51 protein-coding genes and 2 tRNA genes (1 of these 53 running past the window's edge) are annotated in these 57,671 nt (G+C 64.1%); 21 read left to right on the top strand and 32 right to left on the bottom strand.

Annotated features, from left to right (window positions below; all coding sequences use genetic code 11):
- Nucleotides 1–397, bottom strand: partial view of a LacI family DNA-binding transcriptional regulator gene (locus tag CA237_RS09440; protein WP_066693135.1) — the start only. Its footprint begins 632 nt before the window's first position; only the first 397 of its 1,029 coding nucleotides appear in the window; it begins with the start codon at nt 395–397; its stop codon lies beyond the left edge, outside the window.
- Nucleotides 398–581: 184 nt separating this feature from the next.
- Here CA237_RS09440 and CA237_RS09435 point away from each other — a divergent pair, with 184 nt between their 5' ends.
- Complete coding sequence (locus CA237_RS09435) at nt 582–2,867, top strand: glycoside hydrolase family 3 N-terminal domain-containing protein (RefSeq protein WP_126013895.1); 2,286 nt, start codon at nt 582–584, stop codon at nt 2,865–2,867.
- A 57-nt stretch (nt 2,868–2,924) separates the two neighbouring features.
- Nucleotides 2,925–3,164: a hypothetical protein gene (locus CA237_RS09430; RefSeq protein ID WP_066693127.1), complete on the top strand. Its 240-nt coding sequence runs from the start codon at nt 2,925–2,927 to the stop codon at nt 3,162–3,164.
- Here the strand turns inward: CA237_RS09430 and CA237_RS09425 are convergent.
- A complete protein-coding gene (locus tag CA237_RS09425) occupies nt 3,161–4,042 on the bottom strand; it encodes an ROK family protein (protein WP_232308036.1) in 882 nt (293 codons plus the stop codon). The two genes, CA237_RS09430 and CA237_RS09425, sit on opposite strands and share 4 nt — an antisense overlap.
- Before the next feature lie 166 nt (nt 4,043–4,208).
- On the opposite strand from CA237_RS09425, the gene CA237_RS09420 reads away from it, so the two are divergent.
- From CA237_RS09420 to CA237_RS09405, 4 genes are all read left to right on the top strand, one after another.
- Nucleotides 4,209–5,237 (top strand): LacI family DNA-binding transcriptional regulator, encoded by a 1,029-nt coding sequence (locus CA237_RS09420; RefSeq protein ID WP_066693121.1) that lies wholly within the window; start codon nt 4,209–4,211, stop codon nt 5,235–5,237.
- A 78-nt stretch (nt 5,238–5,315) separates the two neighbouring features.
- Nucleotides 5,316–5,391, top strand: a tRNA-Ile gene (locus CA237_RS09415).
- 45 nt (nt 5,392–5,436) lie between these two features.
- Nucleotides 5,437–5,513, top strand: a tRNA-Pro gene (locus CA237_RS09410).
- Nucleotides 5,514–5,834: 321 nt separating this feature from the next.
- A complete protein-coding gene (locus tag CA237_RS09405) occupies nt 5,835–7,673 on the top strand; it encodes a hypothetical protein (protein ID WP_126013893.1) in 1,839 nt (612 codons plus the stop codon).
- Between the two features lie 3 nt (nt 7,674–7,676).
- Here the strand turns inward: CA237_RS09405 and CA237_RS09400 are convergent, their stop codons facing one another.
- From CA237_RS09400 to CA237_RS09385, 4 genes are all read right to left on the bottom strand, one after another.
- Nucleotides 7,677–9,920 (bottom strand): relaxase/mobilization nuclease domain-containing protein, encoded by a 2,244-nt coding sequence (locus CA237_RS09400; protein ID WP_126013891.1) that lies wholly within the window; start codon nt 9,918–9,920, stop codon nt 7,677–7,679.
- A complete protein-coding gene (locus tag CA237_RS09395) occupies nt 9,917–10,246 on the bottom strand; it encodes a hypothetical protein (protein WP_126013889.1) in 330 nt (109 codons plus the stop codon). The genes CA237_RS09400 and CA237_RS09395 overlap by 4 nt, the downstream gene beginning before the upstream one ends.
- 233 nt (nt 10,247–10,479) lie before the next feature.
- A complete protein-coding gene (locus tag CA237_RS09390) occupies nt 10,480–11,403 on the bottom strand; it encodes a hypothetical protein (RefSeq protein ID WP_126013887.1) in 924 nt (307 codons plus the stop codon).
- Nucleotides 11,404–11,485: 82 nt separating this feature from the next.
- The gene (locus CA237_RS09385) at nt 11,486–12,043 is read right to left on the bottom strand and encodes a hypothetical protein (protein WP_126013885.1); all 558 of its coding nucleotides are present in this window, start codon (nt 12,041–12,043) and stop codon (nt 11,486–11,488) included.
- 160 nt (nt 12,044–12,203) lie between these two features.
- Here CA237_RS09385 and CA237_RS09380 point away from each other — a divergent pair, with 160 nt between their 5' ends.
- From CA237_RS09380 to CA237_RS09370, 3 genes are all read left to right on the top strand, one after another.
- A complete protein-coding gene (locus CA237_RS09380; protein WP_126013883.1) occupies nt 12,204–12,419 on the top strand; it encodes a hypothetical protein in 216 nt (71 codons plus the stop codon).
- A gap of 58 nt (nt 12,420–12,477) precedes the next feature.
- Nucleotides 12,478–13,718, top strand: a protein-coding gene (locus CA237_RS09375; RefSeq protein ID WP_126013881.1) for an IS3 family transposase whose coding sequence is annotated in 2 segments (ribosomal slippage) — nt 12,478–12,832 and nt 12,832–13,718 — 1,242 coding nt in all. Because the reading frame shifts where the segments join, the coding sequence is not laid out codon by codon here.
- Nucleotides 13,719–13,779: 61 nt separating this feature from the next.
- A complete protein-coding gene (locus CA237_RS09370; protein WP_126013879.1) occupies nt 13,780–14,763 on the top strand; it encodes a toll/interleukin-1 receptor domain-containing protein in 984 nt (327 codons plus the stop codon).
- A 62-nt stretch (nt 14,764–14,825) separates the two neighbouring features.
- Here CA237_RS09370 and CA237_RS09365 read toward each other — a convergent pair whose 3' ends face one another.
- From CA237_RS09365 to CA237_RS09345, 5 genes are all read right to left on the bottom strand, one after another.
- A complete protein-coding gene (locus CA237_RS09365; protein WP_126013877.1) occupies nt 14,826–17,516 on the bottom strand; it encodes a DEAD/DEAH box helicase family protein in 2,691 nt (896 codons plus the stop codon).
- Nucleotides 17,509–19,164, bottom strand: coding sequence for a site-specific DNA-methyltransferase (locus CA237_RS09360; protein WP_126013875.1), 1,656 nt, complete (start codon nt 19,162–19,164; stop codon nt 17,509–17,511). Before CA237_RS09360 ends, CA237_RS09365 begins: the two co-directional genes overlap by 8 nt.
- Nucleotides 19,161–20,051: a DNA damage-inducible protein D gene (dinD, locus tag CA237_RS09355; RefSeq protein WP_126013873.1), complete on the bottom strand. Its 891-nt coding sequence runs from the start codon at nt 20,049–20,051 to the stop codon at nt 19,161–19,163. The genes CA237_RS09360 and dinD overlap by 4 nt, the downstream gene beginning before the upstream one ends.
- Before the next feature lie 109 nt (nt 20,052–20,160).
- Entirely contained in the window at nt 20,161–21,885 is a 1,725-nt protein-coding gene (locus CA237_RS09350; protein WP_126013871.1) for a hypothetical protein, read from the bottom strand.
- 3 nt (nt 21,886–21,888) lie between these two features.
- Entirely contained in the window at nt 21,889–24,726 is a 2,838-nt protein-coding gene (locus CA237_RS09345; protein WP_241215462.1) for an SNF2-related protein, read from the bottom strand.
- Between the two features lie 125 nt (nt 24,727–24,851).
- Between CA237_RS09345 and CA237_RS09340 the strand changes: the two genes are divergently transcribed.
- Both CA237_RS09340 and CA237_RS09335 read left to right on the top strand, forming a co-directional pair.
- The gene (locus tag CA237_RS09340; protein WP_164523855.1) at nt 24,852–25,163 is read left to right on the top strand and encodes a hypothetical protein; all 312 of its coding nucleotides are present in this window, start codon (nt 24,852–24,854) and stop codon (nt 25,161–25,163) included.
- Between the two features lie 146 nt (nt 25,164–25,309).
- The gene (locus CA237_RS09335; RefSeq protein ID WP_126013867.1) at nt 25,310–26,062 is read left to right on the top strand and encodes a hypothetical protein; all 753 of its coding nucleotides are present in this window, start codon (nt 25,310–25,312) and stop codon (nt 26,060–26,062) included.
- A 33-nt stretch (nt 26,063–26,095) separates the two neighbouring features.
- Here the strand turns inward: CA237_RS09335 and CA237_RS09330 are convergent, their stop codons facing one another.
- The 11 genes from CA237_RS09330 to CA237_RS09280 all read right to left on the bottom strand — a co-directional run bounded on the left by CA237_RS09330 (nt 26,096) and on the right by CA237_RS09280 (nt 38,513).
- Nucleotides 26,096–27,394, bottom strand: coding sequence for a restriction endonuclease (locus CA237_RS09330; RefSeq protein ID WP_126013865.1), 1,299 nt, complete (start codon nt 27,392–27,394; stop codon nt 26,096–26,098).
- Nucleotides 27,391–30,426, bottom strand: coding sequence for an AAA family ATPase (locus CA237_RS19885; RefSeq protein WP_206432968.1), 3,036 nt, complete (start codon nt 30,424–30,426; stop codon nt 27,391–27,393). The genes CA237_RS09330 and CA237_RS19885 overlap by 4 nt, the downstream gene beginning before the upstream one ends.
- Nucleotides 30,427–30,435: 9 nt before the next feature.
- A complete protein-coding gene (locus CA237_RS09320; protein WP_126013863.1) occupies nt 30,436–31,125 on the bottom strand; it encodes an HNH endonuclease signature motif containing protein in 690 nt (229 codons plus the stop codon).
- Nucleotides 31,122–32,603, bottom strand: a complete 1,482-nt coding sequence (locus tag CA237_RS09315) for a DUF2779 domain-containing protein (protein WP_241215461.1) — start codon at nt 32,601–32,603, stop codon at nt 31,122–31,124. Before CA237_RS09315 ends, CA237_RS09320 begins: the two co-directional genes overlap by 4 nt.
- On the bottom strand, nt 32,600–33,337 hold the full coding sequence (locus tag CA237_RS09310) for a hypothetical protein (protein ID WP_126013861.1): 738 nt from the start codon (nt 33,335–33,337) through the stop codon (nt 32,600–32,602). Before CA237_RS09310 ends, CA237_RS09315 begins: the two co-directional genes overlap by 4 nt.
- A gap of 11 nt (nt 33,338–33,348) precedes the next feature.
- Nucleotides 33,349–34,041, bottom strand: coding sequence for a hypothetical protein (locus tag CA237_RS09305; protein WP_126013859.1), 693 nt, complete (start codon nt 34,039–34,041; stop codon nt 33,349–33,351).
- A gap of 11 nt (nt 34,042–34,052) precedes the next feature.
- Nucleotides 34,053–34,802, bottom strand: a complete 750-nt coding sequence (locus tag CA237_RS09300; protein WP_126013857.1) for a hypothetical protein — start codon at nt 34,800–34,802, stop codon at nt 34,053–34,055.
- Nucleotides 34,799–35,824, bottom strand: coding sequence for a WYL domain-containing transcriptional regulator (locus CA237_RS09295; protein WP_241215460.1), 1,026 nt, complete (start codon nt 35,822–35,824; stop codon nt 34,799–34,801). The genes CA237_RS09300 and CA237_RS09295 overlap by 4 nt, the downstream gene beginning before the upstream one ends.
- Before the next feature lie 174 nt (nt 35,825–35,998).
- Nucleotides 35,999–36,883, bottom strand: coding sequence for a hypothetical protein (locus CA237_RS09290; protein ID WP_126013855.1), 885 nt, complete (start codon nt 36,881–36,883; stop codon nt 35,999–36,001).
- 84 nt (nt 36,884–36,967) lie between these two features.
- Nucleotides 36,968–37,513: a hypothetical protein gene (locus CA237_RS09285; RefSeq protein WP_126013853.1), complete on the bottom strand. Its 546-nt coding sequence runs from the start codon at nt 37,511–37,513 to the stop codon at nt 36,968–36,970.
- Between the two features lie 115 nt (nt 37,514–37,628).
- Nucleotides 37,629–38,513: a 3'-5' exonuclease gene (locus CA237_RS09280; protein WP_126013851.1), complete on the bottom strand. Its 885-nt coding sequence runs from the start codon at nt 38,511–38,513 to the stop codon at nt 37,629–37,631.
- Between the two features lie 425 nt (nt 38,514–38,938).
- Between CA237_RS09280 and CA237_RS09275 the strand changes: the two genes are divergently transcribed.
- Nucleotides 38,939–40,975 carry a hypothetical protein gene (locus CA237_RS09275; protein WP_066693119.1) on the top strand — a complete coding sequence of 679 codons (2,037 nt, stop codon included), beginning with the start codon at nt 38,939–38,941 and terminating at the stop codon, nt 40,973–40,975.
- Nucleotides 40,976–40,980: 5 nt separating this feature from the next.
- On the opposite strand, the gene CA237_RS09270 is transcribed toward CA237_RS09275, so the two are convergent.
- The 7 genes from CA237_RS09270 to CA237_RS09240 form a co-directional block, all read right to left on the bottom strand.
- The gene (locus tag CA237_RS09270; protein WP_066693112.1) at nt 40,981–41,310 is read right to left on the bottom strand and encodes a type II toxin-antitoxin system YafQ family toxin; all 330 of its coding nucleotides are present in this window, start codon (nt 41,308–41,310) and stop codon (nt 40,981–40,983) included.
- Nucleotides 41,303–41,566, bottom strand: coding sequence for a type II toxin-antitoxin system RelB/DinJ family antitoxin (locus CA237_RS09265; protein WP_232308035.1), 264 nt, complete (start codon nt 41,564–41,566; stop codon nt 41,303–41,305). The genes CA237_RS09270 and CA237_RS09265 overlap by 8 nt, the downstream gene beginning before the upstream one ends.
- Before the next feature lie 178 nt (nt 41,567–41,744).
- On the bottom strand, nt 41,745–42,461 hold the full coding sequence (locus CA237_RS09260) for a MobA/MobL family protein (protein WP_066693108.1): 717 nt from the start codon (nt 42,459–42,461) through the stop codon (nt 41,745–41,747).
- 88 nt (nt 42,462–42,549) lie between these two features.
- Nucleotides 42,550–43,083, bottom strand: a complete 534-nt coding sequence (locus tag CA237_RS09255) for a hypothetical protein (RefSeq protein WP_126013849.1) — start codon at nt 43,081–43,083, stop codon at nt 42,550–42,552.
- A gap of 85 nt (nt 43,084–43,168) precedes the next feature.
- Nucleotides 43,169–43,816, bottom strand: coding sequence for a hypothetical protein (locus CA237_RS09250; RefSeq protein ID WP_066693103.1), 648 nt, complete (start codon nt 43,814–43,816; stop codon nt 43,169–43,171).
- Between the two features lie 93 nt (nt 43,817–43,909).
- Nucleotides 43,910–44,740 carry a hypothetical protein gene (locus tag CA237_RS09245; protein ID WP_066693101.1) on the bottom strand — a complete coding sequence of 277 codons (831 nt, stop codon included), beginning with the start codon at nt 44,738–44,740 and terminating at the stop codon, nt 43,910–43,912.
- 267 nt (nt 44,741–45,007) lie between these two features.
- The gene (locus tag CA237_RS09240; protein WP_126013847.1) at nt 45,008–45,607 is read right to left on the bottom strand and encodes a hypothetical protein; all 600 of its coding nucleotides are present in this window, start codon (nt 45,605–45,607) and stop codon (nt 45,008–45,010) included.
- Between the two features lie 446 nt (nt 45,608–46,053).
- Between CA237_RS09240 and CA237_RS09235 the strand changes: the two genes are divergently transcribed.
- From CA237_RS09235 to CA237_RS09195, 9 genes are all read left to right on the top strand, one after another.
- Nucleotides 46,054–46,935, top strand: coding sequence for a hypothetical protein (locus CA237_RS09235; RefSeq protein WP_066693093.1), 882 nt, complete (start codon nt 46,054–46,056; stop codon nt 46,933–46,935).
- Nucleotides 46,936–47,020: 85 nt separating this feature from the next.
- Nucleotides 47,021–47,719, top strand: a complete 699-nt coding sequence (locus CA237_RS09230) for a hypothetical protein (protein ID WP_164523854.1) — start codon at nt 47,021–47,023, stop codon at nt 47,717–47,719.
- Nucleotides 47,719–48,240: a hypothetical protein gene (locus CA237_RS09225; protein ID WP_066693087.1), complete on the top strand. Its 522-nt coding sequence runs from the start codon at nt 47,719–47,721 to the stop codon at nt 48,238–48,240. The genes CA237_RS09230 and CA237_RS09225 overlap by 1 nt, the downstream gene beginning before the upstream one ends.
- Nucleotides 48,241–48,686: 446 nt before the next feature.
- Nucleotides 48,687–49,280 (top strand): hypothetical protein, encoded by a 594-nt coding sequence (locus CA237_RS09220; RefSeq protein ID WP_126013845.1) that lies wholly within the window; start codon nt 48,687–48,689, stop codon nt 49,278–49,280.
- Nucleotides 49,281–49,657: 377 nt separating this feature from the next.
- Complete coding sequence (locus tag CA237_RS09215) at nt 49,658–49,990, top strand: metalloregulator ArsR/SmtB family transcription factor (protein ID WP_066693079.1); 333 nt, start codon at nt 49,658–49,660, stop codon at nt 49,988–49,990.
- A gap of 11 nt (nt 49,991–50,001) precedes the next feature.
- Nucleotides 50,002–50,430 carry an arsenate reductase (glutaredoxin) gene (gene arsC, locus CA237_RS09210; RefSeq protein ID WP_066693076.1) on the top strand — a complete coding sequence of 143 codons (429 nt, stop codon included), beginning with the start codon at nt 50,002–50,004 and terminating at the stop codon, nt 50,428–50,430.
- Entirely contained in the window at nt 50,430–51,716 is a 1,287-nt protein-coding gene (locus tag CA237_RS09205) for an arsenic transporter (RefSeq protein WP_066693074.1), read from the top strand. The genes arsC and CA237_RS09205 overlap by 1 nt, the downstream gene beginning before the upstream one ends.
- Before the next feature lie 40 nt (nt 51,717–51,756).
- Entirely contained in the window at nt 51,757–52,530 is a 774-nt protein-coding gene (gene arsH / locus CA237_RS09200; protein WP_241215459.1) for an arsenical resistance protein ArsH, read from the top strand.
- Nucleotides 52,424–53,965: a TonB-dependent receptor gene (locus CA237_RS09195; protein ID WP_126013843.1), complete on the top strand. Its 1,542-nt coding sequence runs from the start codon at nt 52,424–52,426 to the stop codon at nt 53,963–53,965. The genes arsH and CA237_RS09195 overlap by 107 nt, the downstream gene beginning before the upstream one ends.
- A 227-nt stretch (nt 53,966–54,192) precedes the next feature.
- Here the strand turns inward: CA237_RS09195 and CA237_RS09185 are convergent, their stop codons facing one another.
- The 3 genes from CA237_RS09185 to CA237_RS09175 all read right to left on the bottom strand — a co-directional run bounded on the left by CA237_RS09185 (nt 54,193) and on the right by CA237_RS09175 (nt 57,667).
- Complete coding sequence (locus CA237_RS09185) at nt 54,193–55,575, bottom strand: aldehyde dehydrogenase family protein (RefSeq protein WP_126013839.1); 1,383 nt, start codon at nt 55,573–55,575, stop codon at nt 54,193–54,195.
- Nucleotides 55,576–55,597: 22 nt separating this feature from the next.
- Nucleotides 55,598–57,253, bottom strand: a complete 1,656-nt coding sequence (locus CA237_RS09180; RefSeq protein WP_126013837.1) for an acetolactate synthase large subunit — start codon at nt 57,251–57,253, stop codon at nt 55,598–55,600.
- 117 nt (nt 57,254–57,370) lie between these two features.
- Nucleotides 57,371–57,667, bottom strand: coding sequence for a GNAT family N-acetyltransferase (locus CA237_RS09175; protein WP_126013905.1), 297 nt, complete (start codon nt 57,665–57,667; stop codon nt 57,371–57,373).
- Nucleotides 57,668–57,671: the final 4 nt, after the last annotated feature.

The following is a 57,671-nucleotide window of genomic DNA, read 5'->3' as shown; positions in this document are numbered from 1 at the left end:
ACAGCTGGTCCGGGTCGATATGCGGTGCCATCACCACCAGCCCGTCGACCCGCCCGCGCATCGTGTGCAGCGCCTCGACGCCGCGCGCCGGATCGGCATGCATGTTGGACAGCAGGAGTTGCAGCCCGCGCTCCGACGCCTCGCGGTCCATGCCGCGCAGCAGTTCGGAAAAGAATTCACCGTGCAGGTCCGGCAACACCACGCCGATCGCGTTGGACCACGCCAGGCTGAGCGAGCGCGCTCCGGCATGCGGGACATAGCCGAGCGCCTGTGCGGCGGCCTCCACCTTCTCGCGCAGCGCGGGGCGGACGTTTTCGTGCCGGTTGAGGACGCGCGAAACCGAAGCGACGGACACGTCCGCCGCGCGAGCCACATCGCGGATGGTGGCATTCGCCATGCTCTTTCGGTCCACTCCCTGCGTCGCCGCGCCTATTCGCGACGAATCCGACGGCCGCCTGCCGTTCGCTCTTGATGTAACCGGTTACATGAATCTACAACGCGCTTCAACACCAGATTCGACAACACAGATTTGAAACACCGGCGCGACTGGATCGTTGCGCAAACGACACAGAGGGGATCGCATGGAAGACATCCGCATTTCGCGCCGCGCATGGTTGATGGGCGCGGGTGCCGTGGCGGCGTGGAGCGCGTCACCGGCTCGGGCGCTACTGGCACAGGCGGGCGACCGCCTGCCGGCATCGGTCGAGGCGCTGATCGGCCAGATGACGGTCGAGGAAAAATGCGGCCAGCTGACGTTGATGGCCGCCGCCTGGGCGGGGGGCGCCGCGAATGCGCTCAACCCGATCAGCGCGACCGCGACGTTCGACGAGCAGCTGGCGCAGGTTCGCACCGGGCGGCTGACCGGCGTGTTCAACGGCAATGGTGCGGAAATGGCGCGCCGGATGCAGACGGTCGCGATGCGCGAGCAGCGGCTGAAGGTGCCGCTGCTGTTCGCCGCCGACATCATCCATGGTTTCCGCACCGTGTTCCCGATGCCGCTGGCGGAGGCGGGCAGCTTCGACGCCGACCTCGCCGAACGTACCGCGCGCGCGGCGGCGGTCGAGGCGTCGGCGGCGGGCATCGACTGGACCTTCGCACCGATGGTCGACATCGCCCGCGACCAGCGCTGGGGTCGCGGTATCGAAGGGGCGGGCGAGGACCTGCTGCTGGGCAAGGTCATGGCCGATGCCCGGGTGCGTGGCTTCCAGGGCCGTCGCGGGCTGACCGCCGACGACGCCGTTGCCGCCTGCGCGAAGCATTTCGCCGCCTATGGCGCGGCGGAGGCCGGACTGGACTATAACACGGTCGATATCTCCGAACGGACGTTGCGCGAAACCTATTTCCCGCCGTTCCAGAGCGCCTTCGCCGCCGGTGCGCCGACGACGATGGCGTCGTTCAACGAATTGTCCGGCGTGCCGGCGACCGCGAATCCGTGGTTGCTCGACACGATCCTGCGCAAGGAGTGGGGGTTCGGCGGGCTGGTCGTGTCCGACTATACCGGTGACGAGGAACTGATCGCCCACGGCTTCGCCGCCGATGCGCGCGAGGCGACGAAGCTCGCCTTCCTGGCGGGCGTCGACATGTCGATGCAGTCGGGTTTCTATATCAAGCACTTGCCCGACCTTGTGGCGAAGGGCGAGGTGCCGATGGCGCGGCTCGATCAGGCGGTGCGCCGCGTGCTGGCCTTGAAGGCGCAGCTCGGCCTGTTCGACGATCCGTTCCGCCGGATCGATCCGCGCCGCGAAAAGCAGCGGGTGCGGACGGCTGCGCACCTCAAGCTGTCCCGTGAGGCCGGTGCGCGGTCGATCGTGATGCTGAAGAATGACGGCGACCTGCTGCCGCTGGCCAAGTCGGGCAAGAAGATCGCGCTGATCGGCCCGTTCGTGCAGGGGCAGCGCGAACTGATCGGCACGTGGAACGTCTATGGTTCGGATGCCGAGGCGGTCGACCTGCTGACCGGCGTGCGCGCGGCGGTTACCGATCCCTCGCTGGTCACCGCCGTCGACGGATCGGGCATCACCGATGCGATCCCCGGCGGGATCGAGGCGGCGGTAATCGCCGCCTCGCAGGCCGATGTGGTGCTGCTGGCGATCGGCGAATCGCAGCGCATGTCGGGCGAGGCGCAGTCGCGGGTCGATATCGGTATTCCGCAGGCGCAGCTCGATCTGGCGCAGGCGGTGCTCGCGACCGGCAAGCCGACCGTCGTCTTGCTGCGCAACGGCCGGGCGATGGTGCTGGAAAAGCCGGTGCTGGATGCGCGTGCGATCCTCGTCACTTGGTTCCTGGGATCGCAGAGCGGCCCGGCGACCGCCGACATCCTGTTCGGCGACATGTCGCCGTCCGCTCGCCTACCGGTCAGCTTCCCCTATTCGACCGGGCAGCAGCCCTATTATTATGCGCACAAGACCACCGGTCGCCCGAACCCGCCGGGGCCGCTCGCCGAATATAAGGCGCGCTATCGCGAAGGGCCCAATGCCGCCCGCTTCCCGTTCGGGCACGGCCTGACCTATGGTCGTATCGCCTATAGCGACCTCGATCTCGGCGGCGGGCGGCTGAACACCGACGGCGCGCTGAAGGTCCGCGCGCGCATCACCAACAGCGGCACCCGCGCCGCGACCGAGGTGGTGCAGCTCTACATCCACGACGTTGCCGCCAGCATCACCCGTCCGGTGCGCGAGCTGAAGGCGTTTCAGCGGGTGGCACTAGCGCCCGGTGAATCGAAGATCGTGGAGTTCACCCTGCGCGCCGACGATCTGCGCTTCATCGGCACGCAGAATCGCCCGACCGTCGAACCGGGCAGCTTCCGCATCTGGGTCGCACCATCGGCCGAGGCGGACGGCGTCAATGGCAGCTTCGTGCTGGCGTAACGCACCCGGCATCGGTCTTCGTGCGTTAACTCCCTGAACGGCAAGGAGAAGCGCGCGATGACCGACGACGGAAAGCAACCCAATCAGGCGGTCGGTGGCGGTTCCGACGCCGCCAAACCCGATGGCGTCAATACTTCGCCCAGCGGCGGCGAATCTGCCGGCGGCGCCTATCCCAACCCGCATGACGACAGCGATGCCGGCCGCTTCGATGGCGGGCAGAGCGAAAAGGACTATCATGGCGGTCCGGGCGGCGCCCACAACGACGCAACCGGGACCGACAAGTCCGACGCGGATTAGGCGCCCGGGAGCACGCCCTGCGCCATGACCAAGGTGCCGAGCGGGCCGGCTTCATCGCCCAAGCCCGCCCGCACGATCCGCTCGGCGATCGAGTGCTCGTCGACGAAGCCCAGATAGCCGGCCAACGCCGCGACCGTGCGTTCGCGCACCATCGGCAGCACCTGCGGCTGACCCAGCCCGACGCCACCGCCGACGATGAGGCGGGCAGGGGACAGGGTGAGGAACAGCATCGCGAACGCCTCGCCCAGCGCATCGGCGACATCGCGCCACGCCGGATCGTCGGCCGTCAGCAGATGCGCCGGCTTGCCCGCCCGTGCGGCGATCGCCGGCCCACTGACCAGCCCTTCAAGACAATCGCCATGGAACGGGCAGGCACCGGCAAAATCGTCGCCCGCGCGACGTCGCACGCGGATATGCCCGGCCTCCGGGTGCATCATGCCGGTGACCGGCTGCCCGTTGGCGATGATTCCCATGCCAACCCCGGTGCCGACCGTGACATAGAGGAAATCGGACAGGCCGACGCCGGCGCCATGGCGCCCTTCGCCCAGCGCCGCGCCGGTCACGTCGGTATGGAACGCCACCCGGTCGAACCCGGCGGCAAGGGGGCCGACGATGTCCGCGCCCGCCCAATGCGGCTTGGGCGTCGGCAGCATCCGCCCTTGCTCAACCGAGATCGGCCCGAAGCTGGCGATGCCGATCGCTTCGGGACGATGGATTCGCCGCCATTCGGCGAGCTTCGCGGCCAGCGCTCCCAATGTTTCGCCGGGTGTCGTGGTCGGCACGCGGAAGCTGTCGAGGATCGTGTCGCCCCGTCCGATCACCGCGATCGACTTGGTCCCGCCCAGTTCGACACCGGCCACCATCCTGTCCGCAACCATCGATCGATCCTCTTCCGCTGGAACCCGGTCATGCCGCAGCGACCGAGGTCGCGACAAGCCGTGTCGTTACAATCGCCGTTACTTGGCCCTGCAATCGTTTGCAACCATGCTGCTCGCGGTCACATTCCGCTGGCCGAACAATCCAATATGTTCCTACAAGTACGCCATGGACGAATATTCGACAGCGCGTTCCCCCGTACGAACGATTGCCGATCTGGCGCGGCTGGCCGGGGTGTCGCCGGGTACGGTATCGCGCGCGCTGGCCGGCAAGTCGCTGGTCAATGCCGAAACCCGTGACCGCATCCAGGCGCTGGCCGCCGAACACAGCTTTCGCCCGAACCAGATGGCCAGCCGGTTGCGGACGCAGCGCACCGGCGTGATCGGCGTGGTCGTTCCGCTGGGCCATGAGCGGCGCCAGCATCTGTCCGACCCGTTCTTCATGACCATGCTCGGATTCCTCGCCGACCGGCTTACCGAGGACGGTTACGACCTGATGCTGTCGCGCGTCATCCCGGACGCGACCGACTGGCTGGAACGGATCGTCGATTCGGGGATGATGGACGGCGTGCTGCTGATCGGCCAGTCCGACCAGTTCCACACGATCGAGCGTGTCGCCCGCCGCTACCGCCCGCTGGTGGCGTGGGGCAGCAGCAACCTGCCCGGCCAGGTGCATTGCGCGGTCGGCACCGACAATATCGCCGGCGGCCGGCTGGCGGGCGAACGGCTGATCGAGCGCGGGGCCAAGCGCATCGCGTTTCTGGGCGAACTGCGCGCACCTGAAATCCGGCAACGTTGCGAAGGCGTGGCGCAGGCGATGGCGATGGCCGGCATCGCCAAGCCGCCGATCCAGCTCGACACCCATCTCGCATCCGACATCATGGAGCAGGAGATCGCCGCGCATCTCGATCGCGTCGGTGGCGAGATCGACGGCATCGCCGCCGCGTCCGACGTCATCGCGCTGACCACGCTGCGGGTGCTGGCCGACCGCGGCCTGCGCGTGCCGGGTGACCTGCCGGTTGTCGGCTATGACGACCTGCCGCTGTCGTCCAGCGCCGTGCCGCGCATCACGACCGTCCGCCAGGATATCGCCCGTGGCGCCAATGAAATGGTGTCCGCGCTGTTCCGCCGGATCGCGGGCGAGGATGCGCCCTCGGTCGTCATGTCGCCGATCCTGGTCGAACGCGACTCCGCCTGATCGCGCGGGAAGCGGGCAGGGCATGATCGCCCTTGCGCAATCCCCGCGCCCGACGCTATCGCTCCGCACGTACAGCGTGGGCCTGTAGCTCAATGGTTAGAGCTGGCCGCTCATAACGGCTAGGTTGCGGGTTCGAGTCCTGCCGGGCCCACCAACGCTTGTACCGCGCGGCATTTGCGACTAGGGCCGCGCTTCGCGTCGGGGAGTGGCGCAGTCTGGTAGCGCGCCTGCTTTGGGAGCAGGATGTCGCAGGTTCGAATCCTGTCTCCCCGACCAATTTTCGGCTTTGTCAAGCGGAATCGATCGGAAAGCCCGCCTTTTCTGAGGAGGCGGGTAATTGGTCGCGAATCGTTTCGCACAATTGTGCCGGAAATTGTGCCAGCCGCTGTGCTCGCGATTGTGCCCGCCATGCCAGCCGGAGTGCGCATGGCCACCAACATCTATTCCCGCGGCACCACCCAGTGGTGGCGTAGATCGGTCCGCTTCGTCGGCGTCGTTAACGATCCTATAACCATCCGGATGTCGCTGAAAACGCGATGCCCGCGCGAGGCCAGAGCCCGCGCCGGGTATCTCGAGATGGAGATGAAGAGGGTGGAGATGAGCGTTGCCGAAGATCTGAGGACACGGATCGCGCCGGACGACATGCGGGCCGTGTACCGGACGGCGTTCGAGGCGTCACTCGACCGCTACATCGTCCAGCAGGCGGCGACCCCGTTCCGCGCCGAGGCGCACGCCGCGATCAATCTTGCCTATGCTCGTTACTTCACGCTGATCGCTTCGACGCCCGTGCCGCCCGAGGCGGACGAGGCGTTCCGGAACCAGCTCGCCGAGAGTGACCTGTCGTCCCGTGATGCGGACGCCCTGTTCGTGACGGTGGCGCGGCATCACGGTGCCTCGCCGATCGGTCACAACCATCTGGCAAGCTACCTGCGATCCGCCGGGATCAAGCCGACCGAAGACAATCTGCGCACGATGTCGCGCGTTGCAGCGGCTGCCTATCGCAACGCCTGTCTCGCCGCGACCGAAGGGCTTGATCTGCCCAACCCCGAAGCCGATGTCTGGCCGCTGCCGGGCGCGCTACGACGGCTGCTCGACCTTCCGGCTCGCGAAGTGGTGGCATCGCCGCCAGCGGAGCCGACGACTCCGCACCAGACGACGCCGGTGCCAGCGCCGGCTCCGACGCCGGTGGCGACGGTCGCGACCATCGCCGTCCGGGCCGCGGGGAAGATCGACGTGCCGTTGTCGACGCTGGCCGCGACCTGCCTTCAGCGGAAGATCGACGATCGCGAGTGGCGCGACGAACGCCGTCGCGACATCGACGCGGTCGTGAACCTGTTCCTGGCCGCGAACGGCGACCTGATGCTGTCGGAGATCGACCAGCAGTCGTGCAGCGCGATGACCGCGCTCTTTCCGCGGCTGCCGACCCGCTACGGCCATACCCGCGAGGACATCGAGGGCGGCATGACCGCCGTCATCGAACGCGGCGATGCTCTCCGCGCGATCTGGAAGCGTGATCCGGTCGCCGCCGAGCGCGAGCTGTTGCCGACCGTCGGCATCAGCGACATCACCCACAACAAGCACGTCACCTGGCTCAGCGCGTTGTTCAAGTTCGCCGACGCCAACGGCTACGTCACGCCCGACGTCGATCTCGGCAAGCTGCGCCGTAAGGTGAAGGGCCGCAAGGGCGGCAAGCGCCTTCCCTGGGCGGAGGCTGATCTGCGAACGCTCGTTTCCGGGCCGGTCTGGACCGGTTGCAAGGGGCTGTGGAATCGGCTGGTGCCCGGCGACATCGTTTTTCACGATGGCATGTATTGGGGGCTGCCGCTGGTGATCTGCACCGGCGGGCGGTCGGAGGAGCCGGCCGGGTTGATGCTGGCCGACATCTATGAGGACGCGCCGGTCCCCTACATCCACTTCCGCGATAACGCCTATCGCCTGCTCAAGAACGGCCAGTCGGACCGCAAGGTGCCGATCAGCCCGGCCCTGATCCGCCTCGGCTTCCTCGACCACGTCCGCGCGATGCGCGAGCTGGGCCACGAGCTGCTGTTCCCCGAATTCTACAATTCCAAGGCAAGCATGAGCTTCGACCACGTCTTCTACGACAAGGTGTTCGAGCCGCTGCGCGACTTCCACTTCCCGAACGGTACGAGTCAGAAGCGCGGGCGCAAGGATGTCGACGTCCACTCGATCCGCACCCGCGTCGCCTCGTTCTGGCGCGACCGCAAGTTCGATCCGGGGCTGCGCCAGTATCTGCTCGGTCACGTGCCCGATGGCGAGACAGCCGCATCCTATGAAGAAGAGCCCGGCCTCGATCTGCTGCTGCCGCTGGTCGCTAAGCTCGGCGACCTGCTACCGGACCTGCCGGTCATGCCGCTGCGGCTGCGCCCGACGGATTGGCAGAAGTTCGGCTCGATCCGCGGAAGGCGGGCGAAGTGAGGTTCACGATCGCTGTATCGCGAACTGACGCGCTGCCTGCTGACGTTGGTGGAACTGCGCCTGCTGGGCGATACGGTCCGCTTCCGCGCAGCCTTCGGCTCCCATCTGTGTCACGATCGCGCGGGCTTCGTCATTACGCATGATGCGGCTGGCCAGCGGTCGAAGCCGGACGAAATCTTGAGCATCACTCCTGTAGACGGTCAGCCAAGCATCGACGAAGGAGTGGAGGCCGACGAACTGTCGAACCGTTGCGCCGTCTTCATCGTCAGGCGGATCATGAAGGAACGGGAAGTCGTCGTAGATCGTGACCGCATCGAGATCCGGCAAGCGCATATGCGGTTCCGCAGTGATCTGCTTGCCGGCCGGTTGGTCTGACGTCAGTGCGATAGAGCGATCTTTTTCCGCTATTGGTGGCGGCAGTTGCGCGTGGTGCTGTGCGGACTTGGCCTGGATCGGAGCCGATGCATCGGTCAGCGTCACGCCCTCCTCAACCGCCAGGCGAGCGCACAGAGCGCGAAACGCCGCGTCACCGCTGACAATGGAAACCGATCCCCACTTCTTCTGCGCGAGCAGCAATGCCGCCCGAACTGCTTCCGGTTTGTGCGCCTGATCGACCACGAGGAGGTCGCCGAAATCCCGGAGTGCGACCTTCCCGTGTTCGTCGAGATGATGAAAAGCGCGGCCAACGGCGACACGACGATAGCCGGGCACGTCGATCGATAGCGGTGCCGACCCATATCCCAAGGACATGAATATGGCCGGCATGGTGATGTTTTCCAGGGATGGCAGGGCCGGAACCGATGCACCGGCAGACCAGGCGTCCAGCGTTGGAAAGTTCTGCATCGTCGGCAACGCGCTCGCAGCCGCCTTAAACTGCTCGACGACGCCTGTGGTCAGTCGTCGATGCTCATGCCCCACTACGCCGCGCGCGACGTTCAGCATCGCGCCCGCGTCCGCCCAACCTACCGCGATCACGTCGGCTGACATGCAGTCTTGTATCGCGACGAGGTTCTGTTCGATCGCGGCCCTTTGCGATTGAAGATGACCCTTCAGGGTTTCCAGGCCGTCGGCATAGGTTTGTCGTTCGGCCCAATACCGCTCCGGCCCCTCGTCCGCCGTCAGCGACATGGGGCGACGCTCGACAACATCGACCGAGGGATTTCGAGCGACAAAAGGGCCGAAGCCGGATCGCTTTTCCATCTGTCCGAGCGCAGCGGATCGATCCGCGGTGGATGCGGCGAGGGTGCGGTCGGCCCACCGGATACGCGCGCCGGTTCCGCCGGTTTCATATTCGAAGCCCTGCTCGGCGAGGCGTTCGTGCACCTCCGACCACGATCGTGCCGTCCGCAGGATCGGCTTGACGACCGTCTTCGCGAGCCGCTCGAAAGAAGCGAGCTGAGTCCGTCTTTCGTAGGCGCGCGCTCCCTCCGACAGTTGTTCCTCGATCGGCAGCTTCTCCTTCTCGGCCGCCGATGCTTCACGGCTATCGGCGCGCTGCTCCTTGCTGGGATATCGGCCAGTGATCCCCGTGGCATCCCGGACCTGAATTCCAGTTTCTTTGTGGAAGACGCCGTGTTCATTGGCACGATAGAGCGCATTCGGCTCGGATGCCCAGCCCTGTTCATATTCGATCATGGCGACCGCCTGATGAATCATATCGACCTGCCAGTCGCCGCCCGCCGCAATGCGTTGGTGCGTCTTCGGATGCACACGGTTGGCGGCAATGTGCAGGTGATAGTTGGCCGTATTCGAATGAGCGGCGTAGATCGCCTGGTTCTCGCTCAGGCCCATCACGTCGAGAAAGATCTCGGCAACGCGGTGGACCTGCTCAGGGGTCGGCTGCTCATTGCCCTGCCAGGCGATGACGTAATGCTCGAGCGGATCGATGCCGGGCGAGCGCATCATCGTCGCGATCATCTCGCGCTGGCATCGAATGAAGTCGTCGCTCCTGAAATTCCTGAAGCCGATGACGTCGACCTTCTCGCCGGGTTCGACGCGCTGTAGTTCGGCAATCGTCGCTGCGACGTCGGCGATGTAGATCAGCGCAGCATGGCTCTTCTCACCCGCCAGTTCCAGTCTTCGCAGCTGCGTCGGATCGGCATCCCGGAGATAATCGGTCAGGGCAGCCGCGCGACCCCGAACCTGCTCGGGCGAGACGATTGTTGTCGGCAATCCCTTCCGTCTGAGTTCGCGATTGACGGCACGCCGCACACGCCGATTGTTTAGGCCGATGCTCTTTGCAATCACGGGCGTGGCTCTTCCATGCTCAGGACGCACATTCGATCCAGCAGCGCATCGAGCCGATCGAATGCATCTGCGAGACCTTCCGTGCGGCCGAGCTCGACGCTGATCCGCATCGTGGAGAACAAGGCGACAGCCTCGGCGAGCAGCATCTCCATGGGGTAGAACCTGATGGCACGCCCTTTCAACACGCGGCGGATATAGGCCGATCGGTCAAGGTGCGCCGCGCGGGCGGCGGCGTCGATCTTCTCGACTTCGTCAAGCGTCATGCGCGCGCCGACCGTCAGGGTCTGGAGCGACGACGCGATAGATTTGTTCGGGCTACGTGCCATGATCTGCTTCCTCAGGTCGCCGTGACAAGCGCAGCGCGGAATGGCGACCTGCCGGCCCGGTTAACCGGGCCCATCCTGCACTTTTCCCCTCCACCAACTTTAAGAAGGCAATCGGGTAAATTCGGGCATTTGATCGTGCGCTGCGCCGACAATCTTGACCTCGGAACGTCAGCGCCGTTCGACGTCGGTTCGAACGACGCTGGCAGGAAAACAAGCGAGCCGACGCGTGCGGATCAGGCTCTCGCCGCGCGGTACTCGCGATCGTAGTGCTGAGCCTCTCTCGCTGATGTGACGCAGTCTGCGTCGGAGTGCGCGTGCAGAACCTTGTGCATCGCGCGCTGCAACCCGTCGTATGCGGTCAGCACGGCATTGGTGAGCTGCTCGGCGGGCAACGGCGGGGTGTATTTGAGCGCGTCCTTGGCAGCAGCTCGCAGCTTGGGGATCGCGGCAGCCGCGCCGAGCCACTCCGCAAAGTGCTCGGATTCCGCGATCCGCAGCAGATGCAGCGCAATCTTGGCTGTCGCCAGTTCATAGCCCGGCGGCGGCGCGTCGATCAGGTCAGAAGGCAGGAGGCGGCGGGAACGCCACAGGTCATCGACGTTGGGTGGGAAGTTATCGACGTAATGAACGGGAAAGTTCGCCAGTGCGGCAGGCAGGTCCTCGAACTTTCCAGTGCCATCGATATTGTGTCGGGCAATGCGGATTTGTGCACGCGGCGAGAAGAAGCTGCCGATACGGTTGAGATCCGCCGTCAACCCGGTTTTGTGCGGGATCTGATTGAGAATGAGCGCGCAATTCGCCGCGCCGCCGAACGCATCCATGATGCCAAGCGTCGGCAGGATCGTCTCGGGATTCGATAGCTGGGCCGCGCCGAAGTCTATGAACACCAAGTCGAACCCGGCAAAGGTCCGCTGCGCGCGGTCGGCGAAGTCGGCATCGTCGGTGAGCTTGAGGACGGTGTGGCGGGTTGGATCGACCAGCGATGACGTCGCCGCGGTTGTGCTGTCGGCGTCGATGAACCCGACCCGCAGTCCGGCAAGTAGCGCGATGGCCGAGGACTGCATCACGCCCGCCGACTTTGCGATGCCGCCAGCCTGCGGACCGTTGCCGACAGTGCCGGGCTTGTTCGGATTGCTGCGAAATGACTTGATGACCATGATACATACCTTCTAGCGGGCTGCCCCGCTGATCTGTGTTGAATGGACGATTGTCGCCGCATCCGCGGTTGCGGATCGGCGATTAGAAGCCGGGCGCGCGCAGGCTGCGCAGTTCCTCTTCGATCGTGGATGTGCCCGACATGGCTGCTGGTTCGACCTGCTGCTGCGCCGCAGCCACATCTGGTTTCGCCGACTTTCTCGTGGCCTCATCGACGCGAGGCGCGCGGGTCTGGAGCGACAGGGCGATCACAGGCTGACGTTCCGCCTCCTCCTTCAACGCGCGCACGAGCGCCCGTCTGAAGGTCGCGCCGTCGTTCTCGGCACCGAGTTCCTTGAGCAGCGGCCACAGCTTCTTGAGCTTCACGCCCGGGAAGGCAGTGATGGCGGCAATCACGTCAGCCAGGACACTCTCGGCCAGCTGATCCTTGGTTTTCTTCTGCGGTTCGAGCGCGAGCGCCTGTGCGAGGGCCGATGTCAGTGCGCCGCCGTACTTCAGTTCGGCTTGGCCACTTCCGCGTTTGCTCGCGCTGCCTGTTGCGCTCGCACCGCCCTTCGACGACTTGACCGCACGTGCCGGCTTGCCGGCACCCTGCACCACGCGATCGTTCGCAACACTATTTGTAGAGAGAAGATCGGGCATCGGTTTCCTCCAGAATCGCCCGAGCAGTCGATCATAATCGACCGTCGTAACGACCTGGAGGTCTGACACCCCAAGCCAGGAGCGGATTTACCCCGCTACCGACATTGCACCCCACCGTGGGGCCCGCAATGAAGGTGCTGCACCTACACCTTCAACTGTTGTGCACCAGACGCCGCACATCCGGGTGAGGCCGTCCTCCGCTCTGAGCGCCGCGGCGCTTGGTTCGAGCATCGACTCTACCTCCGGCCCAATCCAGGACCCGAACGGAACGTATTTAGAACAAGCGGCGCTGATGCGCAAGAAGGCGAAGATGATGAAGGCTGACACGGCTTTGTCGACCCATATGAATGATAGCGGCGAAACCAACATCGACTGAATGAGATGGCCCCCTAAATGACCTGACAGGGTCTCGCTCTTGGATAAGAGTGAGGCATATGACTGAGCATACGACCAGGCGTTACAACGACGGCGAGGTTCTCTCCGGGGTTCAGCGCCGGAGGCGCTGGACCCCGGAGGAGAAGGTCCGGATCGTCGAGGAGACGTACCTGCCGGGCATGAGCGTGTCGCTGGTCGCCCGCGGCCACGGCATCGGCGCCGGCCAGCTCTTCACCTGGCGACGACTGATGGCCCAAGGCGCGCTGACCGCGGCCAGCGCCGGCGAGGAGGTGGTACCCGCGTCCGAGTACCGGGCGTTGCAGGCACAGGTGAGCGAGCTTCAGCGCCTGCTCGGCAAAAAGACCATGGAAGCCGAAATCCTGCGCGAGGCCGTGTCCCGGGCCGCAGGCCCAAAAAAACTGCTGTTGCGCTCGACCTCGTTGCCGGGGGACGGTCGGTGACCGCGGTCGCCGACGCCATCGGCATCAGCCGCCAGCATCTGTCCGCCATGCGCAACCGGCCACCGCCCCGGCCCCGCGGGCGACCGCCGCTGCCCGACGCTGAACTGGTCGCGGACATTCGCGCACTCGTCGCCGATCTGCCGACCTACGGCTATCGCCGCGTTCATGCCTTGCTGCGACGTCAGGCCCGCCAAACCGGGCGCGCAGCGCCCAATCCGAAACGCGTCTACCGCGTCATGAAGGTTCACGGCCTGCTACTCCAGCCCCATAGCGGTAAGGGCCAGGAGCGGCGCCATGATGGTCGTGTCTCGGTCGACCGACGCAACACCCGCTGGTGCTCCGACGCGCTGGAGATTGGTTGCGACAATGGCGAGAAGGTGCGCGTCGCCTTCGCACTCGACTGTTGCGACCGGGAAGCCATGGGACACGTCGCCACCACCGGCGGCATCACCGCCGAGGATGTCCGCGACCTGATGGTTGCCACCGTCGAGCACCGCTTCGGTCCCGTGAACCGCCTCGCCGAGCCGATCGAGTGGCTCACCGACAACGGCAGTCCCTACGTCGCTGGCGATACCAGGCGCTTCGCGCGCGACATCGGCCTCATCCCGCGCACCACCCCGGTTAGCAGCCCGCAGTCGAACGGCATGGCAGAAGCCTTCGTCCGCACGCTCAAGCGCGACTATGTCCGCGTGAACCCCACGCCCGACGCACGTACCGTGATCGAGCAGTTGCCCGCTTGGCTGACCCACTACAACGAGGTCCACCCCCACAAGGCGCTGGGCTATCGCTCGCCCCGCGAGTACATCATGCAAACCCGCGAGGCACCGTCAGGCATTTAGGGGGCAACGACACTGAACGGCAGACGTGGTCTGGCACGCATCTACACGCTAGACCTCGGAAATGACGACTGGCTTCATATCCTACACCCACGCCGACACGGCATTGAAGGATCAACTGGTGCAACACCTCGCACCACTACAGCGCGAGGGGCTGATCGACATCTGGCATGACGGGATGCTGCGCCCCGGTGAGCATCTCGATCCCGCCGTGCAGGCAGCCTTGTCGGCTTCCGACCTTGTTATCCTGCTTGTGTCAGCAGCCTTCATCGCATCCGAATATTGTTACGAACAGGAGATGATGCGCGCCTTTGCACGCCAGCGTGACGGCACGGCGCGCGTGGTCTCGATCATCTTGCGACCCTGCCAATGGAAAGGCGTGCCGGTCGGCGATGATCAAGCGTTGTCGGAATTCGTCGCGCTGCCCAAGGACGGCAAGCCCGTCATCAGCTGGCCCGACACCGACACGGCGTTCGACAATGCCGTTGGTGCGATCCGCGAGATGCTGAAGGCCGGCAGGGCGAGCGGTCCGCGCAACGCCGACGCGACGACGTTCCAGCCGGAAACCGGGGTCGCCACGAATCGGCCGGCGAACGCCTCCGCCCTTTTTGGCATCGCCGCGAAGCCGACAGACCTTGATCGTGACCGATTCCTGCGTGAGGGGTTTCAGGCAACGGCATCGCTGTTCGAAGAGAAGCTCGCCGAACTGAAGGCGTCTGATTCGCGTATCGATACGGACTTCGAGCGGATCGATAGCCGCTCATTTGCTGCCAGCGCTTATCTTGACGGCAAGCGCGTCGGCCAGGTCAGCATCTGGCATGGCGGCGACATGTGGCGGAACGCGCTATGCCTGAGTTACGACACGGCTACGAGCACACGAAACTCGATGAACGACTGGCTGCCGATCGAGGACACCGCCGACGGCCTCGCGTTTAGTGCGCGCAGTGCGATGGCGCATGTTCGGGCGGATGGACCGCTCGACGCCGCTGGCGCCGCCGCCTATTTCTGGGATAATTTTCTAGCCCAGGTCCGCAGCCGCATCAGGTGACGATCGCGACGTTTATGGTGTTCGTCTCTGTCTGTGAGGGCGGATAAGATGCGGACGAACGATCACGCCGCCTTTGCCATCACCCCTGCGATGGTTAGGCTTTCCGTTACGTCGCGCTCGGACAACAACGCATAGCTCCAGAGTTTGCCGTCACCTTCGGCTGCGAAGATGTTGGCGTTGGCGACCCAGGCGCGGGCGGCGCGGGCTTTCTCCTGGACGGTGGCGTCGGCAAGATCGCGTTCGGCCTTGACCTCGACTATGAGCTTGCGGTCGGTGCATTCGACAACGAAGTCCGGTTCGTATCGGCGGCCGCGGTCGTATTCGATGTCGAACTGGCCGGCGGCTGGGCGAAGCCACCGGATCACGGTGGGCATGTTGTCGCTATCGATCAGCGCGGCGAAGCGGCGTTCGGGGTCGCTGTCGAATTTATGAAACTGATACGGGCTTTTCGTTGAGCCGAAAAACAGGATGCCCGGCGTCGCAGACAGCGGATACGCCGCTTCATTTAGGGGCAGCCGCTTTGCCAGGCTGACACCAAGCTGCTGGGGCTTGAGAGCCTTGAAAGAACGCACACGCTTGGCGCGATATTCGACTGGGGTCTCGCGATAGTGGCGCCGCATCTGCTCGAACACGAAGCGGGCGAGCGCACGGCCATGCTCCAGCGCGACGGCTTCGACCTCTTCCTCGGTGGCGAGATAGGCGCGCAGCCGCTCGATCACCTGGCCTGCCCACTTATAGAGCCGGTCGGCGTGACTGTCGTAATCGACCTCGGGATAGTCGATCAAATGGCGGATGATATAATCCTCCGGCCGCCGCTCTCGAGGACCGGACCGCTCGCGGGCGAGCTCGCGCTGGCTGTCGTCGCGCAGATTACGGATCAGGATCGTGTCGCTCGACGGGCGGAAGCGGATCGTGTCGAGACCCTCAAGGTCGAAGTCGTCGAACCAGAAATTCACCTCGCGGCTCGGCAACACGACGATCTCCGGGATCTCGATCGTGTTGCCGGCGACGCCAACCGCAATCTCGGCCACCAGCGCCTCGATAGCGGCCGTCGGCAGTACCGCGTCGAAGCTGCCCTGCGCCGCGGCCGTTGCGCGACGCACGTCGGCGGCGATGGCGGCCTGCACCTCCGGCTTCTTGAGATCGGCCAAGCCGCCCGGCAGCGTGCGCTCGCGCTCGCGGATGAAGGCGAGCGTCGCATCAGCGATCGCGACCTGCTCCGGGGTCGGCGGCGTGTAGGTCGGCGCATCGTCGCCATCGCGCACGATGGTCGCCATTGGAACGCGCCCGGTGAACATCGCCTCGACGGCGGTCGGCACGGTCATGACCTCCCGCGTGTCCGGCGTCACGTCGCCGCCTTCGCCGATCGTGATTTCCTTCAGCTTCACGATCGACCCGGGCTCGCGGGCGCGCCTGATGACCTCGTCGAAGCGATCGTGGGCGATGACCGTCAGCGTATCGACCGCCTCGACGCCGGTGCGCGTGCCGTAGGGCAGGCGCAGACCGCGCCCCAGGGTCTGTTCGGTCAGGATTTCCGATGCCGAGGCGCGTAGCGGCACGATCGTGTACAGGTTGGTGACGTCCCAGCCTTCCTTCAGCTTGTTGACGTGGACGACGATGTCGGTCTGGGCGTCGTGCTCCAGCCCGACGAGCCGCGCCATCGCCTCGTTCGACTCTTCGCCGGTCTGGTTCGAATGGACCTCGGCCACGCGGCCGCGATACGCGCCGTCGTGGAAGTCTTCGCTTTCGAGATAGGCGCGGATCGCGCTGGCATGCGTGGTATCCCGCGCGACGACGAGCATGAAGGGATGAACCTTCTGCCGCCCGCTCTGACGGGCGTAGAGATCCAGCTCGACCTTGACATGCTCGTGATAGGTCACGCCATCGGCGAGCATGATCCGCTCAAGCTCGTCGGTCGCGACGCCGTCCGGCCGGAAGTCGGCGCGCGTCGCCACCGCCGGTTCCTTGACGTAGCCGTCGGCCATCGCTTCGCCAAGGCCGTAGGAATAGATGACGTTCTTGAAGTCCTTGGGAGACGCGCCGACCGTCTTCGGCGTCGCGGTCAGCTCGAGCCCGATCCGCGGATTGAGCTCGAACACCGCGTTGGCAGCCGCCTTGGCGCGATAGCGATGCGCCTCGTCCATCAGCATGACGAGGTCCGGCAGGCGGGAGAGATAGTCGAAATAGCTCTCGCCCAGCGTTTCGCGGAACGAGCGGATGCGGCCCTTCTCTTTGTTGATCTTGTCGACGTTGAAGATGTTGATGATCGCCTCGCCGCCGAACAGATCGGAGCCGCGGATGCCGCGCCCTTCCTCCCACGTGTCGCCGGTGACGATGATCGGCGGCGTCTGCGCGAATTCGGCGATCCCGCGGAAGACGTATTTGGGCGACGACTGGCGCGAGAAATCGGTGACGAGCTTGTCGTAGATGGTGGTGTTCGGCGCGAGGACGAAGAAGTTCTTCGACCGGCCGGTCAGATACAGCCAGGCGATGAACGCGCCCATCAGCCGTGTCTTGCCGACCCCCGTTGCCAGCGCGAAGGCCAGCGACGGGAAGGTGCGCTCGAAGCTCTCGACCGACGGATAGGTCGCGCGGATATCGGCGAGCAGCTCCGCCGGGTCGGCGGTGCCGTCCCAATCGAGCCGGCCCGCCACGTCGGCGAGGATCCGCAGCGCCTCTTCCTGAGGCTTGCGCAGGCTCAGGCGCTGCGCGACCTGGCGGCGGAGGCGGTCGTCGCGGGTGAGGTCAGCCATTGGCCGGCTCTCCCGCGAACAGCGGACCGGCGTCCCGCGCAATTTCAGTCGGTTCCCGCTCCGGCAGCGCGGCGATGTTCAGCGAGTAATCGTCGCGGCCCCATTCGCATTTGCTCAGGATGCTGGCTGGAATCTTGCGGCACGTCAGATTTTCGAACGCGTCGATATTGCCCGAGAAGGCGCGCGCGCAGATCAGCAGCGACCGATCCGGCCCGACCTCTTCCGACAGCAGCCGCAGCGCATCCTGCGTCAGCGCCTGGGTCGTGACATAGAGGAAGTCGCGCTCGCTCGACTTCCCGTGCCGCCACCAGTCGGCAATACGTTCGTCGCCGTCGCCACCCTGCGCGGGATCGTACGTGAAGCCGAGATGCTTGCACACCGCCTGCGCCAGCATCGGTCCGTTATACTCCGGCGCGATCACCCAATTGTCATAGGCGTCGCGTTCGAGCAGCGACGGCGCGAGCGTGTAGTAGCGGAAACCGCCGCCGCCCTCCCAACTGACGGCTTTGGTGACGCCGCCTGCGTCATCGCCGTCGATCACCTTGGTAAGGCGCGGAACGATATGCGTATCGGCATGGTCGCCGATCTCGACCATGATCCAACGACGCCCCATCTTATGAGCGACCGCACCCGTGGTGCCGGAGCCGGCGAAGGAGTCCAGGACGATATCTCCAGCTCCGGTCGCAATTTCCAAGGCGCGCATGACGATTTTCTCTGGCTTAGGCGTGTCGAAGGCTTTGGCACCCTCGAATAGGCCTTTCATCTCTGCGCTGGCATTTCTTGTGCTTCCCGCAAACTCGTATGGCCACCAGGTTTGCGGAACAACGCCATCTTTAACTTCGCTCAGAAACTTCTTCTCGACAGGAAAATCTGCATCCCCATTCTTTCCCCAGTAGATCCTCTTTTCAGCCTTCAATCGCTCAAGCTGATCTTTGGGACGACGCCACGAACTTCCCTTGGGAGGCCATACTTCGCGGTTAGCGTCGTTGACTAGCGCATATACATCGCGCTCGCGATATTCAGCCCGAGTGAGGGGGGTGCCAAGCCAAGGTCCACGGCTATCATCATCTATATTTTTATAAGTGGCCGTCTGCTTTTCGTTCCGCGGTATTAGATTAGGTGTCCAAGCATCACTGGCCTTATAGACAAGAACCATATTGTGTGTTTGCGATATTGTCGTGGCGTTATTCCCTGGCGTGTCTTTGGACTGCCATACAATGTTGGCAACGAAATTTGATCGCCCGAAAACCTCATCACAGAGAACCTTGAGGTAATGAACCTCGTTATCGTCTATCGTAATCCAGAGACTGCCATCAGAAGTTAGCAATCGGCGAATTATTTCCAGCCGCTCCCGAATGAGTGACAGCCAAAGCGAGTGCTCGATGCCGTCGTCGTAATGCTCAAATGCCGATCCCGTATTGTAGGGAGGGTCGATAAAAACGCACTTCACCTTGCCCGCATAGTCCTGTTCCAGCGCCTTGAGCGCGAGCAGGTTGTCGCCCTTGATCAGCATGTTGTCGAACAGATCGCCCTCGCGGCGCGCAGCGGCATGATGGCCGCGCTCCGGGTGCTCGAGCAGGATGCGCGGCTCCAGCCGCGGCCGCTCTTCCTTGCCCGGCCAGGTCAGTTCGAGTTTGGTCTTCTTCACGAGCTTTCATTCTCCGGCTTAACCGGGCCCATCAGGCCGCCGGCCTCGGGTCCGTCCAGTGCGACGCGCGGCTGGGCCGCCTTCACGCGCTTTTCCACATGCTTGATATGCTCGTCCGCGGGAATGTCTTCCGGCATCGTCCCGCCGATCCGGGCGATCGCCTCCCGCACTTCGCGACCGACCGAATGGCTGGTGTCGATCGCGCCACGTTCCGACCGGACACGCTCGCGCGCCAGCTTGTCACGCGTCTGCGTCATCCGGAACTGGTTGGCGGCGAGTTCGGTGGTGTTCATGCGGTCCATCAGGCTGTCGCCCTTCGCGACGCCCTTCAGCGATTTGATCGAGTCGACTCCACGGCCGTCGTACAGACCCTTGTACCCCGCGTCGTGGAACACGCCGAACATCCGGTTGCCCACCCCGGCCGACTTCGCAGCTCCGGATAGGGCCTTGAACTCCTCGGCGGTCTGCTTGCGGAGTTCCAGCCGCTCCACGTCGGCGGAATGCTGATCGGACAGCTCCTGCCGCCGCGTCTGCACCGCGAAATATTTCTGCGCCTGCGCGATCGCGGGTTTCCGCGGATCCCCGTTCTGCGCGATCAGATAGCAGGCGAAGCGGGACAGGTGGAAATCATCGACCTGCCGGGCGCTTCCCGAGCCGATCTCCACCATCTTGCCGGCGGCGGCAAAATGGTTGTCGCAGGCATTACCCGACTGTTCGCACGACGCCATGGCACGCCGGATAGCATCCTCGAACCTGCGCCACTGGCTGTATCCCAGCAGCGGCTGGAGTTCGCGCGCGCTCCAGAACTCGGCCCCATGATCGTTGAGCTTCTTGAGCCCCTCGAAGGACGAAGCGCCGCCGACGGCGGGGGCAAGCTGATTTTCCATGGTCGCACTCCGGGAACGATGTTCGAGAACAGGCTAGCAACATCCTGCCGGCTTCTCAATCGAGCGCGCCGAAGGGGCAGACCATTTTGCCGACGCCGGCAAGATGGTGTCACCTTTCGTTCTCCGATGGGACCCCGCCTATGCTTATCCTGTTCTCGCGCGCGGCTCGTCGTGCGATTCGCGCCTCGATCTCGGCGATCCGGCCAAGCAAGGTCAGGCGACCATCGCGATACTCGCGATAGCGATAGGCGCCATCCGATGACCTAGCCCCGCGCTGCTCGTGCCGACGAAGCTCGGCCTGTAATTCCGCCCGCTGGTCCTCGAGAGAGGGTTCAACGACCGCGGCGGCGCAGTGCCCCGTTATCTCGACATCCAGCGCGCGGATGCGCTCGGCGAGGTCGGTGCGCTGGGCGTGGTTTCGCTCGAACTTCGGCGACCCGCGCAGAAATTTGCGGCCGGTCGCATCCAACTCTGCCAGTTGCCGCGCAAGGAGGTCACGCTCGAACTTCAACTTGGCGTTGGTGCGCGGCGCGGTGGAGACGGTTGCCATGACGGGCGACGTCGTTGCGCACGCAACAACGGTCGGCGCTGGCTTTGGCGCGGTGGCCGTCACCGCCCGCACGGATGCCGCAGGAGCAATGGCAGGCTTCGACGGCTGTGATGATTGAGTCTGGCTACGCGGGCTATTCGAAAGCATGGTCTCGACGCCCAACAACCGACGCTCGGCTTCGGCGAGCGCAGCACCCTCCGGCTCTGTCACTCCGTCGGATAGGTCGAGCACCGATAACGCCGTTGCGACCTCACGGCGCAGGCCGACCATGCGGATCAGATACCCACGTCCGATCGGAAGCCGGTTGCTGTGCAGGGCATCCACCTGCGCGGCCAGGGTCTTCACGCGCCTTATGAGCTTGCTGTGGTCTTTCTGCTCCCGACCGACGGGCGACGCTTTGACTGACGACGCTGTGCCGGACGATGATGACGATGGTGCCGCCGCGACCGTGGCAGCGGCATATTCATTTGCCACCCGTTTCGGATGGGCGATCAGCAGCGACGTTCTTGCAATCGCGTCCTCATGCCGGCCCTGGCGCTCGTTGTGCGCGAACGCACCGGCGCGATGGCGTGAGTTCGCCACATGGTCACGAACAGCGAGTTCGTCCTCGCCGACGCGCCCCGCGGCCGTCCAGCTCACATGGTAGAGCGGTTCCCAGGTAACCCGGACGCGGCTGCGCCGGAGCAGCGCCAGCTCTTCTTCTTCGACGGCACGGCGGACTTGGGCGCGCTGGTCGGCGAGACGGTGGAGCGCGGTTTCCCGATCGACCTCGATGGCGGTGATCGCCCCATCGAAGATGTCGATGGCATGCGGCGACACGCCCGGCATGCGACGACGGCGTCGAAGGTCGGCGATCCTGCGATCAGCGTCATCGACCGCGGCGCGGGTGGCGGCTTCCAACGACGCTACCCGTTCCGTGCCGGCTCGCGACAGGTTCAGCAGGCCGACGTTGTTCTCGCGCAGCCAGCCGAGTTGAAGTTCATGCGCCGCCTTATTGAGCAGGTGGTCGAGCAAGTCCGGCGGATATTCGCGGCATGGCTGGGGGTGCGAGCAGGCGCAGGCGAGCAGGTTCGGTGCCATGAAATACGGCACCGGCTCGCCGTAATCATCGCAGGCGGCGACCAGCGTCGTGGTCCAGTCGGTATCCGCCGTGCTGACCTGCGCCTCGGCGACGACGAGCCAACCCGATTGTCCGCGGAACCGCTCGACATGGGTCCACGGCCCGTCATAGCTGTCGAGATCGAGCTCTAAGCAGACTGGTGCCTGTCCGAACCCGTGGAGCATAGGTCAGGCGACCGACCAGCGGAGCGTGAATAACTGCTCGATCCGCGGCTCCTGGTCGAGCAGCGCGGCGAGGTCGTCGAGGGCGCGATTGATGTCGGCGTTGACCTGTCGCTTGGTTTCGAACTGGGACATCTTCAGGTCGTCGCGCGCAGTCTCCTTCTTACGGATGTCACGCATCCGAGCGAGCTTGTCCTCCATTCCAAGCCCCGGCGCGCGCTTCGCGCGTTCTAGTTCCTTGATCTCGGCGTCGAGCGCGGCGACATGCGCCTCGATTTCGATTTCACGGTCGCGCGCATAGCGGCCGAGTTGCTCTTCTTTTTCGAGGAGCCAGTCATAATTTTCTTTCGTCACGCGTTTGGAGAAGGCCGCAAATTCCGCGTCGCGCAGTGTGTCGAGCCGATTTGAAGGTGGCGCGACATCGGCCGATCCAAGGCTTCGCGCGGGGGCCATCATCATTTTGTCGGCGACGCCCGCAGAGATCACTTCACCTTGGTCAGTTTCAGCGACGATCAGCACGTCCTCGCGCTCGGCGTCCGGCACCGGCATGACCGCCTTGAACGCGCGCAGCCAGCCCGATCGCCCTGCGAGATCGACGACGCCGCCAAGCTGACCCGGATAGGGATACGCCGCCGGATCGAACACCACGGCTTCGACGCGGTTTTCGAGGCGAGCCTTTGCCCGCTCGACGATTTCATGCCCCAACGCCTCGCCGACGCGAAAGAACTGCCAGCGCTGTTCGTCGGCCATCGGCCAGCGCGTTGTCCAGCGCTGTCCGCCGTAATCGAACCAGATCGCGTCCGGTGAGGGGAAGCGCGCTTCCGGCAACTCGGCCTGCGCCACCATCAGCAGGCGCTGCTGAAACTCAGGCAGGATTTCGGCCAGCGCCTTCTCTCGTCGATGCAGCTTGGCAACGACATCGCTGTCCATGCTTTCCAGCACCTTGGCGCGGGCAGCCTCAATATCGGCATCGATGCTGTCTTGGATTCGAGCGGTCAGGATATCGAATTCGGCGTCCGCCTCTTCAGCGCTACGACAGGATTGTACGATTCGCAGCACCTCGCGCTCGAAATCGATGCCGTCGGTCAGGATACCGAGCACCTCGTCGGACGCGCCGAACACACCTTCGAACAGATGGAGCTTCTGTTCGAGTAGTTCATGTATTCGCGCTTCGGCGCGGTTCTTAAGGTTCAACATGTTGACAACGGTGACGTCAACCAACTGACCATATCGATGGCAGCGACCGATACGCTGCTCCACACGCTGCGGATTCCACGGCAGGTCGTAGTTGATCAACAGCGAGCAGAACTGAAGGTTGATGCCCTCGGCGCCGCTCTCGGTGGCGATCAGGATCGTCTTCTCGTCGCCCCGGAACGCCTCCACTATGGCCGCCTTCATATCGGCGGTTTTTGAACCCGATATGCGGTCGGTGCCGGCGTGCTTCGCCTTCCACGCATCGTAAATCACGCGGCTTTCCGGGTCGTTGTTCGACCCGTTCATCAGCACGATCCGGCCGGCATAGCCGTTTTCGGCGAGCAGCTGGTTGATGTAGCGCTGAGTCCGCACCGATTCGGTGAAGATCACCGCCTTGCGCTGCCCGCCCTTCGCCTCGATCTCGTCCAACACGGCGGGGAGATTGGCGATCAGCTTTTCGCCCTTGCCGTTGACGCCGATACCGCGAGCGATGTCGCGCATCGACTCGACGTGGGCGATCTCGGCGGCGAGCTTGACCGGATCGATCGGCTCCTCGGTTTCGCCGTCCTCGTCGTCCAGCGACTCCTTTTCCTCCTCGAAGCTGTCCTCGAAGTCGTCGGTCATCTCTGCCGAGGCGCGTTCTTTGCGACGGAGTCGTTCGAGCAGGGTGTCGAGATAGCCGGCGACGGCGGCGGTCGATGAGCCTAGGCTCTTACGCGCCTGCAAGATCACCAGCGCGTTGGTGCGGCTCCCGTAAGCGATGGTGTCCGGGTTCTGCAGATACTCAGACAGTTGCTCGTACAGGTCAGTCTCAATGTCGTGCGGCTCGAACTGAAACGTGACGGCGTGGCGCTGGCGGAAGTTGATGTGACCCGCCTCTTGGACCTGGCGGCGCAGAGTCCGGTGGCATATGGTTTTCAACCGCTCACGCAAGATTTCCTGCGACGCGGGCGTAGCGTTGGCGCCCATATACTGCGCCTTGAAAGCACTCTCGCCGCCGAAATGCATCTCGTCGATCATCGACACGATGCCGTAGAGTTCCGTCAGCGAGTTCTGCAGCGGCGTGGCGGTCAACAGGATCTTGAAGCGGCCCTCGACTGCATCCTTCAATACCTTGGCGCGCTTCGAGCCCTTCTTGTGGACGTTGCGAAGCCGATGGGCTTCGTCGAACACGACCAGATCCCAGGCGATGGCGCGGACGTCGTCCGCCTTGCGGGCGGCGAATTCGTAGCTGACGATGACGACGGCGTCCTTCGCCTCGAACGGCCGCGCGATGCCCGAGCGACGCTGGTCGCCATAGGTCTTGGCATCGAGGATCACTGCGCGAATCGAGAACTTCTCGAACAGCTCCTGCTGCCATTGCTTGCGCAGCGACGCAGGGACAACGAGCAATACGCGCCGCCGCCGCTCGGCCCAGCGCTGCGACATCACGAGCCCCGCTTCGATCGTCTTGCCGAGCCCGACCTCGTCGGCCAGCAGCACGCCCTTGGCGAACGGCGACTTAAGCGCGAATAGCGCCGCATCGACTTGATGCGGGTTCATCTCGACCCGCGCCGATGTGAGCGACTGCGTAAAGGCATCTTCGCCATTGCCGGCGATGGTAAGCCGGTGCGCGTGATAGTGTCCCTGGACCGGAAGATACGTGGCCAAATGCTTCCCCTCTGACTCCAAACTGACCATAGAATGCCTGCAATCTCAACGAGAACTGCTTCCAGAGCGGCACCGAATTCCTGTTTCACCTCGCCACGATGGCTGCCTTGTCCTACAATGGTGTCATGGAGCGTGTCCTGCCTGTCCCGAATACCTTAAGCGCCACTGCGGCGAACGGTCGGCGCGCGCTGTCGAATGGCCTGCTGATCATGCTGGGCAAGGTCTTGCGCGCGATCAGCGATGCGCTCGTCGTCATCGTCGACAAGCGCCACGGGTCGCTCACCGCTCGACGTCTCATCTCGAGCGTGATGTTATTTATCGCAGCACTCTTGCGAGCGTTGTGCCCGGGTGCCGCCTTTTTTCGTCGACGCGATAAAGGAACCTCCGCATTCGAACGAGCCTTAGTGGCGCCGCCTTCCCGCTGGGCGGCCCCGTAGCATCCCTCGATAGCGCAAGCTCTGCCGTGCCCAGCCGGCGCGGCAAACAGCAATTGCGCCCGCGCGAACGCCGCAGCCTGAGAAACCTGAGAAGGCTGCGAAGATGTGAAAGGTGCGAACCTGCGGGCGAGCCGAGCGAGGCTTCGATGGCAACAAAGGACGAATGGGTCGAACAGGAAGAGTTCGATAAAACCGCAGACGAAGTTCTGCTGGAGAAGGGCAGCGACCTGAAGAAGGTCAACGCCAACATGATCGCGACGCGCATGGGACGAAAGAAGGCCAACCCAACCTTCTATCGCCTGTTCGACGAATGGAAGCATCGGCGACGCGTGCAAACGCACCTGCCGCCGTTCGTCGTGCAGGACAAGCATCGCGAGATGCTCGAAGCCGTCCTGGTCGCCGTTGGCACCGAAATTTCGGCCGAGGCGACACACGTCGCCGGCTTTCGGACGCGGGATCTGCAGGATGACAATGATAGCCTGCGGGGTGATCGAAACGATCTGCTGACGATGGTGGACGAGCGCGACGCAGCTCTGAAAGCGGCAAGCCGACAGATCGATCATCTCGAGCAGAAGCTGATGGAAGCGCGGTCGATTAACACGGATCAGGCGAGCAAGATCGAGAAGCTGGAGCAGCGGATCTTCGAAATCCAGAGCACCGGCACGTCGTTGAACGATCCTGCAGTTGTCGAGAAGTTGGCCGAACTGGTCGCGACGGCGGTGGCGAGCACCGCGGCAAAGCAAGTGCTGCCAGAGGCCACTGTTATGGCGTCGCCCCAGCCGACTCGAACTGCACAGACCGATCTCGTCGCCGAGGGGAGCGTTGACTTGCTTTCGACCCTCAGCGTCGAAAAGCGTGGTGCGCTCGATAATGCTGGGGAAGGAGGCAGTACCTCCTGATTTTCGCGGGTCGTCGAGTTTCATTGCCGGCGATCACTTCGTGATCGCCGGCATTTCGTCGCCGAACGCCTGTGTTATCGCACGCAACCGCTCCCGAACATGCCCGTCGACTGCGACATTGAGCGTAGCGAACCCGAGACGCCGGACGCTCTGTGCCACGCTGTAACTTTCCTGAATTCCCTCATCGCGGCCTACAGCGACATGATGAGGGTATAGGAGAAGCAGACGATCACACGCGTAAAGATGGCCGTATGACATCATCTGATAGACATCGGCCTGGCTAGCACCTTGTCTCAAATCAACAATGCGCTTCCACTTTGTGTCGATGATCTGCACGACCTTGGAATCACTTTTGATCAGGATATCCGGCCGTGTCTGGAAGAGGCCGCGCCGATCGTCGGTCTCGAGACAATAGAGCCGCCCGCCCTGGCTGACGACGCGAAGGTCGGTGTCGGCAAGTGCCCGCTTGAGCATCCGGGCGACATATTCCTCGAACAACGTGTTCATCTCGAACAGCAGGGAGAAGCCGTCGCCGCCGCCGACAGACGTGGTCTGGAAGCGTTGGCCGAGCAGCAGGCGTGCGAGATTGTACAGCTCCCGCCAGCGGGCGTTGGTGCGATCAAGCGTGACCTGATCCCACCGCAATGCTGATACCGGGACGTCGGCGATATCGGCGTAGGCGAAGGCCAGTTCGCGCAGCCGCCGCTGATTGTCGGTCGTGCGGGCGATCCGCGACAAACGCGTGACCGCGGCCTTCATTATGCGATTGAGCGCGATGTCCGGGGTCAGCGCGTCGAAGCGGCACGCCAGCCGCGACGGCTCGACCGCCAGTGCGGTGAATTGACGCGTCACGTTCAGCCGGCCCCGAAGCGTCGGCAAGTCGTCCGCCTCCTCGACATAGCGGCGTGGCAATCCCTGACGCACCGCATCGATCAATTTCTCCGAGAACAGGCGAATGAGGATTTCGAGCAGCGTCTCGCGCTGCCAGTTGAGCGCGGTGACCTGGCCCGCGTCGATTTTTAGGTCGAGTGCAACGGCCAGCATGTGGACGAGCCGCTGGCGGATGTTGCCCGTCGTCTCGGCATCACTCCCGCCGGCCACATCGATCTTGGGCAGGATTTCGAGCGCACAGCCCTGCGCCGCGATGACGCCGACCACGCCCCGCGCGCGCAGCCCCTTGCGGCCATGCTCCAGGACGCCGCCACCACCGCGGCCAGCGAGCGGCGAGGCTGCCGCGACCGCCGCGATCCGATCGGCAGCGGCCATCGGCATTTCGTTGCCCGCCTCGCCGTAGCGGATGGTTTCCCATTCGAGGATCGTGCGGCGGATCACGCGGCGGCGAAACCGTCGTAAGAGAAGGTGTCGCGCACATGCCACCGATAGCGTGGCGCGGCATCCTCATCTCCGCCCAGCCCCTTGGGCGCTTTGAGCCGGCGGCGGTCGATGAAGCGGCCTTCGCGGTCGCTCTCGCCATCGTCACCATCGCCGAGTACCGCCGCCACCTTGGCCCAGTCCTCGTAGAAGTATTCCGCGAGCAGCGGGATGACCTTGTGGCGCATCACCTCGTCGACGTCGCCGCGGGTCGCGCAGCGGATGAAATAGGCGTGGCCGATCTGATGTTCGCGGTCGAACAGATACTCGATCCGCTCGTTGATCGTGGCGAGCAGGCCGGCGATGTCGATGCCGTCGACCGGCTTGAGCAAGCTGGCATCCGGCATCAGCTCGCGGAACTCGAACCGGCGGCGCAGCGCGGTGTCGAGCAGCGCGATCGAGCGGTCGGCGGTGTTCATCGTGCCGATGATGTGCAAATTCGCCGGCACGCCGAACCGCGCTTCGCTGTAAGGCAAGGTCAGCCGCATCCCCTCGTCCATGCCCAGCCTTTTGTCCGGCTCGATCAGCGTGATGAGCTCGCCGAACACCTTGGAGATGTTGGCGCGGTTGATTTCGTCTATGACAAGGACGTGCTCCTCGGCGCTGGCCTCGGCCGCCTCGGCCATCTGTCGCAGGATGCCGGGCTTGGCCTGGAGCGTGAAGCCGACGCCGTCCGCCAGCGGTTGTGGGCGCAGGCCTTCGACGAAATCCTCATAGGCGTAATTCTGGTGGAAGGTGACGAAGCCGATCTGCCCCTGGCCCTTCAGTTCCTCATACACCTTGCGCAGCTCCTGCCGGCGCTCGACGTCGGTCAGCAGGGGGTCGTTCTCGGCCAGCCCGCGGCACAAACGCACCGCCTCGGCCATCGTGCGATAGGTTTTGCCCGTGCCCGGCGGCCCGTAGAGGATGAGGTTAAGCGGCGAGCGCTTCACCGGGTCCGGCGCGGGCGCTTCTTCGGCGGGCAACCCGCCCCAATGCGACATGTTGCGCAGGAACCAGTCATAATCCTGCGGCTCGTCCATGAAGGCGAAGCGGATCAGCCGCTGCGCCATCTCGTTGGTCGGATACACCTCCCAGATCGTCGGCTGATAGGTGTAGTGATACCATTCGCGTGGGCTGTACCCGGCCTGCCAGTCGACGGACACGCGCTCGCCGTCACCGGCATTGGCCGTGATCGTGCCGATCGCCTTGATCGACATGACCGACACCGACCGACCGCGCCCGTCGAACGGCAGACCGTTCTTGCGGACATAGGTCGCCTTGATCGCGATCCGCTCGCCCGGCTCCATCCGCAATACCTGCTCGCGGTTGCGATCGCTGGGACTATCGATGTCCCAGATACCCTCGGCCAGGAAGCGTTCGACCTGATCGTCGCGGCGGCCATAGGATGCGCCGACGAACCAATAGGGGCCGTCCTGCAACACGCCAGCCTCCGCCTCGTCGAGGGGCGCGGCAGGCGGCGGCGCCTCCTCGCCGTCCCACTTTTCTTCCAGCGCTACCCAGACGAAGCCCTGCACGTCGAGCAGGTCGAGCGGGTTCCAGCCGAGCTCCTCCCCGAACAGCGCGAACAGCGCCCGCAGCAGGTGGAGATATTCGTCTAGATCGGTCGGTTCGAACTGCTGGTGGGCGAACAGCTTGCGGCCGAACAGGCGCTGGCCCATCGCCTCGATGCGGCTGACCTTGAACCAGCTCGCCGCCTCCGGGTGTATGGTCCCGACGACGCTGATCGTGATCGCCAGCACCTCGCCGCGGCGCAGGCCGACGATGCCGTCCGCTTTCAGCTGCTCGAGCGCGCGGGCGCCATCGACGATCGTGCTGAGCGGATCGTCGTCGCTGCGCGCCAGCCGTGCGACGATCTCGAAGAAGCGGTCGCGCAGCGAGGCGTCGGCCTTCTGCACCTCGTCGAGCGTGCGCCAGCTGAGCGGCAGGCCCTGCACGTCGACACTGAGCGCACGATAGATCTGCTCGCCGACGGTGCGATCATCGGCGTCCAATGCGGCGAGCGCCCGAACCTTGTCGATCGTCTGGTCCTTGTAGCGGCGTTCGGTGGCCCAGTAATCGCCGTCCTGCCGACGAAAGTCCTCGAACCCTGCCATGCGGGATAGGAAGGTGTCGCGCAGCGCCTTAAACGCCGGCCAGTCCATTACGACAAAGCCGAGAGCGTCGAGCGCGGCCTTGCACTGCGCGCCGCCAGGCAATGCCTCGCTGCCGGTGTGCGCGAGCGCGTCGCGGACGATCGCCTTGCTGGGATAGCGCTTGCCACGGTGAAGCAGCCAGAACTTGGCGGGCGGCCCCAGCCCGTCATGAGCGGCGATGAACGCTTCGACCGAACCGGCGGCGTCGCATCGGGCGATGGCGTCGAGTATGTCCTGGGCGGTCAGCCCAAGGCTCGCGCCCGAAGTTTTTGCACCCGCATCTTCCCGGCCGACGATCGTATACCCGAGCGCTTTCAGGCGGGCGTAAGACTGGCTTTCGCCAAAGCCGCCGAAAAATTCGCTCGCGGTCTTGGGCGTTTCGCCGGCGAGCTTGCCGACAGCGATCCCCACAATTGCTTTCGCCGGGTAACGCTGGCCGTTCGAAGGACGGATCACCCAATTCGATGGCCGGATGTATCCGTGACGGCGCAGGAAATCATCAATGCCGACGGCGTCGCAATCGTCCATAGTCGCCTCGATATCCGCTGCGGTAAGGCGCGCGATCAACTCGGCATGGCCACGATCGCGGGCGGATACGCTGCCACCTTCGAGGAAACGGCGATAATATCTCAGGCTTGTGGGCAGGTGTCCCCGCTCGCCGTCGTTGCCGATATCTTCAGGCAGGTTGTCGCCAGCCTTCAGCCTAGCCTCCAGCTCGTCAAGCCTTCCATCCGCATGCAGCTGATCGAGATCACCGAAAATACGGTCGAGCTTCCTGATCTTGCTCATCTGCGTATTGATCGTGTTGCGGGAGTAGTCCTGCGCCTCCATCCACGACTTGAACTCGGATTCTTTCATGTTCAGGCCCTACTTCCGTCTTTTAGTCCAGCGCATCAGCAGCGCATCCCGCCACGTCTGTCTGCGCCGCTTATCAAGTTTAAAATTGAAGAGATTGGAATAATCCTCTTCACATGTTTTATGCAGCCAGATGCAGCCGCTTTTCGGTGAAATCGCAATGAACCCCAGATCGAAAAGCCGATGAAGGTCAGCCCTCAACAACATGCCGTTGTCGGTCGCATCGCTCCCGCCAGCGGCGAAAGGCATGACGTGCGCAGCTTCGAGTGATGCGACCGCACCGCAGTTGGTAAGGCTGCAGACGGGATTGAGTCGCAGCAGTGCGGTGCGGAAAGCCGCCTGACCGTTGCGCTTCAGCCGTTCGATATACTCTCTCTCAAGTTCCTCTTCCTTGCTCAATTGGGTCCGCGTGAGAACCCGCGCTTTCGGCTCGTGGAGGAGCACGAAACCATCGCGAAGATGCTTGAAGCGGTCGAACACAACCCGTGATTGCAGGCCGTCCCACTTAATTTCGGCTGCCTCGTAAGCAGCTTTGATAACGAGTTTCAGGCTGAGCCGTCGTGCGTGAAGGGAAACATAATACCCTCGGGCATTCGTCGCCTTCAATTGCTTTCGCTTTTTGGCGAGCTCAGCCTCATCCCACGCCGTCACCGTTTTAACGGCCGCCTCGAACTGAGCATCAGTAATAGGAATTTGGCTCATAACGCTCCTGACAATTTTCGAGCCAGCACGATCATCGCCTCGGTATCGCGACCGCAATAAGCGCGCAGTGCGGCGTCCAGCGCCAGCCGGCGTTCGGCCGTGCAACTCGCCGCGATCGCCTCGGCGTAAGCCTCCTGCGCGCTGCCACCGTCCTTCACCTCGAGCGCGGCATAGTCCATCTCGGCGGCGATCGTCGGCAGTACGGCCTTGATAGACCAGCTGCCGCGCTGATCACGGTGATACCAGTTGGCGCGGGTGACCGGCAGCAGGTCGACGACGCGCGCCGCCATCGCGGTCAGCGCGTCGGCGAGGTCGGGAAAGGCGGCGGCCAGTTCGAGGATGCGCCCCTTTTCGAAGCTGGCATTGTAGCCGATGACCGCGCCCGTAGCCGGCACCATTGCGATCAGTGCCTCGGCGCAGGCGCGACGGGGATCGGTCCCGTCGAGGCTCAGGAACTCGTGGTGAGTGATGGCGCCGTCAGCAGCCTCGACATGAGCCGAGAACTGGAACGGTACCTGCTGATACGGGCGCGTGCCGATCCAGCGCGGAACGGCGAAGCCGATCGTCTCGAAATCGAGCCAAGTGCGCGGGAATGCCCAGCCGGCCATCGCCGCGCGGGCGCCCTCGACATCGTGATAGACCTCGCCCGACACTGTGGCGTGGTGGACCCGCGCGTGGACGGCGTTGGTCAGCGCGGCGGGATCGACGGCCAGCAGATCGACGATGCCCTGCTCGACCCACCGCTTGCCGCCGCCGTGCGGCAGCAATGTCACCGGCCACTCCGGCCCGGCAGGCAGCGCCGCGTGGCAATAACCGGCGAACTCGCACGGGAACGGCGCATCACAGTGGGCGCCGGGAGCAGTTTCCGGTTCGGCACCGGCCAGCGCTGCCCGCGCTGCGGCGACAGTTTCGCCCCGGCTCGCAATGACCGGCTCGGCCGCCGCCATCAGATCGGTGTCGGCGAACAGGCCATCGAAATCGCCCTCGTGTTCAAGCACAAAGCTGCTGTCGATATGCCGAATCGCCGCACTGCTGATCGGCACGCCGGCGTTGCGCGCGACCCACAGTTGGGTGGCGAGGTCACCGACATGATAGTCCTTGGCCTTGGTCGAACTCTTGACCTCGGCCATGTGCCACCCACCGGCGCCGTCCGGCTCCAGCACATCGATCCGCACGAGGACGCCGTCGTGCTGGAGCGTCGCCTCGAAGATCGGCTGGTCATGGCCGTTGTGGAGCAGCGCCTGCGTCTTTGCGAGCGCTGCCGCGAGGTCCGGTTCGGCCTCGACCATCACGCCGTGCGGCAGCAATGCGCAGGCGATCGCCCCGACCTCGTGCCCGGTGGCGAAGCGCGCTTCGGCACCGTCGTCCTGCTCGGCCAAATCCCGACGATGCACCGACAGCCACAGCCGCTTGGGGCATTGCTCGAACATCGTGATCTTCGACTTGGAAAGGCCGAAGCGGCGCGGGCGATCGATCATTCCTCGTTCTCCCTATTTTTCTGGCCCGCGCCGAATGGTGCAGAAAGCATCGCATCAACCTGAAGGGTTGGTGTCGTGTCCAACCCGGCGTGAAAGCCGAGTGTCACTCGATCAGGCAAGGCCGCCGCCACCGCCCGCGCAGCTTCATCGACCTCGGTCAGAAGAAGCCGGTTGCTGAAGCCGAGCCAGACGTGTTCACTTTCTGCTGCGTGCGCGGAGGGGGCTTCGCCGAGGCGCCACGTCTCGCACCGCGTTACCCGATGAGACATCGCGCGAATGGGATCGGCCATATCGATACCGATCAGCCCGGGAGCCTGAACGAACAACCGCATTGGCGCCAACGCAGCGGTCCAGTCTGCTGCCAGGAAGCAACCGGACAACCCTTGGGGCTCGGCTGTGGTGGTGTTCCCGACTATGCATATGAAACGGCTTTGCGCTTCTGGCGCGTTTCCCACAGCCGTCAGACGATAGTCGTCAATATACTCGCCCGTCTGATACACGATCGAGATCGATGCGGGTCGCTCGTCTGCCGGAGACGATCCATAAACCCCAAGGCGGCAGTTTGCCGCGCGAGCAAGCGCGGCGCATTCCGCAACGAGTGACGAAGGTAAGGTCCAAAATCCATCTCGACAGAAGCTGATCGACAGCAGCGGAGTTTCTGGGTCAAATTCGCGATAGAACGCTATTTGACCGACACCGGTCGCCACGACGCCGAGATCATCGTTCTGTATCATGCGTTGGCCCGTTAATCTGCAATCGCGTCGAGCACGACCTGAACATCAGCGAGAACCGAGTCGAACCACGCGCGAGGCTTGTAAGCGGGGTGCATTGTCCAAAGGAGCCAACTGCCGCTTTTGGACCGGCGTATCCAAGTGGACGCCGTCAGCGGCTGAATGCCCTCGACTACCTGCCACTCAGGATCGTCGAATAAAGCGTAGGCTGTCGAAGGCACTAGCGAACCAGAGACGCAGACCAAAAGTTCTGGCTGGAGGATATTCAATTCGTAGTTGAACTGTTCGATATCCAGCTGCCGCAGATGTTCATCATTATCTGGAGGCGAACTCTGCCCTACGACTCCCGTCTTCGATATATTTGTCCACGCGAACCGGTTGAGCAGAACGTCGTCTGGCTGGCCGGCCAGCCCGGGAACAATGCCGGCAATCTTCCAGAAAAGGCGCCAGTAAGGCGCGTTGTACATGCCGTCAGCGACAAACTCACGGGTGAGCTTGGCCCCACGTTCAAGCGCCTCCGCATCATCTTCGATAAGATCATGCTCCTCCGCCCACCAAGCGGCGCCGCCACAATATGCGAACTTTACACCTTCATTGGCGCCATATTCGTCGCCAACGAACGGGATGAAGGGGTCACAATATCCCTGAGCGGCGCAGTGACGCCGGTAAGCGGAATATGACGCGAGCGGCATGATCGGCTGTGTCATCGCCATCTTTCTTACGGTTGAAAGCGCTCGATCAGCGCGTCGGCGTGATTGAGGGTGTCGCCGGTCCAGCCGGCAAGCCATTCACGCCATGAACAGGCGGCGAACCGCACCTCGGCGCCCGCGACCGCGGTGGCGAAGTCGGCGATCTCAGCGCGATGCCGCTCGATCGCGGTGGCCGGAACGGCGGCGGTGCCGCGATGCGTCGGTTCGACATAGAGGTATAGTAGCACCGGCATCTTCCCCAGCCGGCGCCCTTCCGTGACCAGGCCGAAGGCGTGCTTGACCAGCTGCGCGGCATCGAGGTGGACATAGCGAGCATCGCCGGTGCGCAGACGGTCGCGCATAGCCGTGAACGGCGCCATCCGCTCGCCCCAGACATCGCGGTCATAGGCGTCGGACAAGTTGATCGACTTGGCGTCACGGAATGGCTCGAACCGCTTGGACTCGACGCCGATCAGATGCGTCGCGGTTTCGATCGCCGCGTCGAGCCAAGGATGCCGCCCACCGCGCCACGGAAAGCGCATCTGCCGCTCGACATCGACGCGGACCGCCGGCCAGTCGAGATTGGCGAGCGGCGGGAATGGCGGCAGGTCAGCGGGCCGTTCCAGAAACCAGCCGAACGCGTTGACAGCCAGCGCCGCGCTGCTCTCCGGGCTGTCGAGCTTGCCGCTGTTGATCTCGTTGCCGCCCGCCTTGGCCAAGGCGGCGCGGACCAGATCCTCCGGCACGCCGGGCAGGAAGGTGGAAAGGCGAATCGTCATGCCGCACCTGTCGTCGGCTGTTGCGACAAAATCGGTCGCGGATTGGTTCCCGGTAACATCGTCGCTGCCGCGTCGATGCGTTCGCGCATCACTTCGACAAGGGCGTCCGGCCCTTCGATCACCAACTCGCCGCCCCATGTGAACAGATGCTCGGCGAGTTCGCGCATGCCGCCGGTGGTGAACCGGATGCACAGACCACCATCGGTCAATTCCTCGATCTGCTGAAGGCGATGGAAACGCCAACCTCGCGAGCGGGCCGCGGATGACGACGGCACACGCAATACCACGTCGTGCTTCTCGTCACGCCACACCGCGAAGCTCTCGGCCAGCCAGGCGTCGATGTCCCAGTCGTGCGGCGCGCAGCCGAGCGTCTCGCTGATCATCGCCTGGGTCATCCGGTCGAGACGGAAATAAACCGGCTGATCGTCGCGCCCCGGCATCTTGCCGAGCAGGTACGTCAGCGGGCCGTGAACGAGGCCATATGGGATCACCCGCCGCCAGCGCGGCTCGGGTCGCTCCTCGGTCGCGTAGTGGAACTCCACGCAGCGGCCGGCGAGGATGGCGCTCTGGATGACGGTTACGGTTTCCGGCGCAACGGTCGCGATCGGCCCTGCGGTCACCATCGTCCGCTGCAACCGGGCGAGCGCATCCAGATCAGGATCGAGCCGTCGCTTCTCGCGCCCGTCAAGCGCACCCTTCACCTTGGCGAGCAGGCTGGCGAGCTGCTCCGCCCGCACGGCCTGCCCGGCCAGCGTGCGGCCATCGACCTCGGCCTGCAGCGCTGCGACCTCTGCAGCGGTCGGCCGAGTGTAGACACGGCGAAGACTGTCACGGATCAGGAAACGCTTGCGGCGATCGTCGGCAAGCTCTTCCAAGTCGAAGTGCCGCGCGATGATGTCGCGCATCCGTTCGGCGGTGCGCCGATTAACGCCAAGCCGAACCGCCATCTCGTCGAGCGTCAGCCCTTCAGGGGTCTCCGACAAAGCGTGGACAAGCGCCAATAGCCTGTCGAGCTTGGCCATCCTTTCTGTCATAACCCACCCCTGCGTCCGGATTTGTCGCAGGATCAAGCATGTGGGCCCGAATGGCAAGCGCGGTGGAAGTTTAGCCGCTCGACCCAATGACGAAAGCTCGCCTTCCAATCACTGCCGGAACTGTAATCGAAGGAGGCGAGCCGAAGCTCGCCTCCACCTTTGTCAGGCCGCTTCCGCCGACAACCACGGCGCGAGTACCTCGGCGTCGTTGCTCGCCTCGCCGACCCGCCTCGCGAAGCTCGCCGCGCGTCGCGCCTGCAACGCCGGGATGTAGCTGCGCCCTTCGCGCAGTTGCTCGATGCTGCGCAGGATGCGGTCCTCGACGACATCGATGTGGGCGCAACCGTCGAGCAGCTTGCGCCAGCGCGCCAGCAACAGCGCCAGCGTGATGACGTCGCCCTCGCAGACTTCCTGGACGAGCTCGAACTGGCCGGCGTTGATGAGCTTGGCGACCATGAACGGCGCTGCCGTCATTTTCGCGGGAATGTCGAGCGCCGCGGCATATTCGGCCTGATGAATTGGCTTCATCTTGAAGCCGCCGGTCAGGACGCGGGCGAAATCGACGTGGCGGACGCGGCCGTCGCCGCCGAACGCGATCCAGCCCCAGTTCGCCGGCAGCGACAGGCCGTGCTTCATCGCCGCGCAGGCAATCATCGGCAGGTCGTGAAACGAACCGGCCCAAGATACGAACTCGGCGTTGGCCGGGGCGTCCGCCAAGACCTGCAAGACACCGGCGATGACCTCTCGCTCATCGTGGTCCGGTGCGCTCAGCGTGACGAAGCGACACACGTCGACGTTTCCGTCTTCGTGCTCGGTCAGCACCATCGCCGATGCGGTCACGACGGTCTGGAAGACCCAGCGCGGCGTCTTCAGCGGATCCTCGGCGCGGGTATAGCCGCGCCGGCTGTCGCCGTCGTCGTTGCCGGGCAGCCAGCGCTCCATCGCGCGATAGCGCTGGTGCCCCACCTCGTCGAGAACGGCACTTTCCAAGTCGACGATGACGTAGCTGCGCGGACGGCGCGGTTCGAACGGATTCTCGATCTTCATGCTTTTCCTCCAGGGGGATCATCCCCACAACGATGTCCATGATGGCGACGGCGGGCCCCGGCTGCCGGAGGCCGATCGTCCGCGTCAGCCGAAGCGGACGATGGTCTCAGCTGGCGTCTCCGGCTCGACCCACGCGCCGCCGGTCGGCACGAACTGGTTGTCGGCGAGCAGTTCGTCACCGAGCGTCGCGGCGGTTGCCTTGATGCGCTTCATCGCGAGCTTGCGACCGGTGCCGATGTTCCTGAACTTGCCGGGGATGCGGACGAGCGCGCCGCGGCGATCAACGGCGAACATCTCGTCGCCGCGCGTGCTGACGAACACGATGGGCGCATCGTCGTTGGCCGCGAACGGCACCACGCGGTCGACGACATCGACAGTCAGCAGCTCGCGAAAGACAATGGTGAACCCGAGTGGCGTGGTCGCCTTCATGCTGTCCCAGCCGGTGTAGACGGCATCCTTGCGCATCATCTGGGCGATGCGCGCTATCTCCGACCCGACCGCGAGGTCCATCCGGCGGCCTGAGCAGAAGGCGATGCAGTCGTTGGCCGGCTTGAATGTCGGCCAGCCCATCTCGCGGCGGAGCGCGAGCATGAAGTTCTGGTGCCCGAGGCCGATGGTGTTCTGTTGCATGCTGTCATTTCCTCATGTGACGGCCGTCCTGGCCGGAGCATTTTCCCCTCCCTAGGGGTGCTCACTTCATTTCGTTCTGGAAGGGGCCGGCACGCTGCGGCGTGCCGGCAAAGGTTCAGCGGTGGCGCTGGTGCCAAGTGATCGGCGTCATCCGCGGCAGCGGGCCGTGCGGTGCGATGTCCTGGCGGAACCAGCGCTCCTCCTCGGCGCAGTCTTCCCTAGCGAGCTCGGTCCACCAGACGCGGTTACGCGCGTCCCAGCGATAGCCGCGGGCCTTGAGCTGGCCGCGACGGTCGAACGGGGCGCCGACCGCCTCGAAGCGCACGGTCGGCCGTTCGGCGCTGGCAAGCAGGTCGCCGATGACGGTGCCCCCGTGCGGCAACCGGTGCGCGAGGAGATGCAGGAGCGTGACGACATCGGCCATCGCGCGGTGAGCCGTGTTGAAGCGACCGATCTGCGTCAGGAGATAGCCGAGCTTGGCGCCGTCGAACCCCGCTGCAGCCCAATCGAAGTCGCGCATTGAACAGGCCCATGCCTCGCCAGCCAGACCAGGCATCAGGTTTTCGATGAAGCCGATGTCGAAGGCCGCCGAGTGAGCGATGCGGACCTCGACGCTCGCCAGCAGACGTTCGAGCCGGTCCAGATCGATCGTCTTGCCCCGAACGTCCTCGTCGGTGAGGCCGGTCAGGCGGGCGATGTGTGGCGGGATCGGCACGCCCGGATCGCGCAGCGCCTGCCCGGCGCTGGCGATGCCGACGATCTCGCCGAGCTCGTCCACCTCAATCACGACCACCGCGATGTCGATGATCTCGTCATGGACGACGTCGGTGCCGGTGGTTTCGGTGTCGGTGACGGCAACGCGCCGGACGGTCCCGGTGGCGCGCTCGGTCAGCGGGAAGTCGGTCAGCGCCGATACGCGACGCAGGATACGGATATCCGGGTCATCGGCACGGGCCGGCAGCGCGGCTCCCGCATAGGTGGCGTCAGTAAGGTGGGTCATGGTCGATGCTCCTGTCAGGATCGACCGAGCTGCAGTGGAGCTTTTCCCCTCTACAGTCTCGATCGCAGGAGACGCCCGCAGGCGGCTTTTCCACGCTAGCGCCAGGCGAGGCGCATTTAGGCGTAGAACGACAAGCGGCTGCCATTGCCAGCACGATGCCCGCCCGATCGCCGCCGTGTGCACAATTGTGCCTAGAATTGTGCTTTCGTGTGTGTCAGTAGCACCTCATCGCCACGGGTCGCGTGGCGAAAGGCACGGTTTTCCGCCATTTTCGGAAGACGGGCCGTTAATTGGTTGGGAATCCTGTCTCCCCGACCACTTTATCGCGAAAGCGACGGATTTCCGCCAATTTGCGTGGCTTGCTATCGTGGTCTGTAACATGGACCGACTACACGATGGTAGGACACGCCGAAAGGCGAAGGCCCTTGGCCCATATCCCCCATACCCGTCGAACGAACGGCCGCTACGTCTTCCAGCGTCGCGTTCATTACCGAAATCTTATCTCGAAACCGGTACCGCTCGCGCTGGGCACCGCCGATCCGAAGGTCGCGCGGACCCGCGCGGCGATCCTGTCGGCGCGCTTCGTCCGGGTTAAGTCGAGCGTGGATGCGATGCTGGAAGAAGGAAGACGCCTCACCGGACCCGAGATCGAGGCGCTGTTCCGCAATGCGCTCGAAGCCGAGCTCACCTCCTATGTCCACAGTGCGTATGAAAATGCGTCCTGGTCGTCGTCCGTGCCCGAGGTCGCCGCGCAGGAAGCCGAAGCCTACCGGATCATCCGCCGCCCCGACCGTCATCTCGGGCTGACCGACCAGGACCGCGCCGAACTGGTGGCACGCGGACTTGGTGCCGACGTCCCGGCAATCGAGGACTATGCGCAGCAGATTCGCGATCTGCTGACTGACGCTGTGGTGGCAAAGCGGCTCGAAGCGATCGGCGCGCCGGTTCACGCGGACACCATCGCCGTCGCCCGGACGCACCTGATCCGCGCCGCGGCAAGTGCTTGCACCCGGGTCCAGCGCGTCTTCGACGACGACATCATGGACGCGGCCGACCCCATCGCCGCGCTGATGGCAGATCTTGGTCCCCCAGCCACACTGCCGAAGCCGATAGCAATCACCGAGCCGGTGGTCGTCCCGATCACGCCGCCGATCGACAGCCAGTTTCAGGTCTATGACCCGCGTCCGTTCAGTGCCGCGATCGACGACATACTGACCGACCTGAAAACAGACGGTATCTGGAAGGGAGACTTGCGGCAGCAGCGCCGCATCATGGAAACATTCGCCTGGATCACCGGGGACAAACCGCTCGGCGCCTACAATCACCTCGATGCGGCGACGTTCAAGAAGGGCATGCAGAAACTGCCTGCCCGCTTCTATTATGGCTCGCTGACCGAGGGTGCCATGTCGCGCCCGTTCGCGGACGTCCTCGCCGAGCTGCCGCCGGTTGCTCCCGCCGATCGGCGCAATCCCAAGACCATCAATCGCGACCTGTCGACGATGGCGACCGTTGCCAGGCACCTGGCTACCACGTCGTGGAAGCCGCGCCTGCCGGGCACGACGGTGATGGACTTCGGTGCCGGGCGCATCGCGATCAAGGTCGATCCGAATATCGATACCCGCCCGCCGTGGACCACGGCGCACCTCGAACATCTCTTCGCCTCTCCGCTCTACACCGGCGGCGGTGGCGCGCTGAAACGCCTGCGCGACGCTGGACGCGATCGGCAGGTCTGGCACGATGCCGCCTATTTCCTGCCGTTGCTCTGGTTTTACCATCATAGTTGCCGCGAGGAGACTGCAGGGCTTGAGGTCGCCGACGTCGTCACGGACCACCCCGTCCCGCACTTCCACATTCGCGATAATCTGACCCGTGGCCGCGATGGCGAAATGGCTGGCGAAAAGCGCGGTGCGCGCAACCGCAAGCTGCCGGTCCATGCAGAACTGATCCGGCTCGGCTTTCTGGACTATGTCGATGCGATCCGGGCCGAGGGGCATGTCGCGCTTTTTCCCGAACTCTACGTCAACGAGGAGAAGCGCGGCGGCGCGCATTTCTACGAACGCGCCTGGCAGCACATGGTCGATTACATCGCCGAGCGGCTACCACTGCCCATGAACCCCGCCGGCAAGGGGCCGGACATCCATTCGATCCGTGCCCTCGGCTCGAGCTTCTACGAGGTCGATGGCGTCAATGCGTTGATGCGCGCGGACGTCATGGGCCACGCCCGTGAAGGGACGAATGGCAAGCACTATTCGAAGCGCATGGCGACGGAAGGACTTGATGTCGTCCTCCCGGAGCGGCGCGACTTCATCGAACGCTATGTCCCCACGATTACCGGCAACATCGAGCCGCACCCGATACGGCTGCTGCCGCTCGAAAAGCGTTCAAGGGTCGGTGCCGGCATCACGCGCAAGCGTCGCAGTGATGCCGGAGTGTCACGGACCGGAGCAGGTGGCGATCGATAAGGCCGTTACTCGCCGAACAGGTCGGCGTGCGTTCCAGCCCTGACGAAGACGATGGTGCCGCCCTTACCGGCACCGTCGTCTGTTTTGTAGATGAGCAGGAAGTCCCCGCCGACATGGCATTCGCGGTGCGAGGACCATTCGCCCTTGAGCGGGTGATCCTTCCATTCCGGCCCCAGCGGCGCGTCGTTGGCGATGAGCAGGAGCATGACGGCCTTCAGCCGGTTCATGTCATACCGGCCCGAACCGGACAGGCGGGTCCAATCCTTGCTGAACGCCTTCGTATAGTCGCAGGCACGGGGATGAGAGGCGCGCTTGGTCTGAGCGCCCTTAGCCATCCAGCGTCCCGATCATCGCCTCACCATCCTCGAACCGGTCCGCACGCGAGGCAATGATGGCATCCGCTTCGAGCATCGCTTGCCGGGTGGCGGCGTTAGGGACCTTCAGTTCGAGCGGGAGCGCCTGGTCGGCCACGATGCGGTGATAGAGAAGCCGCACCGCATCCGCCGCCGACAGGCCCATCGCGGCGAGCGCTGCATTGCCCTTGGTCTTGATGTCTTCGTCCAGCCGGACGTGAAGCATGGTAGAGGCCATCACCGACTCCTGTATCTCAAATGAGATACATAGAACCAAGGCCATCACGGTCAAGGTTCTATGTATGCCACAGTCAGTTGCTGCCTTCCAATTGGCCGGCCCGGCCTTCACTCGCATCCGCATCCAGCGAGCGGCTATGCCCGAACCCAGCCGGCTGACGGATCGCTGGGTCTCACCGCTAGGACAGGATCGGCAGCGTCGACCATCGAAAGCCCGCCTGTGCCATCAGACGGGTCGTGGCGCACCGCCTTCGCCACGCGACACCAAGTCGCCGTTGCTGTTCCGAGGACGCGATCCAGGCAGGATGCCGTTCACCCTTTCTGGCACCCGTCTTCCACCGCCGTGCCGTGACGATCGCGTGGCCATGCGGCGAAACGAGCCAATCCCCATTGCATCCCTCAAGTGCGTGAACGGCCCATGCGACGGCGGCACCCTTGCTGGACAACTCACGCTCAAGGAAGCCCCGGAACATCCAGTGCCAATGCGTCGGCGACACGCTCTCTGGAATCTGCGCCATGACGTGCCAGGCGCTGACGGCGGTTGGATCGCCGGTCGCGAACGCCGCCTCGTCGGCATCCTGCCAGATCCGGTAGCCCTCGGTTGCCCATAGCGGAGCGTTGGCCGGCAACAACAGGCCTGCACCGCGAAGCTCACACCGTCGTTCCGCGAACGCAGCGGGCATAGGACCAAAGCGGTCCTCGACGTCCGAGTCCCGCCAGATATAGGCCGCGTTGCACGTCGCTGTCTTGTAGCTCGGCATGCGGTGAACCAGCCGCCAGTCTTCGGAGATGGGTCGAATCTTGAAGTCGATCGCATCGGCAGGCCGGCGATTGCGGGGCGGAGCTGCGAGGAGGGCACGACGGGCGTCGGCAAGTTCGGCTTTGGTTATGAACATGGGTGTCTCCTAGAAACGACGACGCCGCCCGGATCAGGGGCGGCGTCGTCGGAAGCATCGTGATCCACGATGCTGATGGTGAGGGGTGTCAGGCGGCGATCTTGAGATGTTCGTGTGGGATTGCGTCCTTGAACGTGCCCCCCGGCGGCACCCAGAGCGCCTTTTCCAGCGTCAGCGGTACCTCCATCGCGGCCGCATGCTGCCAGCGACGCCAGGCGATCTCTTCTCCCCGCGCCTTGCGGTGTCTGGGCGGCAGCTTGGCGCTGGTCAGGAACGACCGCGGGCCAATGAACCAACGGCGATCATAGGCCAGCAGTTCGAGCGGTGCTTTCTCGTCCGCTGCATACAGATGGACGTCTGGGATCCATGCCACGCCTGCACCTTGTCGAACCGCCAGGGACACGCTCGATGGTGCGTCGATATCCAGCGCGAAGGCGACGTGGACCGGATCACTTCCCTTGTCGGCCGCGATCTGCGTCAATTCCAACGCTTGAGAAACGTCGCGCGGCGAGCTGGAGCGCCATGCCGTCGTGTGGAACGGCAGCGCGTAGGCCGGATAGTTCATCAAGGTGCGCAGGGCGATGCACCAAGCTTGTGCATGGTCGAGATATGGTGAGGTCATTATGGTCTCCTGTTCGATGATGACGGTCTGTCTTCCGCGGGTTCTTTTTCCGCTCTCCAACGAACCTCGCCTTCTCCATTTCTCGTCAGGCAGGACTGCCGGTGGGCACCACTGCGTTCATGCGCCGGCGGCGCAGAACCCAGGCGTCGGTAGCCGCCTCGGCTTCGAGCCCGGACACGCTGGCGGCACGGACGAAGGTTCGCCAGATCGCCAGCGCCTCGTCCGCGAGGTCGCGGCGAAGCCGGTCGGTCGCGCCGACCGCCCAGTCGCCGGTCATCGCGTCGATGTTCCAGGCGGGCGCATAGATCGCCATGTCCTTCGCGACTTCGGCAAACGCCGGCGCGCCAGCACCGCCATGCTGTAGCGCCATGTCGACGACGCCGCCGGTGAGCAGCAGACGGAGCCGTTCGAGGAAGCGATGGGCAACTGCAGGCGGAGCCGTCGCGGCCGCGTCGAGTAGCGCCGGGACGAGGCAGTGGTCGACGTTCCAGCCGATCAGCATGGCCTCGCCCGGCAGACGGGCCACGGCCCATTCGAGCAATGTGCCCTCTGCCTCGCCTGCCGGAATGGCATGAGCGCGACGTGCAAAGCGCCAGCGACCCTTGTCGTCACGTTCGGCGATGAAGATCGCGATGCCGACGAGATGCTGGCCGGCAGCGTGACGGCCATTGAGGGAGGCTGGCATTGGAACGGTTGCGGTGGTGACTGCGACATAGCTGGGATTCGTGATCATTCATGCTCCGATGGGCACACGTCATCGCGCCGCCGGCATTGCCGGCAGCGGATGTCCAGGTTGATGGGTGGACAGGCCTTGGCGCCCGGCGGATCAGCGTGCGCTGGCGGCGAAGGCCTGCTCGTCGCGCTCCTGCGCAAGCCGAAGTTCAGCATCGGCCGATGCCCTTGCGGCGCGAAAGCCCGGTGCATGGGCCAGCGCCCAGCGGGCGGGTGGGCACTCGGCGAATCCGCGGAAGGGTTTGAGTTCAGGCGTCGTCTGGAGCCAGACGGCGAAGTCCGCCAGCGGCAGCGCCAGTTCGGCCGGGTCAGCGTTCTTCCACGCGGCCCAATGAAGCCATACGATCCAGGTGGCGATGGTGTCCTCGGCGACGTAGCCCAGAACCGCTTCGACATCCCCCGCGCGCCACAAAGCGCCGACGTCGGATCCGTGGATCGACGTCTTCACGGGGATTTGCAGCGTCTCGCAGACCGCCGCCAGTGACAGCGTACGCGACGAACCATACCCAGACATCTGATCGGCCAGATCGCAATGGGTCGTATCGTAGCGGCTGGCCTGAGCCTGCCGAGCCAGACCCGGGAGGCCGAACATGTGGTGGGACATCGCCTGCAGCCGAAGAACCGGCAGATCGAAACCCTTCGAATTCCAACCGATGCCGACGACTCCGGCCGGGAGGCACGCATCGACCTTGCGGTAAAACTGCGCCTCCTCGTTGTGGTGACAGACCAGCACATTCAACCGGAAGCTGTGCGCGCCATCGGTGCCCCGCGTTGCGGCCAGAAACGCCGCCGCTACCGGCTGGTGCCGGGGGATCGGGGGAAAGCTGCCGTCCGTCGGTTCGTCTTGGACGATGGTTTCGATGTCAAACGCAACCACCTGCTCCGTGGGGTGATCGTCGCGGGGACGCTGTTGCCAGATGCCCATATGCTATTCCTCATGTCGAAGGACGCACCGCCCGGTGGCGGTGCGGATCGATCGGAGCGGCGGCCGCGACATGCAGCTTTTCCTCAACTCCTGACCGATCACGACGCCCGCTTCAGACAGGCTCTGCACACGCCGCACGCCGACACAGGAATGGCGCACATCAATTGCTGTCCGCATTGGGATAAGCATTTTCTCGGAAGATCCCGGCGAGGGCGCCGTCGTGTTCCCGCCTCGACAACGTCCACGGCACGACCTGAACCGACTGGATTATGAGGCTTTGTCGCGAACCGGCATCCGAAAGGGATTCCAGAACGGATGACGCTTGCCTCCGTGACCGCGCATATCCGCAGCGGTGCGGATGGGCGGTAGCGCATCAAGACGCTGGTCGACCTTGCGACGGATATAGCGCGCGATCGCCTCGACCTCGACGGCGGTGAGGACGGTGTAGTTGCCTCGCACCACGCCACACTTGTTCAATGCAGCGATCAGCGGACCATATTCCGCGCTATCGGCTTCCTGACGTTCCGCGGCATCTTGCTGTTTCCAGCGGCGACGTTCGGCGGCATCGACCTCTGCGATCATTTCCTCAGCCAGTTCGATCGTAACGATATGGCCAAGCGCCTCCGCGAGTGGCTTTTCGAGTTTGCGTATCGCGTTGGCGCGGTCCGTCTGGAGGCGGTCCCGCGTGTCGTCGACGTAAGTCTGAACGCGGAAGGCGTTCACGAGCATCCGCCGCGCAGGCTCTCCGGCAGTGCCCCGCTGGTCTCCGTCGTTCGCGCGGATGCGGGCGAGCGCGTCGTCGATGGCACTCCATCGGCCATTGAAGCGGCGGGCCAGGTATCTGAGGGTGGTGGTTAGGTCCTTCACAATTGATCTCCGACAACGTCGGTTGTTGTAGGTTCGCTTCCGGTTCGCTCCAAGCGAACGCGCAAAGCTCCGATGCGGTCGAAGACGCAGCGGGGCGCCCGAGGACGCCGCGCGTTCGATCAAAGGCGCGTCAGCGCCGACCCAGACGAGCGACAGCGAGGACACCCGCCTGAAGAGGCGGCGCAGCAAACGTGATGCTCTGCCCCACGTTTGCGGTATTGCGCCTAAAAGTCTTGATCGCTCAAATGATGGATTACCTACTGTAATTCGATCAGGCGCTTCCCCTGCGGAACGAAAGCATATTGTTTGTAGCGCTTACCTGTATGTTTTGCTCGGGACATTTCCGCTTACGCAAGTATCGTTCTTGCGAGACATGACAGATTTGGGGATGTAAATGGATCTCCGCCTGAGTTCGGACTTCTTCCGAACCGGCGGAGGACTTTACGTTGCAACATCTTCAGACGGCGCTCGATGCATTGATTGGCGTCGGAACCGACCTGGTCGTCAACGCCGCCGCATCGTCGGCGCGCGGATATACATCGGTCCGCGAGACCGCGATCGACCTGCGGAGCGAAGCGGCGCTCCATCAGCTCGTCGGCCCCGCGCTGTACAAGTTCGCCAGTGGCATGTCGAATGAGGTCGAACGTCGTGCGACTCCGCGGTTCAAGTCGATCCTCGCGCATCCGCGCCACGGGCGTGACCAGCTCATCGACGAAGTCGACAACGCAGACACCGAACTCAACACAGCCATTCATGGGGTCGGGTCGTCGCCCACCGCAGGAGCACTCTTCCGCGTCGCGCTTGCGATCATTCGCGTCCGTGCCATCACCTTGGCGGTCGGCGAGCACGCATTCGTAGATCCACGCGGTACCAAAGGAAGTGGCGGACCGACGCCGCGTCGCCGGGCGATCAAGGCGACCGATCTCGGCGAGGACGTGGCGCGATGTGTGATCGCTGCCATCGACGCCGGCGGTGGGTGGCATACGGCCTTGGAACCGCTCCGAATGATGGAAGCAACCGGCGCGAACCGCAACGGCGTGGCAACCAAGATCCTGGCGTTCGCGGACATGGAAGGCGGGCACGCCATTCTGGAGCGCATCGCCGCCAGCGTGCGCCCGCACTTCCCGCCGCCGGTTCAGCCGGCGTCGACAGATTTGCCGGCATCTGATGCCGTGGTCCAGGACGTCAGCACGCCGATTGGAATCGCCAAGGCAGATCGCGTGGTTGCCACGGCCGCCGAGCGCCGTCCGGCTATCGACGGGATAGGTCGCCGGCCGTCCGCTGCGGAAATCGCGCGTCGGCGCAAACTGGAGAACTTGGAGCGATGAACCTCCGAATCTCGGCATCCGCCCGCGCGCCGCCCGATCGACAGGCCGTAAAACTGCGAAATCATACCGGAGATGTAAGATGAATATGAATAATTATTATCGTTACCTGCACCTGTTCGAGAAGGAGAAGGGCGGCGTCGGATCGACGGGAAGCCTCGTGTCGGCTGCGCATGCCGTGATGATGCGTGGCGAGCCCGTGGTCTTTATCGAGTGCAGCGTGACCCAGAGCGACGTCTCGAACGCCTATGCGAAGCGGCACATGGTGCATGAGGTTGACCTGAAAAGCGACGACGCCGCGGACCAGATCCTCAGCGCCGTCCAGCAGGCGGAACCCGGCGCGCGGATCTTCGTCAACGTGCCCGGGGGGCATCTCGACGATCTCGATCGCGTCCACGATCTCGTTCGATATGTGAAGAACAAATACCCCGATCTCATGCAGGTCGCCGTCACCTGGACGATGGGCCTCGACGCCGCCTCCCGCACGACGCTGGATGTGCTGCGAGAGACCGACATCCCGGGTCAGCTCATCCTGAACCTGCCGGAGTGGCATGGCGAGCTGGAGGACTACAGTCACGTCGACCAGGATCTGCTCGACAGCATCCGGGCGGAAGGGGGCATCGTCCTGGACATGCCCGAGCTCGAGCCGCACCTCTACGATCGGTTCCGCAAGGACGAAATCGGCTTGGATGTGCTGTCCCAGGCTCGGGGCATGACGTTCGGAAACGTCGCCGCATTCGAAATGTGGCAGGACAAGATCACCGCGAAGCTGGCGGATATCTACTGATGTCCGGCGGCACGTCAGCGATCGTGAACTTGTACATCGCGATCTACGGCCATGCGCCTTCGTCCCAGACGACGAAGGCGCTGATCCGCGCCGAGCAGGTGCTCGGCATCACCAAAGGAGATGCGCTCGCGAGGTTCTACGTCGTCCTGCTACACTCCGCCGATCGCATCGACGATGCTATCGGTCAGCGCAAGGAAGACGAGAAGGAGTTCATCAAAAATCTGCGTGGCGCGACGAGGAACCTGGCGACGATTGTCCGCGAAGTCGACGATGCCGGTCGCAAGGTGATGCGCACCGCGAAGCAGCGCGGGTCGCTGCTTTCGGACGACGATGTGGTTGCGGTGGATCGTTCGGCGTCCCCACTGTTCGCGTATCTGCGTCACGCCTTCTATTTCACCAGTATCGGCGAGGACGACGAGGAGCGCATCAGTGCCGCACGTCTCGACCTTTTGGCTACGGTCGTGCTCTTGGTCTTCAGCGCTGGCGCGATCTGGGGGATGTTCCGGCTCTTCCCGGTTTGACGGCGGGCCGGAAGCTGGCTGGTCCGCCTATTGATTATATTAAGTCACCGGGGGGTCTACTACCGACGAAAATTGGATTGCAGTGGTGTTAGCGCTTACCGGCAACACCCGGGGTCGTGTGGTGATCCTCCATGCCCCCGGGCGTTGTCCAGTTGCCGGTCTGCGTCACGCCTTCTATTTCGCCAGCATCAGCGAGGACGTCGAGGAGCGCATTATGCCTCCGCACCTTGGCCCTCGCCGCTACGGCCGTGCTGCTGGCCATCGCAGCTCGTGCAAGGTGGGGGATGTTCCGGCTGTTCCCCATATGACACCGCGACGGCAGACCAGAAGCCGGCTGGGCCACCCATTGATTATATTAAGTCACCGGGGGGTCTACTACCGACGAAAACCGGATTGCGATGATGTTAACGGTTGCCTGCTAGCGCCCGGTTATGTGGCGATCCTCCATGACTCCGGGCGTGGCCCGATTGCCGAAGGGTATGTGCCTCAGGCCGGAAAGCGCCCGAGCGCTGCTGCATGCCGAGCGGTTCGCGCGCAAGGCCTTGTCGCCGATGGACACCGCGATCACCATCGAGTTCAGCTCGGCGCTGGCGAGTAGCATGCAGCCCTACATGCTGTTCCGCAAGATCTGGGAGAACACGCGGCGCGCGTGGAACTACCGCGTGAAGCAGGGCAAGGCGCACGGTTCCTTCGACGCGATCGCGGTTTGGGAGCAGCCAGCGCATGGACCGATCCATGTGCATTGGCTGCTGCGCTGGTCTCCGCTCGACCGGGACGATCTCGAGCGGCGCATCCGTCGCGCGCTGAAGAAGCTCGCGCCCGCCATGCCCAATCGCTGCCTGATGGTGCAGCCCGCGAAGACGACGAGCAAGTTCGCCAAATACATGGCAAAGGGTATCGACGCTCCCTACGCCGCCCATTTCTATCTGACGCACTCGCCGCAAGGGCCGATCCCCCATCGTCGGATCATCATCTCCCGGTCCTTGGGGCCAACGGCGCGCGAGGTTTACCGCAAGGCGACCGGGCTTTCGCCGCTCTGACGCCCGCATCGATCGAAAGCGGATTGCATGTCCCTGTACGGGAATCGGTCTGACCGTCGCTGGAAAGACGTAGCGTCAACCATCACCTTGCGGTTCGGCAAATCCTCACCGGTTGATGGCCAGCCTGCGGACGATGGTTTGATCAAAATGTGACCCAATTTTAGAACACATTCTGATCACTAAGTTCTGTCCTAATCGACCCCACTTCGGACGTCCATTCATCGTTTCCAATATGACAGATGTCCCGCCCGGGGTTCAATTCGCAGTCGTCACCAGCTCGGGGACAGCGCACGCACAGGGTTTGGAGGACGGCGAAACCGCACGACGTGCTCCTACAATCTCGTGAATATGCTGTTTATATCTGTTATGCTGGATTCATGGATAATGATTCGGCTATCGCCGCCCTTGGTGCGCTTGCGCAGGGCACCCGGCTGGAAGTGTTTCGTCTCTTGGTCCGGCATGAGCAGGACGGCATGGCGGCCGGCGAAATCGCCCGTCAGCTCGACGTGCCGCAGAACACCATGTCGGCGCATCTCGGCATCCTTGCGCGCGCCGGTATCGTCCGATCCGAGCGCCACAGCCGGTCCATCATCTACCGCGCCGACCTTGATAGCCTGCGGGCGCTGACGCTGTTCCTGGTCAAGGACTGCTGCGCCGGCTCACCCGAGCTCTGCGCGCCCCTTATCGCCGAACTCTCCCCCTGCTGCTGAAAGGACGCGCCATGGCCGTCGACGTCGTGATTTACCACAACCCCGCCTGCGGCACGTCGCGCAACACGCTGGCGATGATCCGCAACGCCGGCATCGAGCCGCACGTCGTGGAGTATCTGAAGACCCCGCCTTCCCGCGCCCTGCTAGTCGAGCTGATCGATCGTGCCGGCATCACGCCCCGCGATCTGCTGCGCGAGAAGGGCACGCCCTACGCCGAGCTCGGCCTTGGCGACGCCTCGCTGACCGACGACGCCCTGGTTGACGCCATGATGGCGCACCCGGTCCTGATCAACCGGCCGCTGGTCGTCTCGCCGCTCGGCGTGAAGCTCTGCCGTCCGTCGGAGGCCGTCCTCGACCTGCTGCCCGAGCCGCAGCGGGGTGCGTTCGCCAAGGAGGATGGCGAACAGGTGGTGGACGCCTCAGGACAGCGCGTCGCCTGATGCTCCTCGCCCTCGCCATCTTCGTCGTCACGATTGCGCTGGTCATCTGGCAGCCCCGAGGCCTCGGCATCGGGTGGAGCGCGCTGGGCGGTGCGGCCGTGGCGCTGCTAGCCGGAGTGATCTCGCTCTCGGATGTGCCGGTGGTGTGGGGCATCGTCTGGAACGCGACTGCGACGTTCGTCGCGATCATCATCGTCAGCCTGCTGCTGGACGAGGCCGGTTTCTTCGAATGGGCGGCGCTGCACGTCGCCCGATGGGGCGGCGGGCACGGCCGACGCTTGTTCGTCCTGATCGTCCTTCTCGGTGCAGCCGTGTCGGCGCTGTTCGCCAACGACGGTGCCGCGCTGATCCTGACGCCGATCGTCATCGCGATGCTGCGAGCACTTGGCTATCGTGATAGAGCGACGCTGGCGTTCGTCATGGCGGCGGGCTTCGTAGCCGACACGGCCAGCCTGCCGCTGATCGTGTCCAACCTGGTCAACATCGTGTCGGCCGACTTCTTCCGCATCGGCTTCGCCGACTATGCCTCGGTGATGGTGCCGGTGGACCTCGCGTCGATCGCGGCGACGCTGGTCGTGCTGCTGCTGTTCTTCCGCCGCGACGTGCCGATCGGCTATGACGTCGCTGCGCTCCGCACGCCGGCCGACGCGATCCGGGACCACGCTACGTTCAAGGTGGGCTGGGTCGTCCTTGCCGCGCTCCTGACCGGCTTCTTCCTGCTCGAACCCATCGGCGTTCCGGTCAGCGCCGTCGCCGCCGCCGGCGCGGTCCTGCTGCTCGCCATCGCCGGGCGTGGCCATGTCATCGCGACCCGCAAGGTCCTGCGTGGCGCACCGTGGCAGGTCGTGATCTTCTCGCTCGGCATGTACCTGGTCGTCTACGGCCTGCGGAACGCCGGCCTGACCGACCATCTCGCCGGTCTCCTCGACCGCACAGCCCAGGGCGGCGTCTGGGGTGCGGCGTTCGGCACCGGCATCATCGCCGCGCTGCTGTCGTCGGTTATGAACAACATGCCGACGGTCCTGGTCGGCGCCCTGTCGATCGACGCGACCCACGCCACGGGTGCTGTCCGCGAAGCGATGATCTACGCCAACGTGATTGGCTGTGACCTCGGCCCCAAGATTACACCGATCGGGTCGCTGGCTACCCTCCTATGGCTGCACGTCCTCGGCCAGAAGGGCATTCGGATCGGTTGGGGCTATTATTTCCGCGTCGGCGCGACACTGACCGTCCCCGTGCTGCTGGTCACGCTTGCCGCACTGGCGATCCGGATCAGCGCCGAATGACCTGCGGAAACCCTCTGAACACCGCTGGAAACCCCATTTGATGCCCCTTCGCACCCTCACCGACCCGGACCATCTGCCCGCACTCGATCACCGCTACGCGCTGGAGCGTCCCGCGCTGGGGCTGGGTGCAGGCGACCCACCGCCGCGCATTCTGCTGCTCTACGGATCCCTACGCGAACGATCCTACTCCCGACTGTGCGTCGAAGAGGCGGCACGCCTGCTGCGCTTTTTCGGAGCGGAGACCCGCATCTTCGACCCGTCGACCCTGCCGCTGCCGGATCAGGTGGTTGGCGACGACCATCCCGCTGTCCACGAACTGCGCGAACTGTCGATGTGGTCGGAGGGACAGGTGTGGTGCAGCCCGGAGCGGCACGGCCAGATCACCGGCATCATGAAGCTGCAGGTCGACCACCTGCCGCTGTCGATCGGCGGGATGCGCCCGACGCAGGGCCGGACCCTGGCCGTGATGCAGGTGTCGGCTGGGTCGCAGTCGTTCAACAGCGTGAACACCCTTCGCGTTCTCGGCCGCTGGATGCGGATGGTGACGATCCCGAACCAGTCGAGTGTCGCCAAGGCGTTTGAGGAGTTCGACGACGCTGGCCGCATGAAGCCGTCCAGCTACTATGACCGCATTGTCGACGTGATGGAGGAACTCGTCCGCTTCACGATCCTGCTGAGACCGCACGCCGCCCAACTGGTCGACCGGTATTCGGAGCGTAAGCGAGGATTTCCCGCGCTCGCTTGCCCGCCTGCGCTCGCTGATCGCCGCCGACACCACCGACGCCTATACCGCGCGGCTCGACCTCAGCCATGACGTCGACGGGCTGCTGGGCGAACGGACGACCTTCGCGGTCGGTGTCCGCTTCGACGACCGGACCAAGTCGGTCGACGAACGGCTGCTCGAACTCAACAGCGCGGCGCAGTTCACCGCCGCCGGCATCCCGACCAATTACGGCCAGATCGCGATCCCCGGCGGGTTCCAGGGCGAAATCCCGCTCGGCTATACCTTCCAATATTTCGGCAAGGGCCAGATCCTCGATCTGGTCGACCGCGCGAAGACGATCGGAACCTATCGCGATCAGTTCGCCAACCTCTATGACGTCAACGAGCGCATCTATTCGGCCTATGCGATGGCGACGGTCACGACCGGCTGGGGCAATGTCATCGGCGGGGCGCGGGTCGAACATATCCGCAACCGCTCGTCGGCGTTCGTCAACGGCAACGCCGCCACGCCGCTGACCATCGATCGCGACATCACGTTGGTCTATCCCAGCCTGCACCTGAACTACGACGTCAACGACCGGATGAAGGCGCGGCTGTCGTTCAACACCGGCGCGGCGCGGCCGGATTACGATCAGCTGGCCCCCAACCTGTCGTTCAACGATGCGAACCTGACGATCTCGGGCGGCAATCCCGACGCGAAGCCCGAAAAGGCGATGGGCGTCGACGCCTATGTCGAATATTATGTGGCACCCGCCGGCTTCCTGTCGTTCGGTGCCTATTACAAGCGGCTGCGCGACGTGCTGTTCGACACGACCCGCACCTTCAACAGCGACGTGCTGAACGCGAACGGGGTCGACCGGTCGCAATATCTCTATTCGGCGATCGCCAATGGCGGGACCGGGTCGATCATCGGCATCGAAGGCGCGATCCAGCAGCAGCTCGACCCGTTCGTCGCCGATCTCGGCCTGCCCGACTGGATGGGCGGGTTCGGCGTGCAGCTGAACGCGACGCTCAACCGCAGCCGTGCCGAAACGCCGGACGGCGGCCGGGTACAGCTGCCCGGCGCGTCGGACGCTGTGTACAATATCGGCGCCTATTACGAGAAATACGGCTTCTCGGCGCGGGTCCAGTATCAGAACCGTTCGCGCTGGCTCGACGATCTGGGCAGCACGGCCGATGGCGGCGACTTCTATTGGGCGAAGGACGACGAACTCGACGCGTCGCTGCGCTATGCGGTCAATCGCAACGTCGAACTGTTCGGCAATTTCAGCAACCTGCTGAACGGTCCGGGTCGCCGCTATGTCCGTGAGACGCGCTACACGATCGAGCGGGAATCGTTCGGCCGCCGCTATCAGTTGGAAAACCCCACGCTGTACCGGCTGATGTTCACACCGCCGCCACGGCTCGGAGTCAGCGATGATCCATGGTCGGGCGAAGCTGGAAGACAGATACTAAAGAGCTTCGCCCGGACATCGACAAGGATCTCGCACTCGACTTTCTCTTCGGTCCTCTCTACGCGCGAATGATCATTCGAGGGGCCAAATTCACGAAGGCGGATCTTCAGCGACTGGTGGGCGCACTGGACGCTGCAATCAGGTCCTGTTGAACGGGACGCAACTCCAGATCGGCCCGGGCTGTCGACGGACCGTGCCTGGGCCCGCCGATCAGGATCACTGGAACGAGTGGCGTTTGTTGTCGACAGCCATCTTTGCGCACTGGTGGCACATCGATGCCGGTCGTGCAGGGACGATTGTCAGCGTCTGGCGATCAGGATCATCTTCTCCTCGGTCATGTCGCGCATTGTATAGCCGATGCCGCCCGTACCATAGCCGGACTCCCGTCGGCCGGCGAAAGGCATCCAGTCGGTCCTGAACGCGGTGAGTTCGTTGATCATCACAGCCGAGGCGTCCAGCCGGTCGGCCACTCGCATGGCCACGCCGATATCTTGCGCAAAAATGCTGGACTGAAAGGCGGTGGGCAGAGCGTTCGCCCGCGCGATGGCATCGTCGAGGTCGTGATAGCGGTAGACCGCGACCACCGGCCCGAAAACCTCCTGCGTTGAAATCTTGGCATCCGCCGCAGGGTTGATCAGCACCGTCGGCTGCAGGGTCGTCTCGGACAGACGCTCTCCGCCGGTCGCAAGGACCGCACCACCTGCAAGCGCTTCTGCGATCCACTGTTGGACGCGGGCGACCTCGCGCGGCAGAATCAGCGGCCCGACCTCTGCATCCTTATGGGCAGGATCGCCGATCCGCAGCTGTTCGACCCGTGCGACAAGATTCTGCGTGAACTCGTCAGCAATCTCGTCATGGACAAAGATCCGCTGTGTCGACACGCAGACCTGCCCAGCATGGTAAAATCCTCCCTTCACGACCGGACCGGCGACCATGTCGAGATCGGCGCTGCGATCAACGATGACCGGCGCCGCCCCGCCATGCTCTAGCGCGCAGCGGGTGCCGGGATGCAGTTTGGCGCGAAGCGACCAGCCGACCCTTGCCGAGCCGATAAAGCTCAGGAAGGCAACCCGCCGATCCGTGGCCAGCCTTTCGGCCAGTTCGTTGTCCGTCACGACGAAACTCTGGCACCATGGCTCGGGCAGACCGGCCTCGTGGACCAGTGCTACGAAATCAAGGCAGGAGAGCGGTGTGGTACTGGCCGGCTTGATGATGACCGGGCAGCCGACGGCGATGGCCGGAGCGACCTGATGCACGATCAGATTAAGCGGATGGTTAAAGGCCGATATGGCCGCGACGATGCCGATCGGCTCTTTCGTGGTGAACGCCCAACGGTTCTCGGCAGCCGCCGACAGGCCCATCGGGATCTCGCGCCCGGCGAAATTGCGCAACTCGTCAGCGGCATTGTTGACGCCGTCAATGGCGCGGTTCGTTTCGACGATAGCATCGGGCAACGGCTTTCCGCCCTCGCGCGCGATCTGCATGGCCAGATGATCCCGCTTGCCTTCCATCAGCGCGGCAAGTCTGCGCAGGATCGCGATCCGCTGATGCGGCTTCAGCCAGCCATCGCGGTCCTTGAACACACGCTCGGCCGCCTGCAGCTTGCGCTCAAGCGCAGCGGCATCGTCCGTCCCGACCTCCGTGATTGGCGCACGGTCGAAAGCCTGCACAACAGTCAGCATGGCCGACATCCTTTCATCAGCATCAAGTGCATTCCACGTTCGGTGCGCGGTTGCGCAGCTCTTCCACCAGCACGCGGGTGTTCTCGGAATAATCTATCGGCACCTCCACGAGATGCACGCCACCGCCGGTAAAGGCCGCCTCGAGCACCGGGACGAGGTCTTCGACCGCCGTCACCCGCGAACCTTTGGCACCGTAAGCCTCGGCATAGCGCACGAAATCGGGATTGCCGAAGCTCATGCCGAAATCCGGGAACCCCTCCACCGCCTGCTTCCAGCGGATCATCCCGTAGGCGCTGTCGTTCAGGATGACGACGACGAGATTCAGACCGAGGCGAACAGCCGTTTCCATTTCCTGCGAGTTCATCATGAAGCCGCCATCGCCGCAGACCGCCATCACCCGCCGCGCAGGGTAAAGCATGGCTGCCATCATCGCGGACGGAAGGCCGGCGCCCATCGTTGCGAGCGCATTGTCCAAAAGCAGCGTGTTGGCGACATGGGTGCGATAGTTGCGCGCGAACCAGATCTTGTACATGCCGTTGTCCAGACAGACGATCCCGTCTTCTGGCATCACCGCACGGACATCATGGACGATACGCTGCGGGGTGATGGGAAAGCGGCTTTCATCAGAGCGGTCGTTGATGCGAGCAAGTATATTCTGCCGAAGGTCCAGCATGCCTTGATCGCCCGTCAGCCGCCCGGCCAGCCGTTCGGCCAGTCCGGCAACCGTGGCACCGATATCGCCAATCACCTCGATATCCGGGTGATAGACCTGCTCCACCGTGGCCGACTGATAGCCGATATGGATGACCTGGCTTCCGCCCGCGCTCTTCATCAGGAAGGGCGGTTTTTCAATCGTGTCGTGACCGATGGCGATGATCAGATCAGCGCGCTCGACGGCTTCGTGGACATAATCGCCCTCGGACAGCGCCGCCGTTCCCATGTAGCGGTCCGAGCCGCCGGCGACGGCCCCCTTCCCCATCTGTGTGTTGAAGAACGGCAGTCGCGTGCGCGCAATGAAGTCTGACAGCGCCTCGACCAGCGCGGGCCGGTTTCCTGCCGCCCCGACCATGACCAGAGGGCGCCGGGCCGCCAGAATGGCCTTGGCGGCAATGTCCAATGATGCGGCGCTGGCAACGGGCGGCTGCAGCGCATGCGGAAAGATGACCGGGATGTCTTCGACCTCTTCCGCCGCGACATCCTCGGGCAGTTCCAGATGCACCGGACCGGGCCTTTCCTCGGTCGCGACCCGGAAAGCGTCGCGCACCATGGCAGGTATGCTGGCGGCACTGACGATCTGGCGCGTCATCTTTGTAAGCGGCTTCATCGATGCGACGATATCCACGATCTGGAAGCGCGCCTGCTTGCCATTCATCAGCGGCTTCTGGCCCGTGATGAGGATCATCGGCATTGCGCCCAGATGCGCATATGCGGCTCCGGTTGACAGGTTCAGGGCGCCGGGTCCAAGCGTGGCGAGGCAGACGCCGGGCTTGCCCGTAAGCCTGCCATATGTCGCCGCCATGAAAGCCGCCGCCTGCTCGTGACGTGTCAGAACCAGTTCGATGCTGGAGGTCCTGAGCGATTCCAGCAGATCGAGGTTCTCTTCGCCCGGCACGCCAAAGACACGATCCACGCCTTCGTTCTCAAGCGCGGCGACGAACATATCCGATCCCTTGCCCATAGCTGGCCCCTTTTTTCACTGGTGTTTGCGGAACCGCATCGGCCCGCTTCGCTATTCATCCTGCGACGGGCTGTCGCCCGATCACCCCGCCCCCGATCACCCCGCCGTCCGGCAGAACTAGCCTGACACGATATCGGAATACTCGGGATGGCGGGCAAAAAAACGGCCCATGAAAGAGCAGCGCAGAACGATCTTGCCGCCGCGCGCACGCACCGTGTCAAACACGCCCCGTGCGAGCTGAGAACCCAGCCCTTGACCAGAATATTGAAAAGGAACCTCGGTATGAATGAGCCTGCATTCCCCAAGTGGCGTGTCGTTTGAGGTGAAGATCGCCTGTATCCGAGCGCTAGACAAGGATTTTCTGCCGCAAGCGGCACCTGCGGTCGCGCAGACTGCTGGGTCTGGACGGATCAGACCG

It is taken from the genome of Sphingomonas sp. ABOLH (assembly GCF_003951715.1).
Classification (GTDB): domain Bacteria; phylum Pseudomonadota; class Alphaproteobacteria; order Sphingomonadales; family Sphingomonadaceae; genus Sphingomonas; species Sphingomonas hankookensis_A.
Note: the sequence above shows the minus strand (reverse complement) of the source record. Positions and strands in the feature narration are given on the sequence as shown.

Bases quoted from the DNA above. Each gene is read 5' to 3' on its own strand.
- CA237_RS09435 (WP_126013895.1), top strand. From the start codon at position 582: ATGGAAGACATCCGCATTTCGCGCCGCGCATGGTTGATGGGCGCGGGT.
- CA237_RS09430 (WP_066693127.1), top strand. From the start codon at position 2,925: ATGACCGACGACGGAAAGCAACCCAATCAGGCGGTCGGTGGCGGTTCC.
- CA237_RS09425 (WP_232308036.1), bottom strand. From the start codon at position 4,042: ATGGTTGCGGACAGGATGGTGGCCGGTGTCGAACTGGGCGGGACCAAG.
- CA237_RS09420 (WP_066693121.1), top strand. From the start codon at position 4,209: ATGGACGAATATTCGACAGCGCGTTCCCCCGTACGAACGATTGCCGAT.
- CA237_RS09405 (WP_126013893.1), top strand. From the start codon at position 5,835: ATGAGCGTTGCCGAAGATCTGAGGACACGGATCGCGCCGGACGACATG.
- CA237_RS09395 (WP_126013889.1), bottom strand. From the start codon at position 10,246: ATGGCACGTAGCCCGAACAAATCTATCGCGTCGTCGCTCCAGACCCTG.
- CA237_RS09390 (WP_126013887.1), bottom strand. From the start codon at position 11,403: ATGGTCATCAAGTCATTTCGCAGCAATCCGAACAAGCCCGGCACTGTC.
- CA237_RS09385 (WP_126013885.1), bottom strand. From the start codon at position 12,043: ATGCCCGATCTTCTCTCTACAAATAGTGTTGCGAACGATCGCGTGGTG.
- CA237_RS09370 (WP_126013879.1), top strand. From the start codon at position 13,780: ATGACGACTGGCTTCATATCCTACACCCACGCCGACACGGCATTGAAG.
- CA237_RS09365 (WP_126013877.1), bottom strand. From the start codon at position 17,516: ATGGCTGACCTCACCCGCGACGACCGCCTCCGCCGCCAGGTCGCGCAG.
- dinD (WP_126013873.1), bottom strand. From the start codon at position 20,051: ATGGAAAATCAGCTTGCCCCCGCCGTCGGCGGCGCTTCGTCCTTCGAG.
- CA237_RS09350 (WP_126013871.1), bottom strand. From the start codon at position 21,885: ATGCTCCACGGGTTCGGACAGGCACCAGTCTGCTTAGAGCTCGATCTC.
- CA237_RS09340 (WP_164523855.1), top strand. From the start codon at position 24,852: ATGGAGCGTGTCCTGCCTGTCCCGAATACCTTAAGCGCCACTGCGGCG.
- CA237_RS09335 (WP_126013867.1), top strand. From the start codon at position 25,310: ATGGCAACAAAGGACGAATGGGTCGAACAGGAAGAGTTCGATAAAACC.
- CA237_RS19885 (WP_206432968.1), bottom strand. From the start codon at position 30,426: ATGAAAGAATCCGAGTTCAAGTCGTGGATGGAGGCGCAGGACTACTCC.
- CA237_RS09320 (WP_126013863.1), bottom strand. From the start codon at position 31,125: ATGAGCCAAATTCCTATTACTGATGCTCAGTTCGAGGCGGCCGTTAAA.
- CA237_RS09315 (WP_241215461.1), bottom strand. From the start codon at position 32,603: ATGATCGATCGCCCGCGCCGCTTCGGCCTTTCCAAGTCGAAGATCACG.
- CA237_RS09310 (WP_126013861.1), bottom strand. From the start codon at position 33,337: ATGATACAGAACGATGATCTCGGCGTCGTGGCGACCGGTGTCGGTCAA.
- CA237_RS09305 (WP_126013859.1), bottom strand. From the start codon at position 34,041: ATGACACAGCCGATCATGCCGCTCGCGTCATATTCCGCTTACCGGCGT.
- CA237_RS09300 (WP_126013857.1), bottom strand. From the start codon at position 34,802: ATGACGATTCGCCTTTCCACCTTCCTGCCCGGCGTGCCGGAGGATCTG.
- CA237_RS09295 (WP_241215460.1), bottom strand. From the start codon at position 35,824: ATGGCCAAGCTCGACAGGCTATTGGCGCTTGTCCACGCTTTGTCGGAG.
- CA237_RS09290 (WP_126013855.1), bottom strand. From the start codon at position 36,883: ATGAAGATCGAGAATCCGTTCGAACCGCGCCGTCCGCGCAGCTACGTC.
- CA237_RS09285 (WP_126013853.1), bottom strand. From the start codon at position 37,513: ATGCAACAGAACACCATCGGCCTCGGGCACCAGAACTTCATGCTCGCG.
- CA237_RS09280 (WP_126013851.1), bottom strand. From the start codon at position 38,513: ATGACCCACCTTACTGACGCCACCTATGCGGGAGCCGCGCTGCCGGCC.
- CA237_RS09270 (WP_066693112.1), bottom strand. From the start codon at position 41,310: ATGGCTAAGGGCGCTCAGACCAAGCGCGCCTCTCATCCCCGTGCCTGC.
- CA237_RS09265 (WP_232308035.1), bottom strand. From the start codon at position 41,566: ATGGCCTCTACCATGCTTCACGTCCGGCTGGACGAAGACATCAAGACC.
- CA237_RS09260 (WP_066693108.1), bottom strand. From the start codon at position 42,461: ATGTTCATAACCAAAGCCGAACTTGCCGACGCCCGTCGTGCCCTCCTC.
- CA237_RS09255 (WP_126013849.1), bottom strand. From the start codon at position 43,083: ATGACCTCACCATATCTCGACCATGCACAAGCTTGGTGCATCGCCCTG.
- CA237_RS09250 (WP_066693103.1), bottom strand. From the start codon at position 43,816: ATGATCACGAATCCCAGCTATGTCGCAGTCACCACCGCAACCGTTCCA.
- CA237_RS09245 (WP_066693101.1), bottom strand. From the start codon at position 44,740: ATGGGCATCTGGCAACAGCGTCCCCGCGACGATCACCCCACGGAGCAG.
- CA237_RS09230 (WP_164523854.1), top strand. From the start codon at position 47,021: ATGAATAATTATTATCGTTACCTGCACCTGTTCGAGAAGGAGAAGGGC.
- CA237_RS09225 (WP_066693087.1), top strand. From the start codon at position 47,719: ATGTCCGGCGGCACGTCAGCGATCGTGAACTTGTACATCGCGATCTAC.
- CA237_RS09220 (WP_126013845.1), top strand. From the start codon at position 48,687: ATGACTCCGGGCGTGGCCCGATTGCCGAAGGGTATGTGCCTCAGGCCG.
- CA237_RS09215 (WP_066693079.1), top strand. From the start codon at position 49,658: ATGGATAATGATTCGGCTATCGCCGCCCTTGGTGCGCTTGCGCAGGGC.
- arsC (WP_066693076.1), top strand. From the start codon at position 50,002: ATGGCCGTCGACGTCGTGATTTACCACAACCCCGCCTGCGGCACGTCG.
- CA237_RS09205 (WP_066693074.1), top strand. From the start codon at position 50,430: ATGCTCCTCGCCCTCGCCATCTTCGTCGTCACGATTGCGCTGGTCATC.
- arsH (WP_241215459.1), top strand. From the start codon at position 51,757: ATGCCCCTTCGCACCCTCACCGACCCGGACCATCTGCCCGCACTCGAT.
- CA237_RS09185 (WP_126013839.1), bottom strand. From the start codon at position 55,575: ATGCTGACTGTTGTGCAGGCTTTCGACCGTGCGCCAATCACGGAGGTC.
- CA237_RS09180 (WP_126013837.1), bottom strand. From the start codon at position 57,253: ATGGGCAAGGGATCGGATATGTTCGTCGCCGCGCTTGAGAACGAAGGC.